We start from the raw sequence: 55,969 nt of genomic DNA on the forward strand, positions 1-55,969 counted from the left end.
GCGCGCGATGCGCGGCGAGATCGAGTTCGAGCCGGCGCTGCGCGAGCGCGTGGCCCTGCTGAAGGACCTGCCCGCCAGCGCGGTCGACGAGGTGCTGGCCAAACGCATCACGCTGACCCCCGGCGGCCGCGCGCTGGTCGCGACCATGCGGGCACACGGCGCCTACACCTGCCTCGTCTCGGGCGGCTTCACGCTGTTCACGACCGCGGTCGCCGCCAAGATCGGCTTCCAGGAGAACCGCGCCAACGAGCTCGTCGTGCGCGACGGCAAGTTCACCGGCGAGGTGAAAGAGCCGATCCTCGGCCGTGCCGCGAAGCTCGCGACGCTGGTGGACCTGATGGAATCGTTCGATCTCGACGATCTCGATTCGGTCGTGGTCGGCGACGGCGCCAATGACCTCGCGATGATCCAGGCGGCGGGGCTCGGCGTTGCCTATCACGCCAAGCCGGCCGTCGCAGCCGCCGCCGCGGCGCGGATCGATCACGGCGACCTCACCGCCTTGCTGTATGCGCAGGGGTATCGGCGGGACGAGTTCGTGGAGGCCTGACACACTCGTCGTTCCGGGATGGCGCGAAGCACCAGACCTCAGGTGCGCAATTGCGCACCGGGGAACCTCAAGATTCCGGGTTCGATGCTTCGCATCGCCCCGGAATGACGGATGAAGTTACTGCACGCTCAGCGCCACGAAGCGCAGCTCGCCGTCGGCATTGGAGACCAGCAGCAGCACCGACTTCTTGCCGTCCTTCTTGAGCTGATCGACCCGCTTCTGGATGTCGGCGCCGCTCGACACCGCCTCCTGCGCCACCTCGACGATGACATCGCCGGCGGAGAGCCGCTTTTCGGCGGCGTCGGAATTGGCATCGACACTGGTGACGACCACGCCCTTGACGCTCTCCTTGATCTTGTAGCGCGTGCGCAAATCCTTGCTCAGCGTTGCCAGATCGAGGCCGAGCGCCTTCTGCGTCACCGGCTTCTCGGGCGCAGGCTCATCGGTCTTCACCGCGGCCTGCACCTTTTCGGGATCCTGCAGGCGGCCGAGGGTGACCTTCTTGGTCTGCTCCTGCCCCTTGCGGATGATGATGACGTCGACCTCCTTGCCGACCGCCGTGTCGGCGACGACGCGGGACAGGTCCTTCGGATCCTTGACGTCCTTGCCGTCGAACTTGACGACAACGTCGCCGGGCTCGATGCCGGCCGGCTTTGCCGGGCCCTTGTCGTCGACGCCCGCGACCAGCGCGCCGCGCGCCGGCTTGATGTTGAGGCTCTCGGCGATCTCGTCGGTGACGCTCTGGATGCGCACCCCAAGCCAGCCGCGGCGCAGCTCGCCGAACTGCCGAAGCTGGTCGACGACGCCCACAACCGTCTTCGACGGCACGGCGAAGCCGATGCCGATGGAGCCGCCGGAGGGAGATATGATCAGCGTGTTGACGCCGATGACGTCGCCGTCGAGGTTGAACAGCGGACCGCCGGAATTGCCGCGATTGATCGAAGCGTCGGTCTGGATGTAGCTGTCATACGGTCCCGAGGAGATGTCGCGGTTCTTGGCCGAGACGATGCCGGCCGTCACAGTGCCACCGAGGCTGAAGGGATTGCCGATCGCGACCACCCAGTCGCCGAGGCGCAGCTTGTCGGAGTCGCCGAACTTCACCGCGACCAGTGGCTTCGGCGGCTTGATCTTGAGCACGGCGAGATCGGTCTTCTTGTCGACGCCGACCAGCTCGGCCTTGATCTTGGTGCCGTCGTTGAGGATGACGTGTATCTCGTCGGCGTCGGCGATGACGTGATTGTTGGTCACGACTACGCCCGCGGTGTCGATGATGAAGCCGCTTCCGAGCGAGTTGGTCTTGCGCGGCGGGGTGTTCTCGCCACCCTTGCTGCCGCCGCCGGGACCCCTGCGGTTCTTGAAGAAGTCGTCGAAGAACTCCTCGAAGGGCGAGCCGGGCGGCAGTTGCGGCATGGTGTTGCTGCCGCCGCCCTTGGCCTCGACGTTCTGCGAGGTGGAGATGTTGACGACCGCGTCGATCACCTTCTCGGCGACGTCGGCGATGCCGTCCGGTCCACGCGCCTGAGCCGGCGTGCCGAACGCGCCGAAAGCACCGATGGCGAGCGCGGCCAGCCCGGTTCGCACCCAATGGTGCAAGCGGGACGGGGCAATGGTGGCAGCGGTCATTGTGATCTCCAGAGAATAGGATTTGGCGTCAGACTGCGCTCGAACGGGGGGACGGCGCAAGCGCGGAGCTTAACGGGCCTCAAGACCCCGATATTACGGCGAAAACCGGTTGTTCGCCTTCACTTTGGCGTTGGCGCGACGCTAAACCGGGCGCCGCATCACCCAGATCAGGATCAGGCCGGCCACGGCCGAACCGATCCCGACCGCCCGCAGGATGTTGTCCGGCGTGGCGATGGCGCTCTTCATCGCCTTGCGCATCCAGTTCGGACTTGCCGCGAACATCAAGCCTTCCAGCACGAACAGGATGCCCAGGCCGATGAGGAAGTCGGCGAACGCAATGGACCTCATCGAATTGGAACCTCCCGCCGTGCTGTTCTTGTATGGACGAAGGGCGGCAGAACTGCCGCCCTTGTCTAGCCCGCGACGAGATCAGACAGAATCGTCATCGCGCTTCAGGCTGTTGTTTGAGCATGATCTTGTCGGAAAAGTGCTGCAGCCCTTTCCGGATCATGCTCGAGCTTACGGTTTCGCCGTCGTCTCGGCCGCCGTCTTGCCGGACGGGTTACCGAAATACCGGAAGAAGTCCGACTCCGGCCGCAAGAGGAAGCGGGTGTCGCTGGAGCGCAACCCGTTCTCATAAGCCGTCATCGAGCGGAAGAAGGCGAAGAAGTCGGTATCCTTGCTGTAGGCCTCGGCGAACAGGCGGTTGCGCTCGGCATCGCCCGCGCCCCGGGTCTGCTCGGCCTGCGAATTGGCTTCCGCGACGATCACGGTCGCCTCGCGATCCGCCCTGGACTTGATCTCCTGGGCCTTCTGGCCGCCCTGCGCGCGGAACTCGGCAGCTTCCCGCTCGCGCTCGGTCTTCATGCGCAGGTAGACCGCCTGGCTGTTCTGCTCAGGCAGATCGGCGCGGCGGATCCGGACGTCGACCACCTCGATGCCATAACCGTCGGCTTCGCGATCGAGCTGATCGCGGATGCGCAGCATCAGCTTCTCGCGGTCGTCGCGCACCACGTTGATGAACGTGACCTCACCGAGCACGCGGCGCAGCGCCGCGTTGAGGAGCGTGGTGAGCTGGAGGTTGGCCGCCTGGATCGAGCCGACGCTCTGGTAGAAGCGCAACGCGTTCTTGATGCGATAGCGCGCGAAGGCGTCGACCACCAGCCGCTTCTGGTCGGAAGCGATCGCTTCCTGCGACGGGTTCTCCAGATCGAGGATGCGCTTGTCGATGTTGATCACCGAGTTCCACGGCGCCTTGAAGTGCAGGCCGGGATCGGTGATGACGTCGACCGGCTCACCGAAGCGAAGCACGATGGTCTGCTCGGTCTGCTGCACCGTGAACAGCGACATGTAGCCCACGATCAGGACCAGGAGCAGTCCGAGCAGTGTGACGAAACCTGTAACCGGGGATCTCATCGGCTGCCTCCGCTCGACTGCGGACCGGCCGTAGGCTGTCGCTTGGGGGCCAGTTCGGGAAGCGGCAGATAGGGCACAACGCCCTGGCCCGAGGGGCCACCGTCATAGACGAGCTTGTCGGCGCCGCCGAGCACGCGCTCCATCGTCTCCAGATAGATCCGTTCACGCGTCACGTCGGGTGCCTTCTTGTATTCCTCGTAAATCTTCAGGAAGCGCGCGCTCTGGCCCTTGGCTTCGGCGATCGCCTGCTCCCTGTAGCCTTCGGCGTCCTGCAGGATCTTGGCCGCGCGTCCGCGCGCCTGCGGCACGACCTGGTTGGCGTAGGTCTGCGCTTCGTTCTGCAGCTGCTCCTGATTGGCGCGAGCCGCCTGCACGTCGCGGAAGGCGTCGATCACCTGCGCCGGCGGATCGACCTTCTGCATCTGCACCTGGGTGATGAGAATGCCCGCGCCATAGCTGTCCAGCGTCCTCTGGATCAGCTCCTGCACGCCCTGCTCGATCGTGTTGCGGGCGCCGGTCAGGATCGGCTGGATCTGCGAGCGCCCGATCACTTCGCGCATCGCGCTTTCCGCGACCGCCTTCACGGTGCCTTCGGGGTTCTGGATGTTGAAGAGGAAGGCGCCGACACCGCCGGCGTCCGGCTTGATGCGCCAGAGCACGGTGAAATCGACGTCGACGATGTTCTCGTCACCGGTGAGCATCAGGCTCTCTTCCGGCACGTCGCGAATGGAACGGCCGCGCCGCGCCGGATCGTCGATCAGCGTCATGCCGATGGAGGTGGTGTTGACGCGCAATGCCTTCGGCAACAGCACGGTCTCGATCGGATAGGGCAGGTGATAATTGAGGCCGGGATCGACGGTGCGGACATGCTTGCCGAAGCGCAGCACGACGCCGCGCTCTTCGGACTGCACGCGGAAGAAGCCCGACAGCAGCCAGAACGCGATGATGAGCAGGATGATCAGCGTGATGCCGATGCCGGAGAAATAGCCGCCCGGCATGATCTGCTGCAGGCGGTCCTGGCCGCGCCGCAGAAGGTCTTCCAGATCCGGCGGCCTCGGCCCGACCGGTTGCGGGCCTGAGCCCCATGGTCCTTTTGGACCCGAGCCCCACGGGCCACCGCCCTGATTCTTCCACGGCATTCGACGCTCTCCTCGGCAGGGTGAAATTGCCCCCCGCCCGCTTTGTCCGGTCCGGCTTTATAGGGGACAGGCAGGTCCCTTACAACGCAGCCTTGGCTGCCTTCCGAGCTAAGCTCGGGGGCAGAAAAGTCAACGTTAACATTGGCGAATGCGGTTAATGGCCCGCCCGCCGACGATATGTCACATAGGAGAAGTCGGCGCTGTCGTCGGGGCCGGCAGGATGACGGATGCGTGCCACCTCATCCCACTCTGCCGTGTCGACGTTGAAATGCGTGTCGCCGTCGGGCCGCGCATGCACTTCGGTGATTTCGAGGCGATCGGCGCGATCGAGCCATTGCCGAAAGATCTCGGCGCCGCCGATCACCGCGACCTCAGTGACGGAACGCCGCAGGGCATCGCCGCGCGCGACCGCGTCCGCATCCGCCGCCGATGTCGTGACGATTGCGCCCGCGGCGCGATAATCCACATCGCGCGTGATGACGATATTGGTGCGGCCCGGCAGCGGACGGCGAGGCAGGGATTCGAAGGTCTTGCGGCCCATGATCACGGGCTTGCCGATCGTGAGCGCCTTGAAGCGCGCCATGTCGGATTTCAGGCGCCAAGGGATCGCGTTGCCCGCGCCGATGATGCCGTTCTCGGCGATCGCGACGACGAAGACGATCTCCATCAGACCTCGCTCCCGGCAAGCCGTGTCAGCGCCGGCCCGGTGACGCGGCACAGCGTCCAATCGTCCATCATGACGGCACCGAGCGATTTGTAGAACGCGATCGACGGCGCGTTCCAATCGAGCACCGACCATTGCAGGCGTGACCAGCCGTTGTCGACGCATTCCCTGGCGAGATAGACCAGCAGCGCCTTGCCGAGGCCCCTGCCCCGATGCGACGGCCGCACATAGAGGTCTTCGAGATAGATGCCGTGGCGGCCGCTGAAGGTGGAGAAGTTCGCAAACCACACCGCAAAGCCGACCGCCTCGCCGTTCCACTCGGCGATCGCGCAATGCAGCTGCGGCCTGTCGCCGAACAGCGCATCCGCAATCATCGCCTCGGTCGCCTCGACCTCGTGCGAGAGCTTCTCGTATTCGGCGAGTTCGTGAATGAAAGCCAGGACAAGCCCGGCTTCGCCCGGACGCGCGCGGCGGATGTTCGGCGACATAGGGTGCTAGACCGCGACTTCCGCCTTGATATGCGGATGCGGGTCGTAACCGACGAGCTCGAAGTCTTCGTAACGGAAGGAGAAGATGTCCTTCACGTCAGGATTGATCCGCATCACCGGCAATGCGCGCGGTGCACGGGTGAGCTGGAGCCGGGCCTGCTCCAGATGGTTCGAGTAGAGATGGGTGTCGCCGAGCGAATGCACGAAATCGCCTGGCTTCAAGCCCGTGACTTGCGCCACCATCATGGTGAGCAGCGCATAGGAGGCGATGTTGAAGGGCACGCCGAGAAAGACGTCGGCCGAGCGCTGATAGAGCTGGCACGACAGCTTGCCGTTCGCGACATAGAACTGGAACAGCAGGTGACAGGGCGGCAGCGCCATCTTCTCGACATCGGCAGGATTCCAGGCGGTGACGATCAGCCGACGGGAATCCGGGGTGCGCTTGATCATGTCGATGACATTGGCGACCTGGTCGATGCTCCGCCCGTCGGCCGTGGGCCAGGAGCGCCATTGATGGCCGTAGACCGGGCCGAGATCGCCATTGGCATCCGCCCACTCGTCCCAGATCGTGACGCCGTTGTCTCGCAGATATTTGATGTTGGTGTCGCCCTTCAGGAACCAGAGCAGCTCATGCACGATCGCCTTCAGCGGCAGCCGCTTGGTGGTCAGCATCGGGAAGCCCGCCGACAGATTGAAGCGCATCTGATGGCCGAAAACCGACAGCGTGCCGGTGCCGGTCCGGTCGGTCTTCTCGGCGCCGTCTGAAAGAATCCGCTCGAGCAGGTCCTGATACTGGTGCATGTGTCATGAGCCTTTGGGGAGGCGGCGAACTTAACGGCGCCCCCCGTGCTGCGACAGCGGCGATTCGCTGTTCGCACCGATTATACCCGGAAAATTGAGTGTTCCCGGGACAAACGACAAGGGGGCGGAACCCAGCGTCCCGCCCCCTCGCCTATCAGCTTGATCGCGCTGCTTAAGTGGCCGGCTTGAGCACCGGGGTCCACTTCGCGATCTCGTTCTTGACGAGGGCTCCCAGCGCCTCCGGCGTACGGTCCTTCGGGCTCGGGATGACGCTGCCGAGCTCGAGCAGGCGCTTCTTCACGGTCTCGTCGTCGAGCGCCTTGATGGCGGCCGCGTTCAGGCTCGCAATGATCGCGGGCGAAGTTCCCTTCGGCGCGAAGATCGCGTTCCAGGCCTGGGCCTGGAATGCCGGCAGGCCGGCTTCCGCCGTGGTCGGCACGTTCGGCAGCGACGGATTACGCTCGGCCGTCGCGATCGCATAGGCCTTGATGGTGCCGGCATTGATCTGCGGCACGGCGTTGACGATCTGGTCGCACATGTAGTCGACCTGGCCCGCCACCAGCGCGTTCATCGCAGGGCCGGTGCCGTTGAAGGGCACGCCGACCGGCTTGATGTCGAGGATGGAATGCAGGAGCTCGCACGAGACGTGCGAGACCGAGCCGACGCCGGCATGCGCGGCGTTCACCTTCTCGGCGTTCGCCTTCACATAGGTGACGAACTCCTTGAGGTCCTTCGGCGGGAAGTCCTTGCGCGCCAGGATCAGGATCGGCGTGCCCGCGAGAAGCGCGATCGGCTCGAAATCCTTCTCGGGATGATAGGCCAGCTTCGGATAGAGCGGCACGGAGGCGGCATGCGTGCCCATATGCCCGGTGATGAGCGTATAGCCGTCATTGGTCGCACGCGCGGCGCGTGTGGTGGCGGTGGTGCCGCCGGCGCCGACCACGTTCTCGATGATGATGCTCTGGCCCAGCGTCTGCGCCATGTGCCCGGTGACGATGCGCGAGATCACGTCAGTCGGTCCGCCGGCCGCGAACGGCACGATCATGGTGATGCTGCGGGTCGGGTAAGTCTGCGCCTCGGCCGGCGCGATGAAGGCGCTCAGCGAGGCGAGCGCCGCGGCACATGCGCCCGTGAGCGCGTGAATGAAGGTCATGTTAATCCCCTTGGAGACACAAAAATGCCGGCCCAAAGGCCGGCATTTTCATTTCATGAAGCCGTAACACAAGTCGATTCGACTTCCGAATGCGGCGTGCCGACGCAGGCACGGGCCGACGCGATACGCGGCGACCTCAGTTCTCGGACTCGGTGAACACCTCGTCGCGCTTGGCACGCAGCACCGGTAGCACCGTGAGGACGAGTAGCGCCGCCGCGACCGCCAGCAGCACCGCCGACAACGGACGCGTCAGGAACACGCTCCAGTCGCCGCGCGAGATCAGCAGCGCGCGGCGCAGGTTCTCCTCCATCAGCGGACCCAGCACCATGCCGAGCAGCAACGGCGCCGGCTCGAAATCGTGCTTGATCAGCCAGTAACCGACCAGACCGAAGATACCGGCCAGGATGACGTCGACCGGCGCGTTGTTCACCGAATAGATGCCGATCGCACAGAAGATCACGATCGAGGGGAACATCAGCCGGTACGGCACGCGCAGCAGCCGCACCCAGATGCCGACCAGCGGCAGGTTGATGATGATCAGCATCAAATTGCCGATCCACATCGAGGCGATCATGCCCCAGACCAGATCCGGCTGCTTCTGCATCACCTGCGGGCCCGGCACGATGCCGTGGATGGTCATCGCGCCCACCATCAGCGCCATCACCGCATTCGGCGGGATGCCGAGCGTGAGCAGCGGGATGAAGGAGGTCTGCGCGGCGGCGTTGTTGGCACTCTCAGGCCCCGCCACGCCCTCGATCGCGCCGCGACCGAACCGCGACGGGTTCTTGGCAAGCTTCTTCTCGAGCGTATAGGCTCCGAAGGATGCGATCGTCGCACCGCCCCCCGGCAGGATGCCGAGGATCGAGCCGAGCACGGTGCCGCGCAGGATCGCCGGCGTCGAATCGACCAGGTCCTTCTTGGTCGGCATCAGGCCGGTGATCTTCTGCTGAACGAGATCGCGGTTCAGCTCGGCGCCGGCATCGAGATTGCGGATGATCTCGGCAAAGCCGAATACGCCCATCGCCACCGTTGCAAAGCCGAGGCCGTCGGCGAGCTCCGGAATGTTGAAGGCCATGCGCGAGGCGCCGGTCTCGATGTCCGAGCCGACCATCGAGAGCAACAGGCCGAGCACGATCATCGCGATCGCCTTCAGCACCGAGCCCTTGGCCAGCACCACCGCGAAGATCAGGCCGAGCACCATCAGCGAGAAATATTCGGCCGGGCCGAACGCCAATGCGAGCTTGGTGAGCGGCGCACCGAGCAGGGCAATGAGCACAGTCGCGACGCAGCCGGCGAAGAACGAGCCGATCGCGGCGATCGCCAGCGCCGGGCCGGCACGGCCCTGCTTCGCCATCTGGTGACCGTCGATGGCGGTGACGACCGATGTCGCCTCGCCTGGTATGTTGACGAGGATCGACGTGGTCGAGCCGCCATATTGCGCGCCGTAATAGATGCCGGCGAGCATGATCAACGCGCCGACCGGCGGCAGTCCGAAGGTGATCGGCAGCAGCATCGCGACGGTTGCGATGGTGCCGATCCCCGGGAGCACGCCGACCAGCGTCCCGACCAGGGCGCCGATCAGACACATCAAGAGGTTGATCGGAGAGAAGGCGACGGCGAAGCCGTGAGCGAGGTTGGCAAAGATATCCATCACGCCCTCACTGGATCAGGAATCGCGGAAACATCGGCATCGGCAGCCCGAGCACGTATGGAAAGAGGATTGCGCAACCGAGCGTCAGGCAGGCGCCGACGATTGCCGCTTCAAGCCAGCGCGTCTCGTGCGAGCCCGTTGCCGAGATCATGAAGCTCGTAAAAGCCGTGACGACGAGGCCGAGGGGCCGGATCGCCAGCGCGAAGAAGACGATCGCCGCCACCACGAACAGCGGTCCTCGCCAGGAATAATGGGCCATCGCCGGCCCCTGGGTCAGAAGACCGGTCAAGGCGATGCCGGCGGACAGGGCGACCAGCAGTCCTCCGAACATGCGCGGTGCGGTCCCTGCCCCGAACGAGAAGCCCCGCATGCCCTGCAAATCACTCGATGCCCACAGCGCGAACAGGCCCAGCGCCATCAGGACGACGCCGCCGACATAATCCTGCGCCGAGCGGATGTTCATGAACAGCGTGAGGATCGCCACCACAAACAGCGGATAGGAGTAGATCAGCGCCAGCAGAACCTCGGACGGCAGCTTCTTGCTGCCTCCGCCGAACGATCCGAAGACAGCGCCAGGCGCGCCGAACAGCAGCGCCGTCACGTGGCTGGTGAGGGCCGTCGCCGGACCCCGGCCGGTCCCCCAGCCGAAGATCGTCCCGGTCGACCAGAACAATTCGAAAATCTGCGGCGCGATCGCCAGCAGACAAAAGCCGAGCGCCAACCGGGTGTTTCGGGTGGCCGTCCCTGAGTGGCCCATCGTGTCGGCCATGCATGTCTCCTCCGCGACCCGTAAGTCACGAGCACTGTTGTTTTAAATCGGCTGGAACCGGATCCCCCCGCCCCGGATCATTGCCTAGCGATTTTCATCACACAATGCCAGCAAAACCCAACAGGCCGCCGGCGAGGAGGAGCCAGAGTGGATTGATGCGCGAGATGGACGCGATCAGCGCAACCATCGCGGTCAGAAGCAGTGCAGCAATCGTGCGATCGGTCGACTGGGCCAGGATCAGGGCGCTCGCCGCCATCAATCCGATCGACAGCGGAACAAGTGCAGCCTGGATCAGGCCGGGCCAGCGCGATTGGCTGGGCCGGTTCAGGAGCCGGCTGACATAATAGGCAAGCAGTGCGGTCGGCAGACACATCGCCAGCGTCGCCGCCAGCGCGCCGGGGATGCCGGCGACCGCATAGCCGATCAACGTCACGATGAGCACGTTCGGCCCCGGCGAGAGCTGCGCGATCGCATAGGCATCCGTGAACTGCTTGTCGGTCATCCAGTGATGCAGATCGACGGCGATGCGATGCATCTCCGGCACCGCCGCCGCGGCACCGCCGACCGCGAACAGCGACATCAGGCCGAAGGTGGAGATCAGCAGCCAGATCGGGTTCTCGGCGTTCATGCTACTTTCCGCCGCCGGAAATACGTGGCGCCGACGCTCACGGGGATTGCGACCAGCAGCACCGCCTGGAGCGGCAGGCGGAGCGCGCCGATCGCGACGAACACACCGAGCATCAGGGTGAGCGCGACGCCGTCGATCGACTTGAGCAGCGGGGTCATCATGCGGAAGACCACCGCGATCAACAGACCCACCGCCGCGCAGGAGATGCCGGCGAGGCTGCGGCGCAGCAGCTCCAATTCGCCGAACTGGGCATAGATGATCGCGAGCACCGTCATGATCAGCGTCGGCGGCAACAGCAGCCCGGCGAAGGCGGCAATTCCGCCCGCAATCCCGCGCAGCCGCGCGCCGAACACCATGGACAGATTGACGATGTTGGGCCCCGGCAGGAAATGGCAGAGCGCGAAGGTCTCATTGAATTCGTCCGGCGTCATCCAGCGGTGCTGCTCGACGATCGCACGCCGGGCAAACACCAGGACGCCGCCGAAGCCGGCCAGCGACATCCGGGCGAATGCCAGGAACAGCGCGAGCAGGCCGGGCGGTGCGGCGGCGAGGTCCGGCTCCTGGACGGCCGGTGCTGAATCCGGGGACATGTCAGGAGCTTAGAACGAGGGTCGCGTCGCGGCCAAGACGGTCCGGAACCGTATCCAAAGGAACCACACCGGTCTTGCTCGAAACCTCTGTTTTTCGAAACCTTTGCCCCCTATATTGCGAGTGCCGGTTCGCCGGCTATGGAAATAAACGGTCGTCGCAATAAACCATTCGGACCCGGGGGCGGTACCCGGCGCCTCCACCAAAGCCCACTCGGGCGTGCCCAGGAAGCGGGCTTTGGCGGGGGCGAAATAGGATCGACGAGGGCGTAAAGGGCGTGCTTTTTCCCGGTATTGTTCCGCCGTTATCGGGCTACTGCAATAGTTGCCAACGACAACTTTGCTCCGGTTGCTCAGGCTGCGTAACGCAGTTTGAAAGACCACTTTAAAGTCCTAGCGGGTTAAGCTCCGCTAGGCGGGGTTCGGAGGCACCTGGCAACAGAAGCCTCCACTTTGCTTTTTAATCTTCCCCGGCGGGGGACTCCTGCTGACCCGTCAGGCGCGGTACTATTGCGGCTTGGCGAGTCGGGCCGGCAGGGCCCAACTCCTGGAATGCAACAGGACCACCATGGCGACCGATCATATCCGATACGATGTGCTGGCCCGCGACGCGCTGCGCGGCGTGCTGCGCAAGGTGCTGACCGATGCCGCGGCCCACGGCCTGCCGGGCGAGCATCATTTCTTCATCACCTTCGTATCGAAGGCCGAGGGCGTGAAACTGTCGTCGCGCCTGCTCGCGCAATATCCGGAAGAGATGACGATCATCCTCCAGCACCAGTTCTGGGACCTGACCGTGCTCGAGGACCGTTTCGAGGTCGGCCTGTCCTTCGGCGGCATTCCGGAGCGGCTGATCGTGCCCTTCAGCGCCATCAAGAGCTTCCTCGATCCGTCCGTGAAGTTCGGCCTCCAGTTCGACACTTCCGATGTCGCCGAGGTCGCGCCAGAGACCTTGCCGGCGGCCCCCGCGCCGTCGGCCGTCGCAGTGCCCGCGCCGGCGACTGAACCTGCGGAAAGCACGGAGCAGCCGGCGGCCCCCAACCAGGGCGGTGCCGAGGTCGTGCGGCTCGATCGTTTCCGTAAGAAATGATCTAGGTTGGGCCCGCACCCGTCGCACGCGACCCAACTCCCTATATAGAAGTGCATCTCAAGAAGCCGCGCGGCGTCTCGCGCGACGAAATGGATGTGCTCATGGCCAAAGCTGCCCGCTCTACGACTGCCCGCTCCTCGACCCGCACCGAGACCGATAGTTTTGGTCCGATCGAGGTCGCCGCCGATCGCTATTGGGGGGCGCAGACCGAGCGCTCGCGCCAGAATTTCCGTATCGGCACCGATCGCATGCCGATCTCGCTCGTGCATGCGCTCGGCATCGTCAAGCTTGCCGCCGCGCAGTCCAACCTCGAGCTCGGCCTGCTCGACAAGCGTCGCGCCAACGCCATCATCCGCGCCGCGCGCGAGGTGATCGAGGGCAAGCTCGACGATCATTTCCCGCTGGTGGTGTGGCAGACCGGCTCGGGTACGCAGACCAACATGAACCTCAACGAGGTGATCGCCAACCGCGCCAACGAGCTGCTGGGCGGCGAGCTGGGTGCCAAGAAGCCGGTGCATCCCAACGACCACGTCAATATGAGCCAGTCGTCGAACGATTCATTTCCGACCGCGATGCACATCGCGGCGGCAAGCCGCATCAATGGCGATCTCGTCCCGGCCCTCTGCGAGCTGCTCCGTGCGCTGCGCAAGAAGGAGAAAGAGTTCGCCCGAATCGTCAAGATCGGCCGCACCCACACCCAGGATGCGACGCCCCTGACACTCGGCCAGGAGTTTTCCGGCTATGCCGCGCAGGTCGAGAGCGGCATCGCCCGGCTCAAGGTCGCGGTGAAGGATCTCTATCCGCTGGCGCAGGGCGGCACCGCCGTCGGCACCGGCCTCAACTCGAAGCCGCGCTTTGCGAAACTGTTCGCAAAGCACGTCGTCGGGATTACGAAGCTCCCCTTCACCAGCGCCGCCAACAAATTCGAGGCGCTGGCCTCGAACGATGCCTATGTGCTGGCGCACGGGGCCATCAATTCGGTCGCGACGGGCCTGTTCAAGATCGCCAACGACATCCGCCTGCTCGGCTCCGGTCCGCGCTCGGGCCTCGGCGAGCTGATCCTGCCGGAGAACGAGCCGGGCTCCTCGATCATGCCGGGCAAGGTCAATCCGACCCAGTGCGAAGCGATGACCATGGTGTGCTGCCAGGTGTTCGGCAATCACACTGCAATCACGGTCGCCGGCAGCCAGGGCCATTTCGAGCTCAACGTCTACAAGCCCGTGCTCGCCTACAACATGCTGCACTCGATCCGCCTGATGGCCGACGCCGCACGCTCCTTCACCGAGCATTGCGTCAGCGGCATCCGCGCCGACGAGAAGCGCATCAAGGAGCTGATGCAGCGCTCGCTGATGCTGGTGACGGCGCTGGCCCCGACGATCGGCTACGACAACGCGGCCAAGGTGGCCAAGACCGCGCACGCCAACGGCACCACGCTGAAGGAGGAGGCGCTGCGGCTCGGCTTCGTCTCGGCCGACGAGTTCGACCGCCTGGTACGCGCCGAGAAGATGACCAGCCCGGGATAAAATTCCGAATTCCGATAGCCATCCGTAGTGATACGGACGCTCGACCCGCAGAATTATAGGGCTTTAGGGGCGGGATTTGATTACCGTCAATGTTCCGGCGGGGCAGCGTGCTACGCAGCCCTCTGCCCTCGACGGGGCGAATTCATCGTTTGATGGCCCAAGGGCCGATTGACGAGGACAAGCATATGGCGATCAAGTCTTCTGGGGCGCATTGCGGCGCCCTGTTTGTGAACGTTTCATCCGGCACAAAGAGGAGCGGGTGATGGAGACGCGGCATGGGGAACGTCATCAACCTGAATCGTTTCAGGAAGCGCGCCGAGCGGGAAGCCTCGGCGAAGCAGGCGGACGCCAACCGGGCGAAGTTCGGTCGCACGAAGGCGGAGCGGTCGGCGGAGGAGAAACGGGCGGACCAGGCCAAGGAGCATCTGGACCAGCACCGGATCGATCACGAGGAGCAGCCATGAAGTCGCCCGTCGTGAAGCGGTCGATCGTCGTCGCCGGTCACAAGACGAGCGTCAGCCTGGAAGAAGCGTTCTGGAACGGCATGAAGGAGATCTCGGGCCTGCGCAACATGACGCTGTCCGAGCTCGTCGGCGAGATCGACAACAACCGGCAGCAGGGCAATCTGTCGTCGGCGATCCGCCTGTTCGTGCTGGACTACTTCAAGACCCGCGCCATGGCCGTCCAGCCGGAAAAGGTCCCGGCCCAGTAGCCGCCGGGGCGTTTTCCCGGACGCCCCGCGATCTGCACTTTAAAATCACTCTAAAATCATTCTAAGGTGCAGCTTCGGCCAACCGGCGCGCTTGACCTTCATGCCCTGCATTGAAAATACAGGGCATGACCGACACCAATGACAAGCGCCCGCACATGCCGCTGGGTCTGGCCCAGCGCGGCTATACCGGCGTCATCCAGCATCTGTCCGCCCGCGAGGCGGGCTCGGCGCTCTCGGATATCGAGCTCGAGAGCCGGCTGATCGAGCTCGGCTTCGTCGAGGGCGCCCGGGTCGAGGTCCTGCATGAGGGGCTGGTCGGACGCGACCCGATCGCCGTGCGGGTCGACAGCATCACCATTGCGGTCCGTCGTCGCGAGGCCATGGCCATCATCGTCGCCTGAGCCAGCGACCGGACCCACTCACCCATGGAATCACCCCTGCTGCATCTCGCCCTGGTGGGCACGCCAAACAGCGGCAAGACCTCGCTGTTCAATGCCCTGACCGGCAGCCGGCAGAAGGTTGCGAACTATCCGGGCGTCACCGTCGAGCGCAAGGAAGGCTTCTTCGTCACCCCGCTCGGCCGCCAGGTCTCCGTGGTCGACCTGCCCGGCACCTATTCGCTGCGCGGCCGCAGCCCGGACGAGGAGATCACCCGCGACTTCGTGCTCGGCAAGGCCTCCGGCGAGACGGTGCCGGATCTCGTGCTGTGCGTGGCCGATTCCACCAATCTGCGCCTGACCATCCGCCTGCTGCTCGAACTCAAGCGCACCGGGCGGCCGATGATCCTGGTGCTCAACATGTTCGACATCGCCACGCGCCGCGGCATCACGGTCGACGTCGAGCGGCTCGCCAGGGAGCTCGGCGTGCCCGTGGTCACCTCGATCGCGGTGCGCAAGGGCGGCACCGCCGACCTGTTGGCGCTGACCGACGAGATCTCGGCCAAGCTCGCCGCCGAGCCGGGAGAGAACAGCTGGCGCGTACTCAGCGTCAGCGAGCTGCGTGCAACCCAGCGCGAAGCCGACCGCATCATTGCGGACTGCGTCGGCCTGCCTGCTCGCCCCGACACCTGGACAGCTCGGATCGACGCGATCGTTCTGCATCCCGTCGGCGGCCTCATCGTGCTGGCGCTGATCCTGTTCGTGATGTTCCAGGCGGTGTTCGCCTGGGCGCAGCCGCTGATGGACCTGCTCAACTCCGGTTTCGATGCGCTTGGCGAGTTCGTCCACGCCACCCTGCCCGCGGGCCTGCTGCAAAGTTTCCTTCAGAACGGCGTGATCTCGGGCGTCGGCAGCGTCATCGTGTTCCTGCCGCAGATCATCATCATCTTCCTGTTCATCCTGCTGCTGGAAGATTTCGGCTACATGGCGCGCGCCGCGTTCCTGATGGACCGCATCATGGGCGGTGCCGGCCTGCACGGCCGCGCCTTCATTCCGCTGCTGTCGAGCTTCGCCTGCGCCATTCCCGGCATCATGGCGACGCGCGTGATCGACAACAAGCGCGACCGGCTGACCACGATCCTGATCGCGCCGCTGATGACCTGCTCGGCGCGCATTCCCGTCTACACGCTGATCATCTCCGCCTTCATTCCGGCCAGGGACGTCTGGGGCTTCATCAACCTCCAGGGCCTCGTGATGTTCGGCCTTTACGCCATCGGCATCGCCAGCGCGCTGCTGGTGTCGTTCCTGATCAAGTTCTTCATGCTGCGCGACTTTGCGCCGGCGCCGTTCATGCTGGAGCTGCCGGACTACAAGATGCCGCGGCTGAAATCGATCGCGATCGGCGTCTACACCCGCGCCAAGATGTTCCTGGTGCGCGCCGGCACCACGATCTTCTCGATGATGGTGCTGATCTGGTTCCTGGCCTCGTTCCCGCAGCCGCCCGCAGGCGCGACCGAGCCGGCGATCGACTTCAGCCTGGCGGCGATGATCGGCAAGGCGCTGGAGCCGCTGCTCGCACCGGTCGGATTCAACTGGCAGATCGCGGTCGCGCTGATCCCCGGCATGGCGGCGCGCGAGGTCGCGGTCGCGGCCCTCGGCACCGTCTATGCGATCGAGGGCGGCAAGGAGGCGGCCGAGCAGGTCGGACAGGTGCTGGCGACGAAATGGTCGCTTGCCACCGCGCTGTCGATGCTGGCCTGGTACATCTTCGCCCCGCAATGCGCCTCGACGCTGGCGGTGATCCGGCGCGAGACCGGAAGCTGGGCCTGGATGGCCGTGACCTTCACCTACATGCTGGTGCTGGCCTATGCGGCGAGCCTCGTGACCTACAACGTCGCGGTCGCCCTGGGCGCGGGATAGACCCTCACGCAACAAGTTCGCGAAAACAACCCCATGCACAGTAGACGGGCGTTGTGAAATCAATGGCTTAGCGTGTGCTAGAGAATCCGGGCTACGGACGCCGCGCCGGTTGCACCGTCGGGGCAAAACACTGGCACGATGGCATCGTCGAAGAATTTGCAGGGACGAGGATAGAGATCCCCTGGCACGGATACCAACGACTTCTAGTATCCGTCACCCCATCGGTATTGCCACGCCAATCCGACCAGATTGAACCCGCTGCCGGTGCGGCTGTAGATACCCGTACTGGCATTGAACTTGACTGAATTTTGCCGGTTGATGGGCACGGCGACCGTGAAACCTGCCCGCAGGTTCTCTTGCTCATTGTCGCCGGGCAGACCGTTCAAGGTGGTGCGTGCCCCCTTCAGGTAAAGGCCGTCCAGCGAAAACCATGCGCCTGAATCGAGGTTGCGAATGACAGCTCCCCGAACCAGATAGAGGGGTGCCTGCGCGAGCCGGTTGCCGATGAAGAAATCCCGATTGTCGGTGAAGAATGTGACACTCGGAGCGACCTCGAAGGTCCATGGGCCCCATGCTTTGGAGATGCCGAGCTCCGGCCTGAACGACCAGCGGTTGACGCCGAGATTGAGCAGCTTGTTGTCGTCATATTGCCCCAGGGGGGCGGACACCTGGAGGCTAATGCCGACCAGAATGTCCTGCTTGTAGTTCGCGAACTCCTTCAGCGGCAATGCCGGGGCTCCAAAGAGGTTCATGGTGACGCGGAAGCGCGGGTCGCCAAAGCCATTCATTTCCCGTTCGCGCGGCACGTCCGCAACGAGGCCGTGCGCGGAAAACGTTGAGTACGGAACGATCACATCGAATTTGGCGGATTGGCCGAACAGATCGAACGACCGCACATAGGCCATTGCGCCGGTATGGGCTTCGAACTTCGTATCGGCGACCGCGAGTGATGGATCGAACGCCAGCCTGCCCTGCGAATAGAGGTAACCCGAGATCAGGAAATTGAGCCCGACCGGCGTGTTGCTGTAAAGCCTTGGCTCCGCATCCTGACCGTTTGCCTCCGCCGCGATGATGGTCGCCGCGAGGGCAAGACCCGTGCGAATACGATTGCGGATCCTGTCATTCATCTCCTGCCGCCTCGGCAACCCGATGAAGCCTGTTTCCGGCAGTCTACGCATGGCTTGATCTATCTCAATCCCCAGCACGGCCGACGACGTGAGTTGGTTCGCCTGGTCGGGCAACAAGGGAGTTGTCGTTGCCCCGCCGGATTCGCTGTGTCGGAGGTGAAAATGAAGCGAGCCGCACTCGTGACAACCATCCTCGCCCTTGGGACGATTCTTCCTGGGATGATTGCTGGAGCCGGGGCCCAATCCCAGGCCGTGCAATGTTCGTCCTACTACATTTCCGAGATCACTCTCGTATCGACCGCCGACGGCGAGGCCGGGCATGTTCAGACCTTCGTGGGGTTTGGTCCCTCCAAGGAAGAGGCAGAGAACAAGGCGCTTGGGTGGTGCTCGCACATCAGGTTCGATCTTGAGACGTGCGTGAACTCGGATCGCGCCACCGCTCGCAATTCGGCTTCGGAGGGCGGCAGTGGTTTGCTGCATCTCAAATACAGGAAGGCGGTCGCGCGCATTACCGGGTGTAGCTAAATCTGGCTGTGCCGTCTTGCGATGCTCATCTCGCGCGTCGCCGCCGCGATCAAGTCGGCCAAGGTTCGACACAACCTTTTCGGACCGCGGCGTAACGGCCCCCGCAAGGTTGATCTACATCAACGTGATCGATCCCTGGAAGAACAGGTTGAGGCCGGCGCAGAGGAAACGGCTCTCGTCACCTGCATTTCGGAAAAAGCAACCGGGAGGACCATCATGAATCCGAGAAAGCGTTTTTCGATCAAGTCCATGACAGTTTCAGGCCTGGCTGCCAGCGCCCTCCTGGGTCTCGCAGGCGTGACGCTCAATCCGGCACCGGCCGCCGCGGTCGTGTATTGCCAGTACGTTGACTATCCGGTTGGTTGCGTCGCGCGGTCGGGCGTCGTGCTGAGGCCCCGGCCCGTCGCGCGTGCTGCGGTCCGTCACAATGTCGGCGGCAACGCAAATGGCGGCGTCAATCGGGTCGGCGCGCGACGCTAAGGTCTGACCTGGGGGCCACGACCGGAGCTGGTTGCTGCGGTGTATTCATGCGCGGAAGCCGCGCAGCAGTCTTGGTTGGGCTGCACGCAGCTTCGAGCTCCGCACTTGTGTGACTCGCCTCCCCTGCCTGATACTCCGTCGGGCAAGACACTGGCCCAACGGCACCATCGAAGCTGCCCGATCCGAATATCTTTGCGTGCTTGATCTGAATCAAGCTTCGCTCGCGCAACGAATCCGAGAATGGCGCAACGTCGTCGCAAACTGGGCCCATTTGGGGGGCACGGAGCGACTGGGATGCCGCTTTTGGCGTATTTCTGGAAGGTCGGAGCGGCGCTGCTCGCGCTCCTCTTCGTTGCGGACTTTTGTCTGCCGAAAGTGCCGATCGCGGAGAAGGCGGTTGAGGACCGGCCGGCGATACACATTCACTCGGATCGCAAATGGCCCGAGCGCGTGGCCCTCGACACCAGCATGCCGGTCATCGTCGCAGCAGCGCCCGAAATCGCAATCGCGCAGGCCACGGCTCTCCCCGTCCCTCCGGAGCCACCGATCGTCCGGGCGGAGACGCTCGCAGTTGCCAATGCACTCGCCATGGTACGCACGGGTCCGCCTCCGCGCGAGGCCGTCGATCGGCAGCGGAGGCCCAAGTCCCAACGCATCGCAAAGCGATCGAAGCGACATGCGCCGCCGCAAATGGTTCTGGCCGCGCGGCAGGGACAATTCGCCTGGTTCGGGTATAGGTACTGGTAGACCGCGCGACGTCAGATGCGCTGCGCCTGACCATGAACCTCAATGCGCCCGGCGCCCGGCGACGACCCGGACGCCGATGCCGATGGCATCTATTGGTACAAGGCGCAAACGCCTCCCTGCCAGCGAACACATCGACGCACCGCCCGGCGCGTCTGGCGGACCGTCGTCCTTGCGACGCATACGCCGTTGATCCGCGTTCGTCCCACGCCGCAAGCAGCCGCAACCGGCGTGATCATGCTCTCCGGCTGAGGAATCGGAGCAGGCGTCATACCTTGGGCCGAGGTCCCGACCAGCAAGGCGAAAGTCACGATAGCGAGCCACCTCATCATTGTGAGTCTCCTTTCGTCGAAGGATGAAGGCCTGTCCGACAGTCTCCAGCCGCATTGCCATCCTGCACCGACGGTTCCAGCAATCTCGGCGTCGAAGGCTGCGGCAGGAACGGAGGCGGCGAGCGGCCGCCTCCTTCTGCAGTTTCCTATTGGCAAACATACATGATGCCGTCGCCGCCCTTGACGAGCGTGCCCGGCGTGCAACCAATGCCATTGCGAGCGGCATAATCCGCCCAACCACTATAGCGGTAGTTCCAGGGGCCACCGGCGTAATAGGCTCGCACCGCGTACCAGGGCAGGCCCGCCTGGTCCGCGATGTAGCCGCCGCGATAAAGCGGCCCAACATAGATCCTATCTCTTGCTTCGGCGCTGCTGATCGAAAGCGACAGCCGGCCCTGCTCGGACCAACTCAATGACATCGAGGCTGCGCACGCGAACGCGGCAGCCGCCACTGTCAGTCGTTTTGCATCCATATTCGCCTCCATAGGCTGGTGAGATCCAGCATGCGGAGCGTGAAAAGCGTTCGAGCGTCGATATTGCGCTAGATCAAGCTGCGACCCTTTCTCACACAGGCATATGCTCTTCATCGCGCCGCCCGCCCGCGGATCGACGGCCGACAACGAACGCACGAGGGGAAGATGGCGACAAAGGAGCGGCTGCGACTGAGCCTCAACGGCTGGCTGCACACGCTGTTGACATTCCTGCTGATTCTATCGTCTTCGTGCTTGCGCCCTCGCAGGCCACCGGGTTGTTTGCTCTTCACGGAGGGGCGATCACCATCCTGCTGGCGGTCATCGCGGGCATGGCGATGATCTCGTAGAGCAAGACAGCGCTTCTCATGATGTCGCTCGCGCTGCTCATCAACATCTCCGTCTTCTTCGAGCGCGCTATTACTATGCGTGGCCTTACAACCTTCACCTTCTGGCGCGGGCCCGGCTGGTGATCGCGGCGACTCTCGGTTTCGTGGTCACGAGAGCGGTGTTTGGCCCAGGCTATGTCAGCCACCACCGGATCGTCGGCGCCGTACTGGTCTATCTGCTGATTGCTGTTGGATTTGCCTGCATATTCACGTTTCTGGGATTATCGATCGACGGTGCATTCAAGGGAATCGAATTCGAGGATGACCGCTCGCTCGCGAGCAAGGTCTTCTATCTCAGCTTCGCCACGCTGATGACGACCGGATATGGCGATATCGTACCGGTCCATCCCTGGGCGAGAAGTCTCTGCAACATCGAAGCGGTGATCGGGCAACTCTATCCGGCAACGCTCCTGGCAAGACTCGTCACGCTCGAACTCGGCGAGCAGAAGCGACCCATTGACCGATGATGTGCTGCCGAACGCAGCACTTGCCTGTTACTTGGTACAATGCACGTTAGTACGATAGTCACCGGTTCCCGCTTCGAACAAGCTTGATTACGGCCAGAACGAGGCGGCGCGACCCCCGAGTCTCACGCGCTGCGACTGACAAACCCGATCGTCATGAGATTGAGGAGTTGGTCCGATGCTGATGCACTTGACCTCGGCTTCCCTGCCCCGCCCGCATTCTCTCAGTGAACTCGGAATGATCGCGGACTCCAATCCGATGATCAGCCTGAGCGAGTTCAAATACCGGCGCGGTAGCGAGATCTACGGCGAGAAGGAGCCCGCCGAGTATATCTACCAAGTCAAGTCGGGGACGGTACGAAGCTACAAGCTGCTGCCCGACGGACGCCGGCAGATCAACGCATTCCATGTCCCCGGCGACATCTTCGGATTGGAGAACGGCGGGGTGCATCGCTTCACGGCAGAAGCCGTGGTGGACACGACCGTGCGCCTGATCAGGCGCGAGAGCCTCGACAGTGCCGCCGAAAATGACGGCGCGCTGACCAGGAATCTGCTCCGCATGGCCACGACGAATCTTCGGCATGCGGAGAACCACATGCTTCTGCTCGGGCGCAAGAGGTCGATGGAGCGGGTTGCCGCCTTCCTGATCGAAATGAACGGACGGCTCACTGCCGCAGGTATCCTGGCGCTGCCGATGACCCGGCGCGACATCGCGGATTATCTCGGCCTGACGATCGAGACCATCTCGCGGTCGCTGTCGTATTTGCGCGAGCTCGGCATCCTCCGCTTCATCGACAACAACCAGCGTCACCTCGTCATCCTGGACATGCAGCAACTCGCGGCATTCGACCGGCAGAATTGACGGCGAAGGCGGCTGAATCCCAGCGATTGATCGGGGGACGCAAAGAGAAGGCCCCGGGCGATGCCGGGGCCTAAGTTCACTGGGAAGACTCAAGATCAATAGCGAGCTGCGACCGGCGCCCCGTAACCGCCGAAGCGGTAGTTCAGCCGAAGCGTAACCATGTCCACATCCTGGCTAACCCCGCTGCCGGTGAGGACGAACCCGCCAGGCGTGACGAGGCCTGCGTATCCGAAATTGTCACGCCCCATCCAGAGATGGTCATACTCGATGCCGAACGACCAGTTCGGTGTGAAGCCGTATTCCCAGCCGACACCCAGGGCACCGCCCCAGCGCGTATGACCTGCCGAAGCGAGGCCAACCCCCGTGACGTTATTGAATACATCGAAGCGGTTGCGCGTCACGGCGGCGCCGCCCTTCACGTAGAACAGCGAAGCGTTCCATGCCCAACCGATTTGCGCAGTGAGCAGCCCAATGCCGTCGATCTTGCCAGTGGTCGAGATCAACGGATCGATCAGGCTGACGCGCGTGTTCTTGATGTCGGCCCAGTCGCCCTGCGCCTCGAGGCCGAACACAAATTGATTGGTTTGCCAGCGGTACCCGATCTGTCCACCGACGAGGCCTCCAGAGCGATCGGCGCAGCCACCTGCTACCGTCCCGACGGTCGTGACGAAGTCGACGCAACCATGGCTCTGCCCCCAGCCGCCGTTCGCACCAATGTAGAATCCACTCCAGCTGTAGACCGCCACCACCGGTGCCGGCGGCGCCGCCTTGACGGCCATGTCAGCTGCCTTGGCAGATGGAGCCGCCAAGCTCAGCGCCGCGAAACCAATCGCAGCTATCGTCAACTTTTTCATCTAGTCCCCCCTTTGCTTAAATATCTTCCGTCAGAAGCGAGGCCTTTGTGCAGGCTGGCGTCCACAAATGCTGCGAACAACCTGCAGTTTACGCAGGCGCCGGCTTTCGGCCGTAACAAAATGGCAACACTCAAACGCTCTACTCTATGCACGGAATCGTGCTTAGCGGCGTTTGAAACTGCAAGCGTTGAGCTGAAGTTGCCATCCCTCATCGGCATCGCGAATGCCGGGAACGGCGCATCGTGTCGGGTTGCTGGAGCAGGCGAACTACCTGCTCACGGCGAAGACGTCGTGATTGCCGCATCCAGCCGTCAAGGCCGCATTGAGCCAGACAAACCGACGTCGGCCTCCGGGGAATCGCTCGCGGTCCAGTTTGGACCCGACACCGCTTAAAGAGAATGGTCCGCCGGCATGCGACAATGCCTGTCCCTGGGAACTTGATCTCCGTTCAAGAGTTCCTCGTATGGACCTCGTTCGGTCCAGCCCCCTGGGCTTGGGCGCCCGCGGCAAGTGCGGGCTTTCGGAAAGACTTTCGCAAGGGGGTTCAATGACCGGTCCATCCAAGGCTGCTGCAGACAGCGAGCTCAAGGATTTGCCGAGAGTGTCCACGGGCAGCGAGGGCCTGGACGATATCCTCGGCGGCGGTTTCGACGCCAACCGGATGTACCTCTATGAAGGAAGGCCCGGCACCGGCAAGACCACGATAGCACTTCAGTTTCTGCTCCGAGGCGTGCGCGACGGTGAACGCGTCCTCTATATTTCCCTCTCCGAGACTAAACGCGAGCTCACCGTGGTCGGACAGCGGCACGGCTGGTCGCTGGAAGGCGTCGACATCTTCGAACTGGTGCCGCCCGAAACGACGCTGGATCCCGAGCGAGAGCTCACGGTGTTTCATCCCGCCGAGATGGAGCTGAACGAAACCACCAATCTCGTCTTCAAGGAAGTCGAACGGATCAATCCGACGCGCGTGGTGCTCGACAGCCTGTCCGAACTCCGGCTGCTTGCCCAGAACCCGCTACGCTACAGGCGCCAGGTGCTGGCCCTGAAGCATTTCTTCACCACCCGCAATTGCACGGTCGTCCTGCTCGACGACCTCTCATCGTCCCAGGACGATCTGCAACTGCATTCGATCGCGCATGGCGTGGTCATGCTCGAACAGCTCGCGCTCGACTACGGCGCGGAGCGGCGGCGGCTTCGCGTGATCAAAATGCGCGGTATCAAATTTCGCGGCGGCTTCCACGACTTCATCATTGATAGAGGTGGTCTAAAGATCTTCCCCCGTCTGGTGGCGGCCGAACATCACAGATCCTTCCTCGGAGAGTTCACGACGAGCGGCAACGCCGAATTCGATCAGCTTCTCGGAGGCGGCCTCGAGCGCGGCACCAATGCGCTGCTCATCGGCGCAGCCGGCGTGGGTAAATCCTCGGTCGCCCTGACCTACGCAATCTCGGCGGCCCAGCGCGGCGAGCATGCCGTCTTTTTTGCCTTCGACGAAGGTCGCGGCACGGTTGAAGCGCGCGCGCGGACACTCGGCCTCGGGCTCGAGCAGCACCTCGAGTCGGGCCGAATCCGCTTCCAGCAAATCGATCCGGCCGAACTCTCGCCCGGCGAGTTCGCGGCGAATGTGCGCGCGAGCGTCGAACGCGACAATGCCCGCATCGTCATCATCGACAGCCTGAACGGCTACCTGAACGCGATGCCGGACGAGCGGTTTCTCATCCTGCAAATGCACGAGCTCCTGAGCTACCTCGCGCAGCAAGGCGTGCTCACGATCTTGATCCTTGCGCAACATGGGCTGGTCGGGCCGACGGATACCAATCTCGACATCAGCTATCTCAGCGATGCCGTTCTCATGCTGCGCTATTTCGAACTCGGCGGGACCGTGCGCCGCGCTCTCTCGGTGGTCAAGAAGCGCAGCGGACATCACGAGCATACGATCCGCGAGTTCAGACTGACGCATTCAGGCATCAAGCTCGGTCCGCCTCTCAAGGATTTCAGCGGCATCTTCACCGGCACTCCGCACTATACCGGACCGGCGATGTCGTCGGAAGGGGCCGCTGAATGAGCGTCGAGCGAGATCAAAACGTTCTCGTCTTCGCTCCGATCGGCCGCGACGGACCTGCAACTGTCGAGTTGCTCAGAGGATCGAGCCTGCAGGCCGTCAACTGCAGAGATCTTCCCGAGCTCGTCAGCGAGATCGCCGCCGGCGCCGGTGCCGTTTTCCTCGCCGAGGAAGCCTTGTTCGGCAAGGACACGGCATCGCTGGCACAATGGATCGAGAACCAGCCGCCCTGGTCCGACCTGCCTTTCGTCGTCCTGACCAGCCACCGCGAGCAACCGGCCGTCATGGCCTGGCGGCGCAACATCGTCGCGCTTCTGCGCAACGTTTCGCTGCTCGAGCGGCCGGTGCAGCCGATGACGCTGACCAGCGCCGTTCAATCGGCGTTGCGCGCACGGCGGCGCCAGTACGAAATCCGGGCCCTGCTCGCCGCGCGCGAGCAGACGGCGCAGGAGCTCGAGAAGCTGGTGGTGGAGCGGACGCGGGCGCTGGAGGAAGCCAACGAGCAGCTTCGCCTCGAAATGAAGGAGCGCGCCCGGGTCGAGGAGACGCTCCGCCAGGCCCAGAAGATCGAGGCCATCGGCCAGCTCACCGGCGGCGTGGCGCATGACTTCAACAATCTGCTGATGGTGATCTCCGGCGGCCTCGACTTGCTCGACCGCCAGACCGACCCGAGCCGTCGTCGCCGCCTGATGGACGGCATGATCCAGGCCGCGCAGCGCGGCGCCAGCCTGACCAAGCAGCTACTGGCGTTCTCGCGCCGGCAGACGCTTCGTCCCGAGCCCGTCGACATCGCCACGCAGATCGGCGGCATGCGCGAACTGCTCGATCGAAGCCTGCGGGGCGACGTCCATGTCGAGCTCGATTTTCCGGATCAGCTCTGGGCGGTGGAGGTCGACCCGGGCGAGCTCGAGCTCGTCATTCTCAATCTGGCCGTCAATGCCCGCGATGCGATGCCCAATGGCGGGACCATCACCGTCCGCGGCGAGAACCTGCCCGACCTGCGTGATGCGGACATTGCGGGCGACTACGTGCGGCTGTCCGTCATCGATACCGGCGTCGGCATGGGTCCGGAAATCCTGTCGCGGGTCTTCGAACCGTTCTTCACGACGAAGGACGTCGGCAAGGGATCCGGCCTTGGGCTGGCGCAGGTCCACGGCTTCGCGACCCAATCGCGCGGAACGGTCCGCATCAAATCGCAAGTCGGCCATGGCACCAGCATCGAGCTGTACCTGCCTCGCTCGCGAAATCTCGCCTCCAAGCAGCGCCACCTGATCGAGCTCAACAGGATGACACGTCCGAAGAAGGACGGCCAGGGCCAGATCCTGCTGGTCGAAGACGACGACGAGGTCGCCGCCCTCGTCGGCGAGATGCTTGATCAGCTTGGCTACCAGGTCACACGGGCCGCCAGCGCTGCAGCTGCACTCGGCGCGTTGGCCGATGGACGTACCGTCGATCTGGTCTTTTCGGACATCATGATGCCGGGCGGCATGAACGGGGTCGAACTTGCACGAGAGATCAGGAAACGGCGCAGCGACGTCCCAGTCGTGCTGACCAGCGGATATGCGGAAGCGGCGATTCAGGAGGCCGAAGCGGCGGGTATCCAGATATTGGCGAAACCGTACCACCTCGACGAGCTGGCCGCGGCCCTCAGCGCGGCAAAGCCGGACGGTCGATCCGAGTCGGGGTCGAAGCGCCTGGGTTCTCTGCTGGGCTCGTGAATTCGGCCTTTGTGCCGGTACGATCTCCGCGCCCATCCCCGACGTCGCTCTCCGGCTCGCTCTGCGGCTCTCGGATCAGCACTGCCGGTTCGTCATAGCCTTTGCGGCTGCTGTAGAACACCAGCGCCATCAGGCCGACGCCGACGACCAGGGAGAACACGACGCCGAGCGCCAGCGCGGCATAGCCCGCCTCCGGCACCTTGGTGTCCGTGCTGAACCAGCCGAAATAGCCGAACGCGATGGCGCCGAGGAGCATTGCACACAGCACCGCGATGACCAGCCATCTGGCGAGCCGGCCCTCGCGCGGGCCGGTCGGGGTGGGTTCTCCGGAGGTGCTGGTCATGGAGATCTCCCGAGAGCACGCGCGTTGCGCGGCCGTCGCATGACGCTACGGCGCCGTTGCCTTGGTTGCGATCGCATGCAGGGCGCCGGTCATTGCGGTGATGGCAGCCTTCGCCGGCTCGCCCACACCATGACGTCCCGCAAGATAGGCCGGGTCGTTGTAAGACAGCCAGGTCGCACCTTGCTCGTCCTGCCAGACCAGCGCCTTGAGCGGCAGGTCGATGCCGATGGTCTGCGCCTGCTGCATCAAGGGCGTGCCGCCCTTGGCATTGCCGAAGATAATGAGATCGGTCGGCCGCAATGGCAGGCCGACCGCTGCGGCGCCCGCCGCGTGATCGACATGCGCGAACACGGTGAGACCCTTGGCCGTCACTTCGGTCTCCAGCCGCTTCATCGTGTCTGCGGGTCCGAAACTGCTCTTGATGGTGATGAGTCCGTCTGTGGCCATTGCCTGTGTCTCCCATGAACATATCGCTGCGATCAGAGCGAGGATCCCGATCAGTCCCGAAGGCCTCATCACCCGCTCACTTCTTCCGGAACAGCTTGGCGGGGTCGAATTCAGGCTCAGGAATGAAGCCGTCGCGATTGGGCATCCTGATCTTCGGCAGGCTTTCCTTGTCGACCTTGCCGTCCGCAGGAACGATGCCGTTGAGGCTCAAGATGTAGGCGGTGACGGCGTAGGTCTCGTCGGTGCTGAGCGAGCCCGGGGTCGGATACGGCATCGCGCGATGGATGTAGTCGAACAGGATTGTTGCATAGGGCCAGAAGCTGCCGACGGTTTTCACCGGCGTGTTCGAGGCGAGCGTGCCCTGTCCACCGGCGAGACGATCCTTGATCCCGCCCTGGCCGTTGTCGCCATGACAGGCCGCGCAATTGTCCGCAAAGATCTGCTTGCCCTGTGCTGCCGTGCCGCTGCCGTCAGGCAGGCCCCTGCCGTCTGGCGCGACGTCGATGTCCCACAGCTTGATTTCGGCGGGCGTCGCTGGACGGCCGAAATCGAATGCCAGCGCGGGTCCCGCGAGCAGAGCGACGGCGAGAATGCCGGCAAGAAACAGCCTGTCATGCGAGGACATTGCGGACCCTCCCGGCTTCGTCGATGCTCCAGGTCTGCTGAGCGTTGTAGTGAAACAGGGCATTGGTGCCCATCGCGGCAATGAAGGACTGCCGGTCCGGCTGGACATTGCCCTTCTCGTCAGTCGAGCGGCTCACGATCCTGGTCGGCTTGCCATCCCAGACCCAATCCATCTGGAATCGGACCTGCGCCTTGGACAACACCGGCTGGCTCAATTGCGCCGCCTTCCATGTCTTGGCGCCGTCGGTCGAGACCTCGACCTTGGCAATCCTGCCGTGGCCGCTCCAGGCCAGGCCGGAGATGCGGTTATAGCCCGGCTGGATCTGCATCATGCCCGACGGCTGCGTGATGACCGAATTGGTCTCCATCCTCAACTGGAACTGCCGTGCCTTGCCGTTCGCAAGCAGCTGCGTGTAGCGCGCGGTCTCCCAGCGCGTCATCCAGGGCTCGTTGCCGAACTTGAGGCGGCGCAACCATTTGATGTTGAGGTTGCCCTCGAAGCCCGGCATCACCAAACGCATCGGAAAGCCGTGCGCGGGCCGGAGCGGCTCGCCGTTCTGCCCATAGGCGACAAAAGCCTCGTTCACGATCTCCTCGGTGAGCGGAATGCTGCGGTCGACGCCCGCGCCGTCTCCTCCCTCCGCCAGCATCCAGGTCGAGCCCTTGTCCTTGGCGACGAGATCGATCAGGAATTTCAACGGCACGCCGGTCCATTCGTTGGTGCTGACGAGGCCATGGGTGTTCTGTACCGTCAGATCCGGATCGGCCTTTTTCCAGTTTTCCCATCCATTGCCGGTGCATTCGATGAACACCACGCGCGTGACCGACGGCATCCGCTTCAGGTCCTCGACATTGAGGATCAGCGGCTTTTGCACCTTGCCGTGAATGAGCAGCCGATGCTGGGCGGGGTCGATATCGGGCACGCCGGAATGGCTGCGCTCGTAATGCAGATCGGTTGGCGTGATATTGCCGACCAGCTTCTGGTGCGGCGTCTTGGAGTTGATGGCATCGCCCGGGTCGACATTGCGCTTGCCCGGCGCGGCCTCGGGAATCCGATCGAGCTTGGCGAAGCGGGACCGTTCGCTGTGCGCGCCGAGATCGGCCCCAGGCCCACGATCGGGGACATCAGCCAGCGTCTCTGCCCGGGCCGCCTCGCTCGCCGCCGCCCCCAAGATGCCCGCAGACAGGCCCCCCACGAAGCCGCGACGAGACACGCGCGCGGGTCGTGGCAACGATTCGCTTTCTGTCTTGGACGTCATACGATCTCCCGTCGATAATCGTGCTTTTTGGAAATGCCGTCCGGATTCATCCGGTGACATCGACCGAACGCCGCCAGACCTACCGATCAGCTTGTTTGGGAGGCCATCGGCAGTGCCTCGTCCGCGATGACTCGATGATTTGTTTGTGGTTTAGAGGCACCTGCCACTGCGCGTAATAGCCGGGCGGATCGACGTCATGTCCGCGCGGATCAGGAGTGCCCAATGCCGGGGACCGAGACGAACGAGCTGTTGAAGGCGATGGTCCCGCTGTTCAGAATCCGTCCGGTGATCGACGATTCCTGTCGATTCGGCGGCAGCTGGGAGTCGTTACACGCGCCGAACGGCAGGGGATGGGCACAATTCCACATGGTGACGCGCGGCTCTTGCCTCGTGGAAAGGCCGGGCCTGAGCTCGCAGCGGCTGGACGCCGGCGACATTCTGCTCTTGCCGCACGGCGACAGTCATCTGGTCCGAAGCCGGGAAAACGGTCTCGCAGGGAGGATCTCGACCGAGATCAGGAACGGTGTTCGCGAGCGCACGACGGTCGAGGCCCCTGCCGACACCGAGTTGCTGTGCGGCCGCTTCCTGTTCGAGATGGCGGATGACAACCCGCTGATTGCAGCCCTGCCCGATGAAATCGTCGTGCGCACGGCGGGAAAGCCGCACCTCGAACGGTTTCGGCACCTCCTGGTCGACATCCGCTGGGAACTCGATGCTGGACAAGTTGGGGCGGAGATCGTCGCGGGCGATCTTGCAAGGGCCCTGTTCGTCATGATGCTCCGCGATCACCTTGCGGATATCGACTCCGGCAATCATACGGTCTCGCTGTTGCGGGACCGCGCGACCGCACGCGTGGTGCTGGCGATCCTCAATGATCTTGCCCGGGCCTGGACGCTCGAGGAGATGGCGGCAGTCGCCATCTCCTCGCGGGCGACGCTGGTACGTATCTTTCGAAGGCGTGCAGGGATCGCGCCGATGACGTTCCTGTCCGATCTGAGAATGGCGATCGCGCGTCAGCGGCTGGCTGGCACCTCCGATCCGATTGCAAAGATCGCCAGCGACGTCGGGTATGCGTCCGAAAGCGCCTTGAGCAAGGCCATCATGCGCAGATACGGCATGCGCCCTGGCGCGCTGAGGATGGCAGAACCGGGGCGTGACAACGATCGGGACCAGCGGCTTCGCGCCGGCTGAACCTTCGGAGAGACTGCCAGATGATGGCGGCGTCGCTACGGCTTCCTACCTGAAATATCCCAGCACGAGGTCGAGGTCCGCGCTACGCGCCACCGTGCCGTTCAGCTCGGCGTCGATGACGCGGCGGCAGGCCTCGATCGCGGCGTGGTCGCCGAGATCGTTGGCGGCTTCCAGCACGAGCCAGGCGGCGTCGACCGACGCCTTGTCCGGCGCACCGCCACCGAGATCGGCGGCGGCCACCTTGTTGACCTTCTTGCGAACCGCGGTGCCGAATTGAGGCAACATGGCAGACACTCCCCTCTTCAGTGGACCTGTCAATGGACTTGAAGTTCGGGCTGACGGCCCGCATCGGCACCCACGCTGTTCTTGCGCGACTGGTAGAACTTCAGGATGCTGCGCGAGGTCTCGATCTTGAGCCGGCCATACTCGCGCTCATTGTCCTGGAGCTCGCGCGCCGTGATCAGATGATCCTTGGCGCCGAGGAACAGCAGGGACATCGTCGTATCCCAGGAGAAATCGAGCGCCTTGCACAGCACCAGGATCATCTCGCGGTTGCGGTCCATCAGCGCGCGCTCGATCACGTCGACCGGCAGCGCCGACAGCAGCGACAGGCCGATCTGCACCTCGTCGAAGCGGTGCTGGCGCGCATAGTTCGAGATCGAGTCCTGGTTGAGATTGCCCTGACGGTACTGTGTCGTCACCACGCGCTTGGCGACGAAATAGCTGCGCGAGGACGGGCCGAACTTGGACTGAAGATCGCCGGTGACCTCGGTCACCGAGCTCTGGATCTGCGCCATCATCTCGGGCCGCTCGGTCTCGAGCCGGCGGCGGACGTCTTCGGAGGCTTTCGAGATCAACTGCTGGAAGATGTGGCGCGGCACGTCCTTGCGCAGGCCAAGCTGCTCGGCGAGAATCGAATCGCCCTCGGCCCGGCGAACCATGTGCAGCAGGCCCGAGCCGGAGAAGCGCGCGCCCTCGTTCTTCGCAACCGATGTCACGACCTCCTGGTTGCCGCGCTTGACCAGCACGTCGGTCACGGCCTCGCCGATCGACTGGCGCTGGGCGATCGCGAGCAGATGCGCCTGGCCCTTGGTCATGGCACTCTCGACCAGCATCTGCTCGTTGATGCGGGTGGAGTCGCGCAGCACGGGACCGGCGACCTCGATCTCGTCGTCGAGGGCAAGCTTTTCGATAACGTTGAGCGGGGCGTGATCGCACGCCGACATGACTTCCGAGAGCTGCGCGCGCGCGGCGACCTCGATCTCGTCGGCGAGCCGGCCGATGACGTCGCCGAACATGCTGATCTCGTCGTCGCTGTAGCGGCCGGTGATCAGGATGTCGGTCGCATGCCACAGCGCCCGCGCCCGGCTTTCGTCGGTGCCGCGCGCGATCGCGTCGTCCAGATCCTGTAGCAGCGTCTTCGCCCCGTCCATCTCGATAACCCCAATTCTTGTGGCAGCTGTCCCGCCGCTCGTGGCGAGACATCGGATTCCTCAGGAACCGACATTAGGGATCAAACGCGAGAATTCAGTAAAATCGGCAAATCAGTTTTGCCGACCAGAATTCATTCAAATGCGAGGGAATGAATTTACCGGCAGGTGAAAGCTTGCACTTGCGGAATGAACCTCGAGACCTTGTCTCCCCGGGCAGACGACCTCGATCTCACGGATTCTGCGGCGTCAGTACCAGCGGCGGCCTCGGCTTGGGCTTGGCGGGCGCTGGACCCGGGGCCGGCTTGACGTCGATCGGCGGCGGCAGCGGGGCAAGCTGCTGACTTGCGAGCGGCGGGCTCGTGGCTGGCGGGCTTGGAGCAGCGGGAGCGGCTTGCGGCGGTTTCGGCGCCGGCGCGGGTCTCGATTCCACCTTGGGCTTTGCCGGCATGCGGCGCGGATCCTGGCCCGGCAGCGGCACATTGGCCGGCGCCTGCTCGGGTGCCGCATCGGGCGAGACCAGCGTCGGCAGCGCGGCGGTGGCCGGCGGCGGCTCGCCGCGCTCGATCGCATCGAGCCGGCGCGTTTCACGGTCGATCGTGCGCACTGCGAGCCAGGAGGACAGCGGCGCAAGATCGACAGTGCGGTTCAGCTTATCGGGAGGACCTGCCGCGAACAGCTGGATCTCCGGCGGAGCGCCGGAGAGCCCGTTCATGATCGGCGTCAGGCTGGCGCGGATATCGGCCTGGTCGGCGGGGATGTCGTAGCCGCCGGAGACGATGGCGCGGGCGTTCTTGGCTTCCAGCGGCGTCGCGCCGACACGCAGGCGGCCGTCGCGGATCGTGAACGGGATCTGCGCCGAGGCCACCTTGATCGGGCCGGCCGACAGCGCCGGCTCGACCAGCTGCCGCAGCCTGTTGTCGTCGGCAACCTGGCCACCGTCGCTGGCGCGAATGGCGATCTCGAAGGCGCGCGGATTGAGGCCGGTAATCTCGGCAGCATCGAGCGTCACCGTGCCGTTGCCGGCGAGCGCCCCGGTGAGGGCCGCGACGCTGCGCCCCTGGCTGGTCAGCGCCATCTGCACCGAGGCGCGTCCCTTCGGCAGCGAAAGATCGCGGAAGCGCAGCGTGGTCGCATCGACATTGCGCAGCTCGATGCGGGTATTCACCGTCAGGCCACCCGCGCCATTGCGGGCATCGAGGCTTGCCGACATATCGCCGCCGCCGACATTGCCCTTGAGCGCATCGAGCGCGAGCGACTGGCCGTCGCTCCGGATCGTGCCGCCGACGGGGCGCAGCTCGATGCCGCCGGGCAATGTGCCGCGCAGCGCCTGGAAGACGATGCGGCCGCGCCAGCCACTGACGAGCCCCGGGCTCAGAGGCTCGCCGGACTCACGTCCGGCAGCGCCGATGGCCATCGCGAGCGCGGGCGCAAGATCGAGCGTATCCAGCCCCACCTCGCCCTCGACACTCCTCTCCTGATCGAGTGTCACGGTGAGATGGCCGCGCAGATGCGAGCCGGCCGCGCTGCTGTCGAGATCGTCGAAGGTCAAGCGATTGCCTGAGAGCCCGACGCGGGCGGACAGGCTGACGTTCTGCGCGGACTTGTCGGTCGCGCTGGTCCCGAGCAGCGGCGCCAGATTGGCGTTGCGGACGCGCAGGCTGGCGCTGCCCTTGGACGCCGGCCAGTCGAAGCTGCCTTGCGCATCCGCGTCCAGCCCGCCGCCGCTGAGCTTCGCGTTCACCTGCAGCGGCCGCCGAAAGGCGCCGGTCATCTTGCCTTCGAACTGCGAAGCGCCCTCGCCCGCGGCCACCACGCGATCGAGACCGAGCAGCGCCAAGAGCGCGCCGGCCTGCGGCGTCGATGCTTTCGTCTCGAGCGTGAAGTCGCTGTTGCTCACCTTCTCGATGTCGACGCCACCAATGGCGGCCGACGGCATCTGCGCGGCCAGCGTCGCGCTCGCCTTGAGCTGCGGCGCGTCGAGATCGAACACGACGCGGGCGTTGCTGCGATCGGCATGTTCGGCGTTCTTGTCGAGGCTGAGGTCGAGCTTGAGGCGGGTTGCGCCTGGCAGCGCCGGGATGGCATCGAACCGTGCACGCACGGCGGGCGAGAACGGCTCGATCAGCGCCGTGAGTTCGCGCAGCGAATTGGCCGACGATTTCAGCGCGAACTTGCCGGTGGCATGGGTGCGATCGAAGCTGCCGCTCGCCTCCGTGGTGACGCCGCCGGCCTGGCCAAACCGCAATTGCTCCAGCGACAGCGCCGCCGGACCGTAGCCGAGCTTTGCCGCGAACGGCCGCAGCTCCTGACCGGCGGAAACGGCGCGGCCGATATCGAGCGACAGCTTGGCCTCTTCCGGCCATTCGCCTTGCGGCCCCGCGAGCGCGCGCACGAAGCTTGCGGCAGCGTCGAGGTCGAGACGGTCGGCCTTGAGCTCGGCATCGATCCGCGAGCCCTTGCTCGCGCCGCTCTGGACGAAGGCGATGCGTCCCTCCACCGCGCCGCCTTCGATCTCGGCCTTCAGCCGGTCGATGGCGAGATGGTTGGCGGCGATGGTCACCTCGCCGGCAAGGCGCAGCGGCCGCGTGCTGCGGCGGTTGACCTCGCTGCGGCCCTGAAGCCAGGCCACCAGCGTATCGGGGTCGGAGGATTCGACGCTGAGGCGGCCGCTGAAGCTGTCGGCGCCGGGCGTCGCGCCATTGAGCGAGAGCTGCGTCATGCCGGGCGCGCGCAGTTCGAGCCGCCGGAAGGTCCAGGAGCGTCCGTCGGTCTGAAGCTCGGCGGTGATGTTCTGGAGCGGACGGCCGCCGAGCATGATCTGGTCGGAGTTGAACTCGATCTGCGCCGGGATCGGCGCCTGCGGGATCGCGGCCAGTCCTGCGCGCAGCGCCTGCAGCACGCGCTGCGGCTGGGCATCGTCAGTGGCGGTGCCCTTGACTGCATCCTTCGCAGCATCCTTCGCAGCATCCTTGGCAGCCAGCTTGTCGGCATCGACCTGCCGCGCCGACAGCACCGTGCGCAAGAGCGGCGAGGCGCCGAATTTGAGGTCGCCGACGCCGCCGAGCTTGAGTGCGGCGTCCTCCGCGCCGAAGCTGGCGTCGATTTGCTCGAATTTGGCGCCGGCCGGATCTGCCTTGAGCCTGGTCGTGAGCTTCCAGGGCATCGGGCCCGCCTCGCCCGCCTTCTTCGTCGCGGGCACGGCAAGGGTCAGCGCCCCGTCGAATTTCGGCAGCCGGTTGTCGAAGGCGAGCACGCCGTCGAGATCGGCGAGGATCGCGCGCTCGCCCGGATCGATGTTGAGGTGAAGGCGGGTCGCGTTGCCGTCGGCGCTCGGGCCGGAGGAAATGCGGAACGGGTAGCGCACCCCGCTGGCGCTGAAACTGCCCTCGCCGCGGACCGCGCCGGCCAGCGAGCGCACGTCACCGGAGAAGACGATGTCGTTCAGCTCCAGCGTCGAACGGCTGGCGGCATCGTGCAGCGCGATGCGGCCGGTCAGATTGAGCCGCTCGATGGCGAGCGAGGCGAGATTGAAGGTGCCGCTCGCGGTCGACGGCAGATCGACCCGCCCGCGCGCATCGAGCCCGAGATCGACCGCCATGCCGCCCACCGACAGCTCGGTGGCGCGCCATTCGCCGCGCATCAGGGAGCCGAGGCTGAACTCGACGTCGAGCTTGTCGGCGCGTACGCGGCCGGGATCGTTGTTGCCGCCGAGGGTGACCGAACGCAGCCGCAAGGTCGGCGCCGGCAGGAGCCGTGCGTCGAGCTCGCCCGCCACCCGCACCGGCACGCCGATGATCCTGGTCGCCTCCGCCTCGAACTGGGGCCGAAACTGGTTCCAGTCGATGAAGTAAGGCCCGATCAGCGCGGCCAGCAGCGCAATGATGAAGGCAATCGCCAATCCGAGCAGCGTCGTCTGCACGGGTCTCCCCTCGGCCAAACCGGCACCCGGGCCAAACCCAGGCCCTGCAAACCTTGGCCTTGAGGCTTCAGGCGCGCCGGAACAGCCCCTTATATAAGGGGAAGTGTGGCGAAGTCACAGCGACTGTTGCGCGCGGAGGTTAACTGCTCGCGCCCTCACCAGCTCGCCGGCAGGCGCGTCAGGCCGCGCAGCACGAAGGTCGGCCGCCACTGCGGGTTCTCGACGTCGTCGATGCGCAAATCCGGTAACCGGCGGAGCAGCGTGGCGATGGCGATCTCGGCCTCGATGCGCGCCAATTGGGCGCCCAGGCAGAAATGGATGCCGCCGCCGAACGACAGCGGCTTCACGTTCTGCCGGGTGACGTCCAGCCGGTCGGGCCGGTCAGGATAGACCGCCGGATCGCGGTTGGCCGAGCCGAGCAGGCAGAGCACGGTCTCGCCCTTGGGGATCTTCGCGCCGCCGAGATCGTCGATGTCCTCCAGCGCGACGCGCCCGGTCATCTGCACCGAGGAATCGTAGCGCAGGAATTCCTCGACCGCGCCCGCCATCAGCTCGGGCCGCGCCTTCAGGAGCGCGAGCTGGTCCGGATTGCGGTGCAGCGCCAGGAGGCCGTTGCCGATCAAATTGACGGTGGTCTCGTGGCCGGCGCCGAACAACAGGATGATGTTGGCGGTCAGTTCCTCGTTGGTGAGCTTGTGGCCGTCCTCCTCGGCCTGCACGAGCTGGGTGATGAGATCGTCGCCGGGATTCCTGCGGCGCAGCTCGAACAGCTGCTGGAAATACATCTGGGCCATCAGGTTGCCCTCGTTACCCTTCTTGATCTCCTCCGGAGACAAGGGCACGGGGTCGAGCAGCCGCCCGCCGTCGCGCGAGCTCTTGTAGAAGACCTCGCGGTGCTCCTCGGGAATGCCGAGCATCTCGCAGATGATGGTCACAGGCAGGCGGAAGGCAAAATCCTCGATCAGGTCCATGTGGCCGCGGTCGATCACGGCATCGATGGTCTGGTCGACGATCTCCTGGATGCGCGGCCGCATGTCTTCGACGCGGCGCGCGGTGAAGGCCTTCACGACCAGGCCGCGCAGGCGGGTATGGTCGGGCGGATCGGCCTGCAGCATCCAGTGGCTCATGCTGCGGAAAACCGGCTCGTCCATGATCTTTTCGCTGTAGCGGCGCTTCGAACGCTCGACGAAATCCTTGCCGAAGCGCCTGTCGCGCAGCACGAGGCTGACATCGACGTGGCGGCTGGTGACGAACTGGCCGAACGGCGTCACATGGATCGGATCGATCGTGCGCAGCCGCTCATAATGCGGATAGGGATCGCGGATGAAATCCGGCGACAGCGGGTTGAACAACGGACCGCCGCTTGTGCCTTGGTTCGCGGGTTGCGCTTGCTCGTTCATGGTGACCTCAGACCGGTTGCCGCATGACACGAATACGCAAGGTCGCCCCAAGAACCCGGCGTAACCATCCCTTCGAAAGATCAACTCGATACATTGTTGTATCGAGTTGCATTTTGCCCTAAACTGCTCCGATGTCAAGGGTGAGAACCAGGCCGACCAGGGACGATACGCGCGACAAATTGTTCGAGGCGGCCGCGCGCGTGTTCGAGGAGGACGGTATCGGCGGCGCCAGCATCGAGGCGATCGCGACGGCCGCGGGTTTTACCCGCGGCGCGTTCTACTCCAACTTCAAGAGCAAGGACGAGCTCATCATCGCGATGCTCGAGGACCATGTCGAGCAGTCGATCCGCCGAAACCTCGACATCCTCGCACAGCACGACAATCTCGACGATTTCATCGCCGCGTTGAAGACGATGGACCGCAGCAGGCAGGACCCGCTCGGCCGCTCGCCGCTGCTGCACATCGAGATGATCCTGTTCGTCGCGCGCGCCGAGAAGCGCCGCCCCGAGCTCGCCAAACGCCTGCGCGCGCGGCGCAAGCTGGTTGCCGACATCGTCGAGGCGACGTTGAAGGGCAAGGCGAAGGGCGAGGCGCTGAACCCGCCTTGGATCGCCTCCGTGGTGCTGGCGCTGGAAGACGGCTTTCGCCTGCACCGGCTGATCGATCCCGAGACGACGCCGGCCGACAGCTTTTTGCGCGCGATCACGGATTTGCGCCGGAGGACCGGGCTGGCGGCGGAGTGAAGTCGCTGGAGGCTTAGGCCGGCACGCTTGCGGCGGCCGGCAGACGACCGCGATGCGAGAGCACCAACAGGGTCATCACCAGAGCTAGATTCAAGAGGCCGGCGGCGGAGCCAATCGCGAAGGCCGTCATATAGCTTCCGGTCAGGTCGAAGGTCGCGGCGCCCTGATATCCGCCAAAAGCGTGGCCGATCCAGGCAAATGCGAGAATGATTCCCATCAGGGCACCGCGCTGTGCCGGCGGCGTCAAGGCACGTGCGGAGACCAGCACGCTCGTCATGACGCCGGCGTAAGCGAAGCCGTACACGATCGAAAAGATCAGGAAGCCGCGAAGCGACGTAAACTGCGTGAAGGCCAGGACGCCGGCGGTCTGGAGCGATGAGGCCACCGCCCACGATGACAGCGGGCCGATCATGTCGCACAGCTTGCCATAGGCGATCCGACCGGCGATGGCGGCGAGTAGCATGGCGAGCATGACGCCACCAGCATCGGTCGCGGGAATGCAGAGGCCTTGAATGAGAGGCATCAAATGCATGAGCGGCACCGCCATGCAGGCGCAGCAAAAGAACACCGCCACGCTGAGGATGGGAACGGCAAGCGTCGATCGGATCGGAGGGGCTTGGGCCGCGCCACCTCCGGACGACGACGCCGGCGCATCGCGCATGAACGCGGCCAGGGGCAGAAGCATCGCGAGAACGGCCGCTCCCAACGCAATCATCGCGCCGCGCCAGCCAAAGCGCTCGATGAGAAATGCGGAAAGGAAGGGTACGCCCCCCTGCCCAACAGCCTGCCCCGCGGCGGCAATACCGATCGCGAGACCCGCCGAAGTCGGGAACCAGTTTCCGACCGTCGCGAAAATCGGAGCGAACAGCGCGCCTCCGCTAAATGCACCGGCGAGAAAGAAGATCACATAGAGCTGCCAGACCGCGTCAGCATGGGCCGTCAAAAGCAGACAAGCCCCCATCGCGGTCACAGCGATCAGACAGATCGGCCTGATGCCGAGGCGATCGGAAACGAATCCCATGATCACGCTTCCGACCGCGATCCCGACAAGTCCAAAGCTGTTGATCGCAGCAATTTCCGAGCGTCCCCAACCCTCGGCGGCCTCGATCGGGACGAAAAAGGCCGTGAGGCCGTTGACCAGGGTGCCCATGATCAGCGCAAGCATCAGGGCCGCGGATCCCGTCACGTACCAGGCTCGATATCGCAACATCTCACGACCTTCCTGCATCGATCGGTCCAATTGCGCCCAATCATGACGGGCGCGCAGCAGAAAGCCCTTGAGAAAACCTTGATTTGTGACTGAGGTGCCCCTGATATTCGCTGTGCCGGCGCGAATCCAGAGGGGCATATCCAAGCCGATACTCGCCCATCAGCACATGGTGGCTGCAGACCTTGTCGTCGGCTAACCTACTCGGCGGTTCGACCCTGGAGCTTGTGCAGCCGGCCGGCCACGGCCCGTACCTTGCCCGGCGCCGCCTGCCAGATCGAGAGCGCCGACAAGCCGCTCATGATCATGGCGATGCCGAAGGCGAGCGTATAGTCGCCGGTGCGATCGTAGAGAAAGCCGGTCACCCAGGGCCCGGCCGCACCGCCCGCCAGCGCGGCCAGCATGATCGTTCCGAAGATGCTGCCCTGGTGCCTGCCCTGGAAGATCTCGAACACCACCGCGCCCATGATCGAGGTGAGGCCGTAGCCGAGCGGGCCCTGCGTGAACACCATGAGATAGACCAGCCACAATGACGGCTGGAACTTCAGCGCCATCAGCGCGGCGAAGCAGATCGCAAAGCCGGCGCAGCTGATCGCCCAGACCCATTCCCGTCCGATCCGGTCGGAGACATGGCCGAGCAGAATCTGGCCGGGAATGCCCAGCAGGCTGACGATGCCGAGCGCCCACACCGCGACGCCGGGACTGAAGCCGATGTCGAGCAGGAATTTGGTCTGGTGCACCTGCACCGCGTACCAGATGTACAGGCCGCAGAAATAGCCGAACGCGATCCACCAGAACCGCGCGGTCGCGACGGCGCGTTTCAGCGTCCATTCGGTCTCGACCCAGACGGGATCGACGATGTTGGAGACGGCCTTTGCCGCTCCCGCGGCCGGAGCTGCATCGCCGTCCGGCTGCAGGCCGATATCCTCGGGGCGCTTGCGCAGCAGCACATTGATCGGCGCCAGCACGATCAGGACGAGCAGCCCCATCGCGGTGCAGGCGGTACGCCAGCCGGTCTGTTCGATCAAGTGCTGCACCCACGGCAGCAGCGTCACCGAACCGATGCCGACGCCGGCAAAGGCGATGCCGATGGCAAAGCCGCGCTTGCGGATGAACCAGTTCGGCAGAAACAGCGACTGGCCGGAATAGCCGAGGCATACCGAACCGGCGCCGACCATGACGCCGATGGTGACATAGAGATGCCAGGGCGCGCTGGTGAGCGGGGCAAGCAGCAGCCCGCCGCCCATCAGCACGACGCCGAGCTCCATCACCGCGCGCGGGCCAGCGCGATCCATCAGGCGGCCGATCAACGGGCTGACGATACCCGACACCACGAAGCCGAAGGAGAAGGCGCCCGCAGTGACGCCACGCTCCCAGCCGAATTCGGAGATGATCGGCGGAAAGAACAATGAAAAGGCCGTGCGCGCGTTGACGCCGATGGCCATGGTGACGAAGGTCACGGCGACCACGACCCAGCCGTAGAAGAACGGAAGCCGCATGTTTGTGTGTTTCATCCCTGGACGATCCTACCGACCATCCGGGGATGCCGGGGTCAAGCGAATTTCGCGCATGCCTCGTGAGCGGGAGGGCGATCGCGTTTGAGAGCCGCTCTTCTGCGGCCATCCGTCGAGACGCCCCGGGGCGTCTCGAACCATGAAGGCCGAGCGCTCAGGCAGCGTCGAGGCGTGACGATGTGACCGGCGCGTCGAACGCGATCCGCTCGATCGGCTGCGGACGGCCGAACAGATAGCCCTGCGCAAAATTGACGCCGAGCGCCTTCAGCCGCTCGAACTCCTCGCGGGTCTCGACGCCTTCGGCGGTGACCGACATGTCCAGTCCGCGCGCCAGCGTCACGATCGAGGAGATGATGGCCGAGCTGCGCGGCTGCAGCGTGAGATTGCGAATGAACGATTTGTCGATCTTGATCTTGTCGAACGGAAACGCAGTGAGATAGCTCAGCGAGGAATAGCCGGTGCCGAAATCGTCGAGCGCGAGCTCGATGCCGATGCCCTTCAGCCGCTCCATGAAGGCGTGGTTCTCGCCGCCGCGTTCGAGCAGCACGGATTCGGTGATCTCGATCTCGAGCCGATGCGGCGACAGGCCGGAATCGGCGAGCGCCGCGCAGATCACCTCGAACAGGTCGGCCTCCTTGAACTGGATCGGCGACAGGTTCACGGCGACCGCGAGCTCGGAGGGCCAGCCAGCTGCGTCGGTGCAGGCGCGCCGCAGCACGAACTCGCCGAGCGGCACGATCAGTCCGGTCTCCTCCGCGAGCGCAATGAACTGGTCCGGCGGGATCAGCCCGCGCGTCGGGTGCCGCCAACGCACCAGCGCCTCGAAACCGCGCCGCTCGCCGCAGATCGCGTCGACGAACGGCTGGTAGTGAACCTCAAGCTGGCAGCGCGCGATGGCGTCGCGCAGGTCGCCCTCCAGCGTATTGCGCGCCTCGAGCTCGGCCGACATCGCCTCGTCATAGATGGTGAAGCAGTTGCGGCCCGCCGATTTCGAGCGGTAGAGCGCAAGGTCCGCCTTTTTCAGGAGCTGTTCCTGGTCGCGGCCGTGATCCGGCGCGATCGCAATGCCGATGCTGGTGCCGATCTCCACGCGATGTCCGGGCAACAGGAACGGCTCGGTGACGAGCTTGGCGATCCGCCCAGCGAGCTCGGTCGAACAGGCACGCTGGTCCTCGCACGCTTCCTGGATGATGGCGAACTCGTCGCCGCCGAGCCGCGCCAGCACGTCGCCGGCGCGCACGGCGGATTTCAGCCGCTGCGCCACCTGGCGCAGCAGCGCATCGCCGGCGCCATGACCGAGCGAATCGTTGACGTTCTTGAAGCGGTCGAGGTCGAGCATCAGGATCGAGAAGGTCGGCCCGCCGTCCGCCAGCCGGCCATTGAGCTCGTCGAGCCGGGCGAGGAAGAAGGCGCGGTTCGGCAGTCCGGTCAGGATGTCGGTCTGGGCGAGCTCGAGCACCCGCCGGTTCGCGAGCGACAGCCGCCGCGAGTTGCGGCTTGCGAGCATGAGATAGGTCGACAGCGACAGCGTCAGCAGCATGCCGACCACAAGAACTGCGGCGGCGCGGTCGTAGGACGTCTCCAGCGGGCCGCCCGCCGTCGGCATGGCGCGCACCTGCCAATCGGTATCCCCGATCTTGAGGGTGCCCGACCAATGCAGGGCGCGCGCGACGTCGCGCATCGACTGCGGCGCCGTGGCGGCCGACGAATAGTCCGGCTGCGTCTGCTGCAGGCTGACGATCTGTCCCGTGAAGGGCGGATAGACGTTCACGCTGACGGCGGGGCTTGCTCCGGTCGTTACGCGAATGGACTGCACCAGCAGCGGCAGGTCGAAGACGCCGACGACGAAGCCGGCGAGATTGCGGCGCCGGTCCGCGACCGTCTCGCGCGATGTGCCCTTGGCGTAGACGGGAATGGCGACGAGGACGTCGGGCAGCCGGCTGCCGTCCCTCGGCTCGTACAAGCGCGTGCGAATGGCGGCCACCCGATCGTTGTCGCGCGCGCGCTCCAGAACCGCGCGGCGATCCGGCACCGTCGCGTAATCCATGCCGTAGACCGCCGACGTCTTCGGCTGGGTCGAGTAGAACACCGGATAATATTCGTCGCTCTGCGGCGCGACGGCGAAGCCGTCGCCCTGGAGCGACTTGATGCGATAGCCGGACACGCCGTCGGTGATCGCCGCGGCCTCGTATTCGGCGCGCTCCTTGCGACTGACGCGCGGCAGCCAGGCGATACGCAGCATGCCGGGATGACGCTCGAACAGCCGGGCGCTGAAGGTCTCGAATTCGCTGCGGGTGATTTCCTCGTTGGTCGATTCGAACAGCGTGCGCAGCGCGACGAGCCTCGATATGTACTCGTTCATGCCGTTCTGCATGACGATCGCTTCGGTCTCGGCCGCGTTCTCGAACTCGATCCTGTTGACGCGGCCCTCCCATCGCGCCACGGCGGCCGCGCCCACGGCCGAGAACAGCAAACCGACGCCGACCGCGACGACCGCAGGACGATAGAGCCGGAACAGCGGCGCGAAACGCCACCATCCAGTCTCCCCCTTCCGATCCTGATCCTTCTGATCGCGACCGCCCATCTTGATCTTGATCCGTATTTCCCCAATGCGCGGCGACCCGAACTTCTGGTTGAGCGGCCGGCAGGACTATCGGACAGGGATTGCGGTTAAGAACTGCACAATTTCGCAACTGCAACGTTCCACATCACGCGGCTTAGTTAACGAAGCCATTGAGAGATGCTGCAGAATGACGACAACTTGCCTGTTTCACCCGGAGTCTTACGGCCGGCCGGCGCACCACGGGTTAGCGACCTGTTCAGTCCGATCGCGCTATCGTCGCCGCACCGCGTCCAGCATCCGGCCAGCCCTCTCATGACACGATCGCGCTTCGCGACATTCATCGCCTTGACCATCGTCTTGCTCGCCGCGCCGTCGAAGGCCGAGGAGGCCGGCGTCAGCGACGATGCGATCCTGTTCGGCCAGGCTGCCGCGCTCGAGGGCCCCTCCTCCGCGCTCGGACAGCGCATGCGCGAAGGCATCATCGCCGCGTTCACCGAGATCAACGCCAAGGGCGGCGTCCACGGCCGCAAGCTCCAGCTCATCAGCCGCGACGACGGCTACGATCCCGACCGTTCGGTGGCGCAGACCCTGCGGCTGATCGAGAGCGACAGGGTGTTCGCGCTGATCGGCGCGGTCGGCACGCCGACCGCGATGGCGACCATTCCGATCACCAGCGCCAGGAACGTGCCCTTCATCGGCCCGTTTAGCGGCGCCGAGTTCCTGCGCGACCTCGAGCTTCCCAACGTCGTCAACATCCGCGCGAGCTATGGCGCGGAGGCGGAGGCCTGGATCAAGCATCTCACCGAGGATCGCAAGTTCACCCGCATCGGCATCTTCTACCAGGACGATTCCTTCGGCCGCGACGGCCTTGCCGGCGTGAAGCGCGCGCTCGCCAAGCGCGGCCTCGAGCTCGCCGCCGAAGGCACCTTCGAGCGCAACACCCGCGCGGTCGCCCAGGCCTGGCGCATGATCAAGCGTGCCGACCCCGAGGCCATCGTCATGGTCGGGACCTACGGTCCCTGCGCGGAGTTCATCAAGCTCGCCCATCGCAGCGGCGCTCATCCGACCTTCGTCAACATTTCCTTCGTCGGCGCCAACGCACTCGCCGCGGAGCTCGGCCCCGAGGGCGCAGGTGTCATCGTCTCGCAGGTCGTGCCGTCGCCCTGGGACCGCTCGCTCAAGCTCGTCGCCGACTACCAGGCGGCGCAGACGGCGTTCGATCCGACGCTGGCGCCGGATTTCGTGTCACTCGAAGGCTATCTCTCCGGCCGCCTCGCGGCCGCCGCGCTGGAAAAGGCCGGACCGAATCCGACGCGCGCGGGCCTGCTGCGCACTATCAACGATGTCGGCCGCTTCGATATCAGCGGCACCACCGTCACCGTCGGCATGCGCATGCTCGACACGCCGCCGAAGGTGTTTCTGACGGTGATCCAGAAGGACGGGACGTTCAAGGCAGTGGACCGGCTGTAGCGGCAAGGCGTCGATGGCAGGGACAAGCCCGGCCATGACGATGCGGAAGCCACATGTCATCCGGTGCCAGCACGAAAGCAACAGCCCTGTTCAAGGCCGCCGCGTCCAGCGGTCGGCGTTGACGGCGCCTTGCGGGACCTCGCCTTTGACAATCGCTTCCACCTGACGCACCGTTTCCAGCGACTGATATTCGATCGCCTGCGGCGTCAGCCCGCCGACATGAGGCGTCGCGACGACGTTGGGCAGCTTCGCCAGCTCCGGCGTCGGCATCTGGTCGGGCGCACGGCCGACATCCATGGCCGCGCCGGCGATGCGGCCCTCGCGCAACGCGCGCGCCAGCGCCGCCTCGTCGACGAGATTGCCGCGCGAGAGGTTGATGAAGACGGCATGCTTCTGCATCCGCGCCAGCGCCGCCTCGCCGATCAGATTCTCGGTCTGCTCGTTGGCGATCGCAAGGCAGACGACGTAGTCCGATGCGGCGAGCAGCTCGTCGAGACCGACCTGCCGGATCGCGGCGTCGCTGACGGTCGCGAAGGGATCGGAGACCAGCACCTCCATGCGCAGCACCTTTGCCACCTCGGCGAGATAGCGCCCGATGCTGCCATAGCCGATGATGCCGATGCGGCTGCCGGCGAGCTGGCGGCCCATCCGCGCCTCCGCTTTCCGGCCCGCCTGATAGTCGGCCGTGGCGCGTGACACGCCGCGGGAGAGATCGACCATGAAGCCGAGCGCGAGCTCGGCGACCGCCTGCACGAAGCCGGGACCGGCGCGGGTGACGAGCACGCCGGCTTGCGAGGCGGCCTCGACATTGACGTTGCGGATGTCGACGGCGCAACGGACGAAGGCCCGCAAGCGCGGCAATTGCGCAAAGATCTCGCCGCGGCCCTCCGTCATGCGGTCCGCCACGATGATGTCAGCGTCGTTCGCCGCGCGCACGAGGCCGGCGGCGTCGAGCGGATCGTTCCCCTCGTGCAGGATCACCTCGGCGGCCGCGCGCAAGCCGTTCAGGCTGCGATCGCCGTAGTAGTTGCGCCGCATTTGCGGCGTGTGGGCCAGCAGGACTTTCACGATACGAGTTCCTTCAGTAGCCGAACGCGCGCGGCAGCGCGGTCGAGAGCGATGGCACGAAGGCGATGAGGAGCAGGCAGAGGAACAAGAGGCCGAGATAGCCCATGATCGGCTTCACCGTCTGCTCGATCGGCACATTGCCGATCAGGCAGGCGCCGTAAAGCCCGAGCCCGAGCGGCGGCGCAAACAGCCCGATGCCCATCGCGATGACGAGCACGACGCCGAAATGCAGGGAATCGATGCCGAGCTGCACGGCGACCGGCATCAATAGCGGCCCGAAGATGATCAGTGCCGCCGCACCCTCCAGCACCGAACCCATCACGATCAGCACGGCGATCGCGAGCAGGATGAACAGCCAGACACCCGAGGTCTTGGACAGGCCGAGCATGAAGTCACCGACCGCATGCGGCACCTGCTGCAGGGTCAGTGTGAACGCCAGCGATTGCGCGGCGGCGACGATGAACAGCACGAGGCCGGCACGCGTCGCCGCCTGCACGAAGCTGTGCGCGGCCGATTTGAAGCCGAGCTCGCGGAACACCACGCTGCCGACGATGAGCGCATAGGCGACGGCGAACGCCGATATCTCCGTGGCGGTGGCAAAGCCGCTCTTGAAGCCGAAGAAGATCATGAAGATCAGGCCGAACGAGGCGATGGCGCCGCTCCACAGGCCCGACACCGGCATCTGCGGCTCGACCTCCTCGACCTGCGCCGGCCGCTTGCCGAAGATGATCGAAACAGCGATCAGCACCAGCGCCATCAGCGCCGACGGCAAAAGGCCGGCGACGAACAGGCCGCCGATCGACAAATTCGCCACGAAGCCGAGGATGATCAGGTTGATGCAGGGCGGGATCGTCTCCGCCATCACCGCGGAGGCTGCGAGCAGCGCCACCGCGCCGCCCGGGTTCTGCTTGGAGCGGCGCGCCGCCGGAATCAGCACCGAGCCGACCGCCGCGACGTCCGCCATCTTCGAGCCGGAGATGCCGGAGAACAGCACCATCGAGGCCACCATCACGACGTTGAGGCCGCCGCGCATGCGGCCCACCGCTCGCTGCAAGAGCTCGATCAGGCGCACCGACATGCCGTTGGCTTCCATGAGGTAGCCGACGAGGATGAAGAAGGGGATCGCGAGCAGCACGAAATTGTCGATGCCGCGCGCCATCTGCTGCGCGAAGATGACGCCGGGCAGCGCGCCCTCGACCCAGATGAAGATCAGCGCGGCCAGCGCCAGCGCGAAGCCGATCGGCAACCCGCCGAACAGGGTGGCGAAGAATCCGACGAACATCAGCGAGCCCGCTGACGGCACCGAGGACGGCGACAGGTAATCCCAAGCGAGATAGAGGCCGGACACGACGACGATGGCGACGAGGCCCCTGACAATGTCGGGGAGCGGCCGCGCGCAGAGATGATCGATCGCGAACACCGTCATGAACAGCGCGCCGATGCCCATCGGGTAGAAGGTCAGCTCCAGCGGCAGGCCTGAGCCGGTGGTCTGGCCCGCCGTCAGCGCGCCCAGCTTGATGGCGTGGTAAGCGACATAACCCGAGATCAGGACGACCAGCAGGGCGCTCGCGGCATCGACCAGCGTGCGCTGCCGCAGGGGCAAGAGATCGCGAAAGAACGACACGCCGACATTCTCGCCGCGCGCGAGCGCACTCGCCGCCCCGAAGAAGGCCGAGCCGACCATCAGCCCCCGCGCGACGTCGTCCGACCATTCGACCGGCGCGTTGAAGAAGAAGCGCAGCAGCACGGAGGCGCAGACCACGACGAGGTCGGCAGCGAGCAGGACGGCCGCGATCGCGTCGCTGGCGCGCAGCAGCAGCGCGATGCTGCCGTGGCGGCCGGCCGCGACGGGCCCGGCGGCGGTGATTGCCACGTCGGACTTGGTCATCTCAGGCTTGCGTCGCGCGGACGATGTCGATGACGGACTTCGAGTCAGGCCGCGCCTTGATGAAGTTCTCGGTCTGCGGCGCGACGCGTTTCTTGAATGCCTCGCGGTCGCATTCGGCCACCGTCACGCCCTTCTCGGTCAAGGCTGCCAGCGCCTCCTTCTCGACCGCAAGCCCATGGGCACGGGTATCGGCCGCGGCCTTCCTGGCGGCATCGAGGAAACCTTCGCGCAGCTTCGGGTCCATGCGGTTGAAGGTCATGTCGCTGAAATAGATCGCGAGCGGCGAGAAATTGTGCTGCGTCAGCGCGTAGAATTTCGCGGTTTCGAAGAACTTGCTGGCCAGGATCGTCGGCGGATCGTGCTCCAGGCCGTCGAGCACGCCGGCCTGCAAGGCCGTGTAGATCTCGCCGAACGCCAGCGGCGTCGCGGCGGCGCCCATGAGCCGCAGGCATTCCGTGATGACGGGATTGGGCAGCGTCCTGATCTTGAGGCCGGCGAGATCCTCCGGCGTCTTCACCGGCTTCTTCGCCAGCACGCTGCGCGAGCCGAAATTGTAGGCCCAGGCAATGATGCGGATGTTGCCGCCCTTGAGCAGCGCGTCCTCGATCGGCTTGGCGGCGCCGGCCTCGAAGGCCTTGGTCTGCTGCGGAAAGCTCGAGAACAGAAAGCCGAGATCGAAGGTGCCGACCAGCGGCACCAGATTGGCCGAGATCGACGAGCCCGACACCATGAGGTCGATGACGCCGAGCTTCACCGAGTTGATGACATCGATCTCCTGGCCGAGCTGGTTGTCGGGGAAGAACGCGACCTCGATCTGGTCACCGAGCCCGTTCGCCTTCAGATTCTTGACGAGATTGTCATAGTAGACGCGGCCATTGGCGAATTTGGGATCGTTCGGCAGTGAGGAGGAGCATTTCAGCTTCAGCGTCGCAGCTTCGGCGCGGCCGATGATGGCGGGGGAGAGCACGAGACCGGCGGTGACCGCCGCGGATGACTTGATGAACGCGCGACGGTTCACGGGCACGATGGTCATGGCGCGGTCTCTCCCACATTATCTTTTTTGTTCGCCGCAGTCGTTGCCGCAGCCTGTTGCCTCGACTGTATGGCCAAAGCGACGGCACAGGCAAGCGTGGCCGCCCGCCATCACTGAGCCGCGCGAAGCGCAGCAGTGATCCGCAAGCGCGACGAAACCACCTGAATTCCCGCAGATTTGCGATGAGTGTCGACCTGCAGCCTGATCTGCGCAACGCCGCTTTCGCGCAGAGCTGGCATCGATCCAATTGATGCATGGATCGATGCACGATTCACATGGATCAAGCCGAAACGATGCTCCCGGGGTCCGGCAGACGCCCTGCCCCAATTTGCCGCACGGCGAACGTGATCCAGAGCACAGACGGACTCTTGGCGGCCTCCTAGAAAAAGTGACATCCTCGCGCATTGCCGATGGAGGTGACGTCATGCGCCGTCCAGCCTTTTCCAGTTTGCTGCTTGCATCGGGCATTCTCGCGCTCGCACAGGCGTTGACGCCGACCGGCGCCGCCGCCGAAGCGCGGCTCGCGCTGGTGATCGGCCAATCCGCCTATCGCACGGTGCCGGCGCTGCCCAACGCCGCCAACGATGCCAAGGGCATGACGGAGCTGCTCGGCAATGCCGGCTTCACCGTCACCACGGCTGCGAATTTGGCGCAGACCGAGATGCGCGCGGCGATCTCGGATTTCGCCGGCAAGGTCAGCGCCAGCGGCGCCGATACCGTCGCCTTGGTGTTCTATGCCGGCCATGGCCTGCAGATCGACGGCGAGAACTATCTCGTTCCCGTCGATCTCGATCCCAAGCGCGAGGCCGACATTCCGCTCCAGGGCGTGCGGCTGAACGACATGCTCAACACGCTGGGCGCGCTGCCGACGCGGGCGCGCATCTTCATGCTGGATGCCTGCCGCAACAATCCGTTCCCCGCGCTCAGCGGCGCCGGACACGGGCTGGCGATCGTCGACACCAAGGCCGGCGCGCCCGGCTCCTTCATCTCCTATTCGACCTCGCCCGGAGCCGAGGCGGAGGACGGAAACGGCATCGACAGCCCCTACACCGCGGCCGTGCTGACCGTCGCCAAGCAGCCCAATCTGCCGATCGAGGAGGTGTTCAAGCGCATCCGCGTCGCCGTGGCACAATCGACCGACGGCCGGCAGATCCCCTGGGAAAGCTCGTCGCTGACCACCGACTTCAAGTTCTTCGGCGAGAGCAGCGGCAGCACGCCCGCTCTGCCCGGCGCATCCGCGATGGCACTCGCCGGCGGCACGCGCAGCCTCGAGGACTGGCGCAAGGAATTGCGCGGCAAGCCGGCCATGGCCGCCTATGAGTTGGTGATCACCGAGGACACCGTCGAGGCATATCAGGCCTATATCGAGCTCTACGCGCAGGACACCCGCACGCCGCGCCTGCGCACGGTGCTGGAGCGGCGCCGCCAGATGCTGGCCTGGGAGCGCGCCACCGCGATCAACACCCGCGCCTCGTTCGAGGCCTATCTTGCCAATTGGGACAACAGCGACCTCGCCGCGACCGCACGCAGGCTGCTGCTTCGCGTCCAGAACCGCAACTATGGCCAGCCCGTTGCCGCCGCTGCGACGCCTGTCCCGGTCGCCGTCGCGATGGCACCGACCTGCCCGTGCTCGACGCCGACACCGCCGGCAACGCCCGCCAATCCGAGCGTGGCACCCATCATCAAGAAGCGCGTCGACGACACGCCGCCCAAGCGCAAGGTCGTCGAAACGCCGCCCAGGCGCCGGCCCGCTCCGCCGCCCGAAGAAGTGGTCTATGAGCGCGCGCCGCCCCCCGGCCCGCCGCCCGGCGCCGTGATGCAGGGTATCGGTATCGGCGTCGGAATTGGTCTCGGCATGGGAGGCGGCCGCGGCGGCGATTATCACAATGGCCGCGGCCGGTACTGAGGCTGCTGCCTGACACGGAGGACCAATTTGTCCTCCGTCATTGCGAGCGAAGCGAAGCAATCCAGAGTCTTTCCGCGGAAGGATCCTGGATTGCTTCGCTTCGCTCGCAATGACGATGGTGTAGAGAAATTGCGTCTGCCGCTTCCCGATACGGAAAATGCTGTAGTCTGATCGGCCGAACAGTCTTTCCAGGGACTCTCCATCGATGCCGCACGACGATCACGCCAAGGACTCAGCCAAGCATCCATGGCCGCTCTTCCGCTCGCTCGCATCCTATTCCCTGCCCGGCGATCTCATCGCCGGCCTGACGCTGGCGGCGATCGCGATTCCCGAGCAAATGGCCACGGCGCGGCTCGGCGGTTTCTCACCTCAGATCGGCTTCTTCGCCTTCATGGCGGGCTCGCTCGGCTTCGCCTTGCTCGGCGGCAACCGCTTCCTGTCCTGCGGTGCGGATTCCACGATCACGCCGATCTTCGCCGGCGGGCTTGCCGCGCTCGCCGCCGCCGGCTCGCCCGAATATCAGGGACTTGCGATCGCGCTGGCGATGATGGTCGGCGCGATGATGCTCGCCGGCGGTGCCTTCCGCCTCGGCGGCATCGCCAACCTCCTGTCGGTGCCGGTGATGGTCGGCTTCCTCGCCGGCATCTCCGTCCATATCATCATGTCGCAATTGCCGGGCGTGCTGGGACTGGCATCGCCGACCGGACCGATGCTTGACCGCATCGGCGTGCTGGCAAGCGAGCTCGGCCGCACCAATCCCCTGACGCTCAGCATCGGCTTCGGCGTGCTCGCAATGGTCTTCGTCTCCGAGAAGATCAGTGCGAAAATTCCGGGCGCGCTGATCGGGCTCGCCGGCGCGACGCTGGCCGTGATCGCGCTCGACCTCGAAAGCAGAGGCGTCAGCGTCGTTGGCGCCGTGCCGGGCACCCTGCCACGGCCGACCCTGCCCGACCTTGCGCCGGAGCAATGGGTGCGCCTCGTGCCGCTCGCCTTCGTGATCGCCATCGTGGTGATGGTGCAGACCGCCGCGACGACGCGCTCATTCCCGTCCGATCCCGACAAGCCCGCCGACGTCGATCGCGATTTCCTTGGTGCCGGCGCGGGCAGCGTGCTGTCCGGCCTGTTCGGTGCCTTTCCGGTCAACGCCAGTCCGCCGCGAACGGGGATCGTCGCGGAGACGGGCGGGCAGTCGCAACTGGCAGGCCTTGCTGCTGCGGCAATCGTGCTGGCGCTGCTCGCCTTCGGCACGGGACTTCTCCAGCACGTTCCGGACGCGGCGCTCGGCGGCATCCTGCTGTTCGTGGCACTGCGTATCGTCAGGGTGAAGCAGATCGTCACGATCTACCGCCAATCTCGAAGCGAATTTCTGCTGATCGTCGCCACCGCTGCGCTGATCATCGTGCTGCCGATCCAGCAGGGCGCGTTCCTCGGCATCATGCTGTCGCTGCTGCACGGCATCTGGAGCACGACGCGCGCGCGGCTCGTCGAGTTCGAGCGCGTGCCGGGCACCACGATCTGGTGGCCGGCACATCCGCACATCACGGGCGAGCGCATCAAGGGCGTCGCCGTGATCGGGCTCCAGGCGCCGCTGACGTTCCTCAATGCGCCGGGTTTTCGCAGCGACGTGGCGAAGGTGCTCGGCGCGGCGGCGCCGCAACTGCTGGTGCTGGAGGCCAGCGGCATGGTGGAGATCGACTTCACCGCCGCACAGATCCTGCTCGATGTCTTCAAGGTCTGCCGCGAGCAGGGCGTCACGGTGGCGCTGGCGCGGCTGGAATCCGTGCGCGCGCAGGACGCGTTCGAGCGCTTCGGATTGTTCGACGCCCTGCCCAGGGAGAACGTGTTTCGCAGCGTGGACGAGGCGGTGCGCAAGCTGGCGAAATAGCCGCGTTCACGACGCCAATGTCGGATGATCCCGCTGCACCGTCTCGCGGATCCAGGCGGCGTGAATCGCGCGAAACAGGATCTGCGCGGTCTTGAGGTCGTTCGCCTTCATGCAGAGATTGACGATGCGATGGACCGCGTCGTCGCGCATCAGCCCATCTGAGATCTTCATCGCGATCTCCATCGCGACCTTGGCCGCGCGTTCGTAGCGCTCGCTCTCGCGCTTGTCGTTGTGTGCGGAGCCCGCCGCGCTCACAGACGCAGCCTCACAGATCGCGCGGATGCGCCCGGCGGCTTCGATGTCGCCGAGCGGTCCGTCGATGGCTTCGTCCCAGATGTCCCCCGGCTTGCCCCTCGCGAACCACTTCATCGCCCCACCATCTGCGGCCTTCGGCAATATTGCCGCGCTTCATCTTTGACGCATTCAGGAGATGCGGCGCGGTCCGATCGCCTCGAACTGCGCCTTCTGCTCGTCGTTCAGCGTCGCGTAGAAATCGTCGAGCGCCGCGCGCACCGACTTGATCCCGTCCAGCATCACCTCGAGCCGCTTGCGGATTGCGGCCATGCGGGCCGGCGGTGTCATCACCTCATTGGGCTCGCAGGCCGCCTTGAGCGATGCGCTGACTTTGGCGCTGGTATCCTGGAGCACCTGAAGCGCCGCGCGCTGGATGTCGCCCGGACGAAGCCTCTCTTCGATCGCGGCACCGGGCCAATCGAATGCGGCGGAGGCGGTGCAAGTCTGCACCGGCGATCCGCTCGCATTGTTCGACGCCGTCGTGCGGCGCTGATCATCAGCCAGCGCATTGAAGCGCGCCTTCTGCTCGTCCGTGAGCGAACCGTAGAAATGGTCGAGCGCCGGCTGGACCAGCTCGACCGCCTTCTGCATCGCCTCGACACGCTGCTGCATCGCCGCGAGCCGGCCGGGAGCCGTCGCCGCGGCCTGCGTCGGGCAGGATGTGCGGATCAGCGCTGCCGCGTCGATCGAGGCGTTGCCGAGCGCATCGAGCGCGGCACCTTGCGCATCCGTCGGCTGCACGGCGGCTGCGATCTGGTCGATCGGCAGGCCGACGATGGCTCGGCGATCGCTGCCGCAGAGCTGATCGAGCGGCGCGCTGCGCGCCCGCCGCCGTCCCTGCGGCTGCTGCGGCAGGTAGGCCGACAGGCGATCATAGCCATAGGGGCCGAAAATCCCGGCATAGATGTCCGGATAGCCATAGCCCCAGAAGCCGAGCCCGTCGCCCCAGATCGTGTAGTCGTAGAGATCGTTATATGCGAACGGCCAGAACAGCGGCCCGACCCAACCATAGCCGCCACCCGCATGTTGCCACCATCCGCTGCTCGCGCCGCTCCAGCCGGCCAGTGCGGCCGCGGCGACGAACTGCGCACGGGCCGCCGGATTGCTGATCAGCCGGCCATTGCGGAATGCGCTGGAATTCAGGGCGCTGCGGAAGTTCGCGGGGCGGATCGCGGCATTGCGGATCTGACCGAAATTGGGGCCTCCGCGCCGGGCGCCGGTCGTGAATCGCATGGCGCGATGATGCCCGCCATGCGCATGCCCGCCGCCGTGGCCGCGGACATGGCCGCCATGGTGACCGCCGCCGCGCCCGCCGCCATGGCCGCCTCCGTGGCCTCCGCCATGTCCACCCTTCGCGAACGCCGCACCCGCCAGCATGCAGGCAAATGCCACCGCTGCAATTCCAATGACCGGTCGCATCATTGCACCCTCCCGCGCAAAGCCCTGCCATTGAGCATCGGAAATTGGCGGGAATTGGAACCGGCAGCAGTGCCGAAAGTTCCCGGGCCGAGCAGCGGGCCCCTATGCCTGCGGCACGATCTTGCCGGGGTTGAAGATATTGAGTGGATCGAGCGCCTTTTTCAGCGCCCGCATCGCATCCAGCGCTTCAGGGCCAAGCTCGGCCTTGAGATATTTCTGCTTGCCCTGGCCGATGCCGTGCTCGCCGGTGCAGGTGCCGTCCATCGCCTGCGCGCGCTCGACCAGGCGATGCATGAACTCTTCGCCGCGCGCCATCTCGTCGGCGTCGTTGGTGTCACACACCAGCGAGCAATGGAAATTGCCGTCGCCGACATGGCCGACGATCGGCGACAGCAGGTTGAGACGCCTCAGATCCTCCTCGGTCTCGCTGACGCAATCGGCGAGCCGCGAGATCGGCACGCAGACGTCGGTTGCGACCACGCCGATGCTGTCGCCGGGTCGCAGCGCCTTCACCGACCAATAGGCGTCGTGCCGCGCCTGCCACAGCTTGGTGCGATCCTCAGGCTTGGTGGTCCAGGAGAACTCACCACCGCCGCAATCTTTTGCGATCTCGCCAAAGGCCTTGGACTGCTCGGCGACCTCGATCTCGCTGCCGTGGAATTCCATCAGCAAGAGTGGCGTCTCCGGCAGCGTCAGCTTGGAATAGGCGTTGCAGGCCTGCACCTGCGCGGCGTTGAGCAGCTCGATGCGAGCCACGGGAATGCCGGTTTGGATCGCCAGGATCACGGCCTGACACGCGCCGTGCACGGTCTCGAACGACACCGCGCCAGCCGCGATGGTCTCGGGAATGCCGCGGAGGCGAATGGTGAGCTCGGAGATGATGCCGAGCGTGCCTTCGGCGCCGACGAACAGATGCGTGAGGTCATAGCCCGCCGAGGATTTCTTGGCGCGCGTGCCTGTCGTGATGATCTCGCCGTCGCCGCGCACCACCTTCAGCGCCAGCACGCTGTCGCGCATGGTGCCGTAGCGCACCGCATTGGTGCCGGAGGCGCGGGTCGAGGCCATGCCGCCCAGCGAAGCATCCGCGCCGGGATCGATCGGGAAGAACAGGCCCTGGTCGCGCAGATGCTCGTTGAGCGCCTTGCGGGTGACGCCGGGCTGGATCACGCAGTCGAGGTCCTCGGCATGCACCGCGAGCACCTTGTTCATGTCGCGCAGGTCGATCGAAATGCCCCCCGCAGGCGCGTTGAC

52 protein-coding genes and 1 other RNA gene (2 of these 53 cut by a window edge) are annotated in these 55,969 nt (G+C 65.1%); 21 read left to right on the forward strand and 32 right to left on the reverse strand.

Features of this window, described 5'->3' with window-relative positions; genetic code table 11:
• Window positions 1-547 carry the 3' portion of a phosphoserine phosphatase SerB gene (gene serB, locus HAP40_RS29910; RefSeq protein WP_166814407.1) on the forward strand. It extends 359 nt beyond the left edge of the window, so only the last 547 of its 906 coding nucleotides appear in the window; its start codon lies off the left edge, out of view; the stop codon is at window positions 545-547.
• Window positions 548-664: 117 nt separating this feature from the next.
• Here serB and HAP40_RS29915 read toward each other — a convergent pair whose 3' ends face one another.
• From HAP40_RS29915 to HAP40_RS29970, 12 genes are all read right to left on the reverse strand, one after another.
• The gene (locus tag HAP40_RS29915) at window positions 665-2,170 is read right to left on the reverse strand and encodes a Do family serine endopeptidase (protein ID WP_166814406.1); all 1,506 of its coding nucleotides are present in this window, start codon (window positions 2,168-2,170) and stop codon (window positions 665-667) included.
• Between the two features lie 141 nt (window positions 2,171-2,311).
• Window positions 2,312-2,518, reverse strand: coding sequence for a DUF2065 domain-containing protein (locus HAP40_RS29920; protein ID WP_027560516.1), 207 nt, complete (start codon window positions 2,516-2,518; stop codon window positions 2,312-2,314).
• Between the two features lie 171 nt (window positions 2,519-2,689).
• The gene (hflC, locus tag HAP40_RS29925) at window positions 2,690-3,586 is read right to left on the reverse strand and encodes a protease modulator HflC (RefSeq protein WP_166814405.1); all 897 of its coding nucleotides are present in this window, start codon (window positions 3,584-3,586) and stop codon (window positions 2,690-2,692) included.
• The gene (hflK, locus tag HAP40_RS29930) at window positions 3,583-4,725 is read right to left on the reverse strand and encodes an FtsH protease activity modulator HflK (RefSeq protein ID WP_166814404.1); all 1,143 of its coding nucleotides are present in this window, start codon (window positions 4,723-4,725) and stop codon (window positions 3,583-3,585) included. Before hflK ends, hflC begins: the two co-directional genes overlap by 4 nt.
• A gap of 154 nt (window positions 4,726-4,879) precedes the next feature.
• Window positions 4,880-5,392: a dihydrofolate reductase gene (locus HAP40_RS29935; protein ID WP_166814403.1), complete on the reverse strand. Its 513-nt coding sequence runs from the start codon at window positions 5,390-5,392 to the stop codon at window positions 4,880-4,882.
• Window positions 5,392-5,877: a GNAT family N-acetyltransferase gene (locus HAP40_RS29940; protein ID WP_166814402.1), complete on the reverse strand. Its 486-nt coding sequence runs from the start codon at window positions 5,875-5,877 to the stop codon at window positions 5,392-5,394. Before HAP40_RS29940 ends, HAP40_RS29935 begins: the two co-directional genes overlap by 1 nt.
• Before the next feature lie 6 nt (window positions 5,878-5,883).
• On the reverse strand, window positions 5,884-6,678 hold the full coding sequence (locus HAP40_RS29945) for a thymidylate synthase (RefSeq protein WP_166814401.1): 795 nt from the start codon (window positions 6,676-6,678) through the stop codon (window positions 5,884-5,886).
• Between the two features lie 172 nt (window positions 6,679-6,850).
• Complete coding sequence (locus HAP40_RS29950) at window positions 6,851-7,831, reverse strand: tripartite tricarboxylate transporter substrate binding protein BugD (protein WP_166814400.1); 981 nt, start codon at window positions 7,829-7,831, stop codon at window positions 6,851-6,853.
• Between the two features lie 136 nt (window positions 7,832-7,967).
• Window positions 7,968-9,482, reverse strand: a complete 1,515-nt coding sequence (locus HAP40_RS29955; protein WP_166814399.1) for a tripartite tricarboxylate transporter permease — start codon at window positions 9,480-9,482, stop codon at window positions 7,968-7,970.
• 7 nt (window positions 9,483-9,489) lie between these two features.
• A complete protein-coding gene (locus HAP40_RS29960; RefSeq protein WP_166814398.1) occupies window positions 9,490-10,251 on the reverse strand; it encodes a tripartite tricarboxylate transporter TctB family protein in 762 nt (253 codons plus the stop codon).
• A 97-nt stretch (window positions 10,252-10,348) separates the two neighbouring features.
• Window positions 10,349-10,879 carry a chromate transporter gene (locus HAP40_RS29965; RefSeq protein ID WP_166814397.1) on the reverse strand — a complete coding sequence of 177 codons (531 nt, stop codon included), beginning with the start codon at window positions 10,877-10,879 and terminating at the stop codon, window positions 10,349-10,351.
• Window positions 10,876-11,469 carry a chromate transporter gene (locus HAP40_RS29970; RefSeq protein ID WP_166814396.1) on the reverse strand — a complete coding sequence of 198 codons (594 nt, stop codon included), beginning with the start codon at window positions 11,467-11,469 and terminating at the stop codon, window positions 10,876-10,878. The genes HAP40_RS29965 and HAP40_RS29970 overlap by 4 nt, the downstream gene beginning before the upstream one ends.
• A gap of 84 nt (window positions 11,470-11,553) precedes the next feature.
• On the opposite strand from HAP40_RS29970, the gene ssrA reads away from it, so the two are divergent.
• The 7 genes from ssrA (at window position 11,554) to feoB (ending at window position 17,085) form a co-directional block, all read left to right on the forward strand.
• Window positions 11,554-11,919: a transfer-messenger RNA gene (ssrA, locus tag HAP40_RS29975) on the forward strand.
• 115 nt (window positions 11,920-12,034) lie between these two features.
• The gene (locus tag HAP40_RS29980; protein ID WP_166814395.1) at window positions 12,035-12,553 is read left to right on the forward strand and encodes an SspB family protein; all 519 of its coding nucleotides are present in this window, start codon (window positions 12,035-12,037) and stop codon (window positions 12,551-12,553) included.
• Window positions 12,554-12,642: 89 nt separating this feature from the next.
• The gene (gene fumC / locus HAP40_RS29985; protein WP_166814394.1) at window positions 12,643-14,076 is read left to right on the forward strand and encodes a class II fumarate hydratase; all 1,434 of its coding nucleotides are present in this window, start codon (window positions 12,643-12,645) and stop codon (window positions 14,074-14,076) included.
• A 275-nt stretch (window positions 14,077-14,351) separates the two neighbouring features.
• Entirely contained in the window at window positions 14,352-14,540 is a 189-nt protein-coding gene (locus HAP40_RS29990) for a DUF4169 family protein (RefSeq protein WP_061849346.1), read from the forward strand.
• Window positions 14,537-14,788 (forward strand): ribbon-helix-helix domain-containing protein, encoded by a 252-nt coding sequence (locus HAP40_RS29995; RefSeq protein WP_166814393.1) that lies wholly within the window; start codon window positions 14,537-14,539, stop codon window positions 14,786-14,788. The genes HAP40_RS29990 and HAP40_RS29995 overlap by 4 nt, the downstream gene beginning before the upstream one ends.
• Before the next feature lie 125 nt (window positions 14,789-14,913).
• A complete protein-coding gene (locus HAP40_RS30000) occupies window positions 14,914-15,189 on the forward strand; it encodes a FeoA family protein (RefSeq protein WP_166814392.1) in 276 nt (91 codons plus the stop codon).
• A 24-nt stretch (window positions 15,190-15,213) separates the two neighbouring features.
• Window positions 15,214-17,085 carry a ferrous iron transporter B gene (gene feoB, locus HAP40_RS30005; protein WP_166814391.1) on the forward strand — a complete coding sequence of 624 codons (1,872 nt, stop codon included), beginning with the start codon at window positions 15,214-15,216 and terminating at the stop codon, window positions 17,083-17,085.
• A gap of 203 nt (window positions 17,086-17,288) precedes the next feature.
• Here the strand turns inward: feoB and HAP40_RS30010 are convergent, their stop codons facing one another.
• Entirely contained in the window at window positions 17,289-18,329 is a 1,041-nt protein-coding gene (locus HAP40_RS30010) for a transporter (RefSeq protein ID WP_246741247.1), read from the reverse strand.
• Window positions 18,330-18,374: 45 nt separating this feature from the next.
• Here HAP40_RS30010 and HAP40_RS30015 point away from each other — a divergent pair, with 45 nt between their 5' ends.
• The 4 genes from HAP40_RS30015 (at window position 18,375) to HAP40_RS30030 (ending at window position 20,213) form a co-directional block, all read left to right on the forward strand.
• Entirely contained in the window at window positions 18,375-18,737 is a 363-nt protein-coding gene (locus tag HAP40_RS30015) for a hypothetical protein (RefSeq protein WP_166814390.1), read from the forward strand.
• A gap of 216 nt (window positions 18,738-18,953) precedes the next feature.
• On the forward strand, window positions 18,954-19,217 hold the full coding sequence (locus HAP40_RS30020) for a hypothetical protein (protein WP_166819285.1): 264 nt from the start codon (window positions 18,954-18,956) through the stop codon (window positions 19,215-19,217).
• A gap of 294 nt (window positions 19,218-19,511) precedes the next feature.
• Window positions 19,512-19,964: a hypothetical protein gene (locus tag HAP40_RS30025; protein ID WP_334270725.1), complete on the forward strand. Its 453-nt coding sequence runs from the start codon at window positions 19,512-19,514 to the stop codon at window positions 19,962-19,964.
• Between the two features lie 42 nt (window positions 19,965-20,006).
• Complete coding sequence (locus HAP40_RS30030) at window positions 20,007-20,213, forward strand: hypothetical protein (protein WP_166814388.1); 207 nt, start codon at window positions 20,007-20,009, stop codon at window positions 20,211-20,213.
• Between the two features lie 226 nt (window positions 20,214-20,439).
• Here the strand turns inward: HAP40_RS30030 and HAP40_RS30035 are convergent, their stop codons facing one another.
• Window positions 20,440-20,766: a hypothetical protein gene (locus HAP40_RS30035; RefSeq protein WP_246741246.1), complete on the reverse strand. Its 327-nt coding sequence runs from the start codon at window positions 20,764-20,766 to the stop codon at window positions 20,440-20,442.
• A 466-nt stretch (window positions 20,767-21,232) separates the two neighbouring features.
• Between HAP40_RS30035 and HAP40_RS30040 the strand changes: the two genes are divergently transcribed.
• Together HAP40_RS30040 and HAP40_RS30045 are read left to right on the forward strand one after the other, a co-directional pair.
• A complete protein-coding gene (locus HAP40_RS30040) occupies window positions 21,233-21,619 on the forward strand; it encodes a potassium channel family protein (protein WP_246741245.1) in 387 nt (128 codons plus the stop codon).
• A gap of 175 nt (window positions 21,620-21,794) precedes the next feature.
• Window positions 21,795-22,478, forward strand: coding sequence for a helix-turn-helix domain-containing protein (locus HAP40_RS30045; RefSeq protein WP_166814386.1), 684 nt, complete (start codon window positions 21,795-21,797; stop codon window positions 22,476-22,478).
• Window positions 22,479-22,573: 95 nt separating this feature from the next.
• On the opposite strand, the gene HAP40_RS30050 is transcribed toward HAP40_RS30045, so the two are convergent.
• Window positions 22,574-23,332: an outer membrane protein gene (locus HAP40_RS30050; protein ID WP_166814385.1), complete on the reverse strand. Its 759-nt coding sequence runs from the start codon at window positions 23,330-23,332 to the stop codon at window positions 22,574-22,576.
• 547 nt (window positions 23,333-23,879) lie between these two features.
• Here HAP40_RS30050 and HAP40_RS30055 point away from each other — a divergent pair.
• Window positions 23,880-25,397 (forward strand): ATPase domain-containing protein, encoded by a 1,518-nt coding sequence (locus HAP40_RS30055; RefSeq protein WP_166819284.1) that lies wholly within the window; start codon window positions 23,880-23,882, stop codon window positions 25,395-25,397.
• Complete coding sequence (locus HAP40_RS30060; protein WP_166814384.1) at window positions 25,394-27,112, forward strand: response regulator; 1,719 nt, start codon at window positions 25,394-25,396, stop codon at window positions 27,110-27,112. Before HAP40_RS30055 ends, HAP40_RS30060 begins: the two co-directional genes overlap by 4 nt.
• On the opposite strand, the gene HAP40_RS30065 is transcribed toward HAP40_RS30060, so the two are convergent.
• Genes HAP40_RS30065 through soxC form a run of 4 tightly spaced genes read right to left on the reverse strand, consistent with a single transcriptional unit; the run spans window position 27,042 to window position 29,785 of the window.
• Entirely contained in the window at window positions 27,042-27,455 is a 414-nt protein-coding gene (locus HAP40_RS30065; RefSeq protein ID WP_246741244.1) for a hypothetical protein, read from the reverse strand. The two genes, HAP40_RS30060 and HAP40_RS30065, sit on opposite strands and share 71 nt — an antisense overlap.
• 45 nt (window positions 27,456-27,500) lie before the next feature.
• Complete coding sequence (locus HAP40_RS30070; protein ID WP_166814383.1) at window positions 27,501-27,971, reverse strand: DUF302 domain-containing protein; 471 nt, start codon at window positions 27,969-27,971, stop codon at window positions 27,501-27,503.
• A 7-nt stretch (window positions 27,972-27,978) separates the two neighbouring features.
• Entirely contained in the window at window positions 27,979-28,527 is a 549-nt protein-coding gene (locus HAP40_RS30075) for a c-type cytochrome (RefSeq protein ID WP_166814382.1), read from the reverse strand.
• Window positions 28,514-29,785: a sulfite dehydrogenase gene (soxC, locus tag HAP40_RS30080; RefSeq protein WP_166814381.1), complete on the reverse strand. Its 1,272-nt coding sequence runs from the start codon at window positions 29,783-29,785 to the stop codon at window positions 28,514-28,516. Before soxC ends, HAP40_RS30075 begins: the two co-directional genes overlap by 14 nt.
• 222 nt (window positions 29,786-30,007) lie before the next feature.
• Between soxC and HAP40_RS30085 the strand changes: the two genes are divergently transcribed.
• Window positions 30,008-30,976 carry an AraC family transcriptional regulator gene (locus tag HAP40_RS30085; RefSeq protein WP_166814380.1) on the forward strand — a complete coding sequence of 323 codons (969 nt, stop codon included), beginning with the start codon at window positions 30,008-30,010 and terminating at the stop codon, window positions 30,974-30,976.
• Window positions 30,977-31,021: 45 nt separating this feature from the next.
• Here HAP40_RS30085 and HAP40_RS30090 read toward each other — a convergent pair whose 3' ends face one another.
• From HAP40_RS30090 to HAP40_RS30105, 4 genes are all read right to left on the reverse strand, one after another.
• Window positions 31,022-31,261 carry a hypothetical protein gene (locus HAP40_RS30090; protein ID WP_166814379.1) on the reverse strand — a complete coding sequence of 80 codons (240 nt, stop codon included), beginning with the start codon at window positions 31,259-31,261 and terminating at the stop codon, window positions 31,022-31,024.
• 29 nt (window positions 31,262-31,290) lie between these two features.
• Window positions 31,291-32,409 carry a DUF2336 domain-containing protein gene (locus HAP40_RS30095; RefSeq protein WP_166814378.1) on the reverse strand — a complete coding sequence of 373 codons (1,119 nt, stop codon included), beginning with the start codon at window positions 32,407-32,409 and terminating at the stop codon, window positions 31,291-31,293.
• A 229-nt stretch (window positions 32,410-32,638) separates the two neighbouring features.
• Entirely contained in the window at window positions 32,639-36,328 is a 3,690-nt protein-coding gene (locus HAP40_RS30100) for an AsmA family protein (RefSeq protein ID WP_166814377.1), read from the reverse strand.
• A 155-nt stretch (window positions 36,329-36,483) separates the two neighbouring features.
• A complete protein-coding gene (locus HAP40_RS30105) occupies window positions 36,484-37,728 on the reverse strand; it encodes a cytochrome P450 (RefSeq protein ID WP_166814376.1) in 1,245 nt (414 codons plus the stop codon).
• A 131-nt stretch (window positions 37,729-37,859) separates the two neighbouring features.
• On the opposite strand from HAP40_RS30105, the gene HAP40_RS30110 reads away from it, so the two are divergent.
• The gene (locus HAP40_RS30110; protein WP_166814375.1) at window positions 37,860-38,471 is read left to right on the forward strand and encodes a TetR/AcrR family transcriptional regulator; all 612 of its coding nucleotides are present in this window, start codon (window positions 37,860-37,862) and stop codon (window positions 38,469-38,471) included.
• 13 nt (window positions 38,472-38,484) lie between these two features.
• Here HAP40_RS30110 and HAP40_RS30115 read toward each other — a convergent pair whose 3' ends face one another.
• The 3 genes from HAP40_RS30115 to HAP40_RS30125 form a co-directional block, all read right to left on the reverse strand.
• On the reverse strand, window positions 38,485-39,681 hold the full coding sequence (locus HAP40_RS30115) for an MFS transporter (protein WP_166814374.1): 1,197 nt from the start codon (window positions 39,679-39,681) through the stop codon (window positions 38,485-38,487).
• Between the two features lie 197 nt (window positions 39,682-39,878).
• Window positions 39,879-41,177 carry an MFS transporter gene (locus HAP40_RS30120; RefSeq protein WP_166819283.1) on the reverse strand — a complete coding sequence of 433 codons (1,299 nt, stop codon included), beginning with the start codon at window positions 41,175-41,177 and terminating at the stop codon, window positions 39,879-39,881.
• A 169-nt stretch (window positions 41,178-41,346) separates the two neighbouring features.
• Window positions 41,347-43,776 (reverse strand): bifunctional diguanylate cyclase/phosphodiesterase, encoded by a 2,430-nt coding sequence (locus tag HAP40_RS30125; RefSeq protein ID WP_166814373.1) that lies wholly within the window; start codon window positions 43,774-43,776, stop codon window positions 41,347-41,349.
• A 291-nt stretch (window positions 43,777-44,067) separates the two neighbouring features.
• Here HAP40_RS30125 and HAP40_RS30130 point away from each other — a divergent pair, with 291 nt between their 5' ends.
• A complete protein-coding gene (locus HAP40_RS30130; RefSeq protein WP_166814372.1) occupies window positions 44,068-45,225 on the forward strand; it encodes an ABC transporter substrate-binding protein in 1,158 nt (385 codons plus the stop codon).
• A gap of 90 nt (window positions 45,226-45,315) precedes the next feature.
• Here HAP40_RS30130 and HAP40_RS30135 read toward each other — a convergent pair whose 3' ends face one another.
• The 3 genes from HAP40_RS30135 to HAP40_RS30145 are packed head-to-tail and all read right to left on the reverse strand — an operon-like array spanning window position 45,316 to window position 49,214.
• Window positions 45,316-46,293 carry a hydroxyacid dehydrogenase gene (locus tag HAP40_RS30135; protein WP_166814371.1) on the reverse strand — a complete coding sequence of 326 codons (978 nt, stop codon included), beginning with the start codon at window positions 46,291-46,293 and terminating at the stop codon, window positions 45,316-45,318.
• A gap of 13 nt (window positions 46,294-46,306) precedes the next feature.
• Window positions 46,307-48,181 carry a TRAP transporter large permease subunit gene (locus HAP40_RS30140; RefSeq protein WP_208024870.1) on the reverse strand — a complete coding sequence of 625 codons (1,875 nt, stop codon included), beginning with the start codon at window positions 48,179-48,181 and terminating at the stop codon, window positions 46,307-46,309.
• Between the two features lies 1 nt (window position 48,182).
• Window positions 48,183-49,214 carry a TRAP transporter substrate-binding protein gene (locus HAP40_RS30145; RefSeq protein WP_166814370.1) on the reverse strand — a complete coding sequence of 344 codons (1,032 nt, stop codon included), beginning with the start codon at window positions 49,212-49,214 and terminating at the stop codon, window positions 48,183-48,185.
• Between the two features lie 424 nt (window positions 49,215-49,638).
• On the opposite strand from HAP40_RS30145, the gene HAP40_RS30150 reads away from it, so the two are divergent.
• Together HAP40_RS30150 and HAP40_RS30155 are read left to right on the forward strand one after the other, a co-directional pair.
• Window positions 49,639-51,120, forward strand: coding sequence for a caspase family protein (locus HAP40_RS30150; protein ID WP_166814369.1), 1,482 nt, complete (start codon window positions 49,639-49,641; stop codon window positions 51,118-51,120).
• Window positions 51,121-51,325: 205 nt separating this feature from the next.
• On the forward strand, window positions 51,326-53,005 hold the full coding sequence (locus tag HAP40_RS30155) for a SulP family inorganic anion transporter (protein WP_166814368.1): 1,680 nt from the start codon (window positions 51,326-51,328) through the stop codon (window positions 53,003-53,005).
• A 6-nt stretch (window positions 53,006-53,011) separates the two neighbouring features.
• Here HAP40_RS30155 and HAP40_RS30160 read toward each other — a convergent pair whose 3' ends face one another.
• The 3 genes from HAP40_RS30160 to HAP40_RS30170 all read right to left on the reverse strand — a co-directional run.
• On the reverse strand, window positions 53,012-53,374 hold the full coding sequence (locus HAP40_RS30160; RefSeq protein WP_166814367.1) for a hypothetical protein: 363 nt from the start codon (window positions 53,372-53,374) through the stop codon (window positions 53,012-53,014).
• A 54-nt stretch (window positions 53,375-53,428) separates the two neighbouring features.
• Window positions 53,429-54,721 carry a Spy/CpxP family protein refolding chaperone gene (locus HAP40_RS30165; RefSeq protein WP_166814366.1) on the reverse strand — a complete coding sequence of 431 codons (1,293 nt, stop codon included), beginning with the start codon at window positions 54,719-54,721 and terminating at the stop codon, window positions 53,429-53,431.
• A 99-nt stretch (window positions 54,722-54,820) separates the two neighbouring features.
• On the reverse strand, window positions 54,821-55,969 hold the 3' portion of the coding sequence (locus HAP40_RS30170; protein WP_166814365.1) for an FAD-binding oxidoreductase. The gene runs 276 nt beyond the window's last position; the window shows 1,149 of its 1,425 coding nt (coding positions 277-1,425); its start codon lies beyond the right edge, outside the window; the stop codon is at window positions 54,821-54,823.

The sequence above is a fragment of the Bradyrhizobium sp. 1(2017) genome (genome assembly GCF_011602485.2).
Classification (GTDB): domain Bacteria; phylum Pseudomonadota; class Alphaproteobacteria; order Rhizobiales; family Xanthobacteraceae; genus Bradyrhizobium.

Excerpts from the sequence above, each read along its gene's own strand:
- HAP40_RS30020 (WP_166819285.1), top strand. The coding sequence starts at position 18,954 with ATGAATCCGAGAAAGCGTTTTTCGATCAAGTCCATGACAGTTTCAGGC.
- HAP40_RS30120 (WP_166819283.1), bottom strand. The coding sequence starts at position 41,177 with ATGCGGCTTCCGTTCTTCTACGGCTGGGTCGTGGTCGCCGTGACCTTC.
- HAP40_RS30105 (WP_166814376.1), bottom strand. The coding sequence starts at position 37,728 with ATGAACGAGCAAGCGCAACCCGCGAACCAAGGCACAAGCGGCGGTCCG.
- HAP40_RS30145 (WP_166814370.1), bottom strand. The coding sequence starts at position 49,214 with ATGACCATCGTGCCCGTGAACCGTCGCGCGTTCATCAAGTCATCCGCG.
- HAP40_RS30150 (WP_166814369.1), top strand. The coding sequence starts at position 49,639 with ATGCGCCGTCCAGCCTTTTCCAGTTTGCTGCTTGCATCGGGCATTCTC.
- soxC (WP_166814381.1), bottom strand. The coding sequence starts at position 29,785 with ATGACGTCCAAGACAGAAAGCGAATCGTTGCCACGACCCGCGCGCGTG.
- HAP40_RS30015 (WP_166814390.1), top strand. The coding sequence starts at position 18,375 with ATGAAGCGAGCCGCACTCGTGACAACCATCCTCGCCCTTGGGACGATT.
- HAP40_RS30030 (WP_166814388.1), top strand. The coding sequence starts at position 20,007 with ATGCGCCCGGCGCCCGGCGACGACCCGGACGCCGATGCCGATGGCATC.
- fumC (WP_166814394.1), top strand. The coding sequence starts at position 12,643 with ATGGATGTGCTCATGGCCAAAGCTGCCCGCTCTACGACTGCCCGCTCC.
- HAP40_RS30045 (WP_166814386.1), top strand. The coding sequence starts at position 21,795 with ATGCTGATGCACTTGACCTCGGCTTCCCTGCCCCGCCCGCATTCTCTC.
- HAP40_RS30055 (WP_166819284.1), top strand. The coding sequence starts at position 23,880 with ATGACCGGTCCATCCAAGGCTGCTGCAGACAGCGAGCTCAAGGATTTG.
- HAP40_RS30155 (WP_166814368.1), top strand. The coding sequence starts at position 51,326 with ATGCCGCACGACGATCACGCCAAGGACTCAGCCAAGCATCCATGGCCG.
- HAP40_RS30060 (WP_166814384.1), top strand. The coding sequence starts at position 25,394 with ATGAGCGTCGAGCGAGATCAAAACGTTCTCGTCTTCGCTCCGATCGGC.
- HAP40_RS29960 (WP_166814398.1), bottom strand. The coding sequence starts at position 10,251 with ATGGCCGACACGATGGGCCACTCAGGGACGGCCACCCGAAACACCCGG.
- HAP40_RS29940 (WP_166814402.1), bottom strand. The coding sequence starts at position 5,877 with ATGTCGCCGAACATCCGCCGCGCGCGTCCGGGCGAAGCCGGGCTTGTC.
- HAP40_RS29920 (WP_027560516.1), bottom strand. The coding sequence starts at position 2,518 with ATGAGGTCCATTGCGTTCGCCGACTTCCTCATCGGCCTGGGCATCCTG.
- HAP40_RS30160 (WP_166814367.1), bottom strand. The coding sequence starts at position 53,374 with ATGAAGTGGTTCGCGAGGGGCAAGCCGGGGGACATCTGGGACGAAGCC.
- HAP40_RS30095 (WP_166814378.1), bottom strand. The coding sequence starts at position 32,409 with ATGGACGGGGCGAAGACGCTGCTACAGGATCTGGACGACGCGATCGCG.
- HAP40_RS30070 (WP_166814383.1), bottom strand. The coding sequence starts at position 27,971 with ATGAGGCCTTCGGGACTGATCGGGATCCTCGCTCTGATCGCAGCGATA.
- HAP40_RS30165 (WP_166814366.1), bottom strand. The coding sequence starts at position 54,721 with ATGATGCGACCGGTCATTGGAATTGCAGCGGTGGCATTTGCCTGCATG.
- HAP40_RS29995 (WP_166814393.1), top strand. The coding sequence starts at position 14,537 with ATGAAGTCGCCCGTCGTGAAGCGGTCGATCGTCGTCGCCGGTCACAAG.
- HAP40_RS30125 (WP_166814373.1), bottom strand. The coding sequence starts at position 43,776 with ATGGGCGGTCGCGATCAGAAGGATCAGGATCGGAAGGGGGAGACTGGA.
- HAP40_RS30025 (WP_334270725.1), top strand. The coding sequence starts at position 19,512 with ATGCCGCTTTTGGCGTATTTCTGGAAGGTCGGAGCGGCGCTGCTCGCG.
- HAP40_RS30065 (WP_246741244.1), bottom strand. The coding sequence starts at position 27,455 with ATGACCAGCACCTCCGGAGAACCCACCCCGACCGGCCCGCGCGAGGGC.
- HAP40_RS30090 (WP_166814379.1), bottom strand. The coding sequence starts at position 31,261 with ATGTTGCCTCAATTCGGCACCGCGGTTCGCAAGAAGGTCAACAAGGTG.
- HAP40_RS30035 (WP_246741246.1), bottom strand. The coding sequence starts at position 20,766 with ATGGATGCAAAACGACTGACAGTGGCGGCTGCCGCGTTCGCGTGCGCA.
- hflK (WP_166814404.1), bottom strand. The coding sequence starts at position 4,725 with ATGCCGTGGAAGAATCAGGGCGGTGGCCCGTGGGGCTCGGGTCCAAAA.
- HAP40_RS30110 (WP_166814375.1), top strand. The coding sequence starts at position 37,860 with ATGTCAAGGGTGAGAACCAGGCCGACCAGGGACGATACGCGCGACAAA.
- HAP40_RS30075 (WP_166814382.1), bottom strand. The coding sequence starts at position 28,527 with ATGTCCTCGCATGACAGGCTGTTTCTTGCCGGCATTCTCGCCGTCGCT.
- HAP40_RS30085 (WP_166814380.1), top strand. The coding sequence starts at position 30,008 with ATGCCGGGGACCGAGACGAACGAGCTGTTGAAGGCGATGGTCCCGCTG.
- HAP40_RS29955 (WP_166814399.1), bottom strand. The coding sequence starts at position 9,482 with ATGGATATCTTTGCCAACCTCGCTCACGGCTTCGCCGTCGCCTTCTCT.
- HAP40_RS29945 (WP_166814401.1), bottom strand. The coding sequence starts at position 6,678 with ATGCACCAGTATCAGGACCTGCTCGAGCGGATTCTTTCAGACGGCGCC.
- HAP40_RS30115 (WP_166814374.1), bottom strand. The coding sequence starts at position 39,681 with ATGTTGCGATATCGAGCCTGGTACGTGACGGGATCCGCGGCCCTGATG.
- feoB (WP_166814391.1), top strand. The coding sequence starts at position 15,214 with ATGGAATCACCCCTGCTGCATCTCGCCCTGGTGGGCACGCCAAACAGC.
- hflC (WP_166814405.1), bottom strand. The coding sequence starts at position 3,586 with ATGAGATCCCCGGTTACAGGTTTCGTCACACTGCTCGGACTGCTCCTG.
- HAP40_RS29915 (WP_166814406.1), bottom strand. The coding sequence starts at position 2,170 with ATGACCGCTGCCACCATTGCCCCGTCCCGCTTGCACCATTGGGTGCGA.
- HAP40_RS30000 (WP_166814392.1), top strand. The coding sequence starts at position 14,914 with ATGACCGACACCAATGACAAGCGCCCGCACATGCCGCTGGGTCTGGCC.
- HAP40_RS30130 (WP_166814372.1), top strand. The coding sequence starts at position 44,068 with ATGACACGATCGCGCTTCGCGACATTCATCGCCTTGACCATCGTCTTG.
- HAP40_RS29990 (WP_061849346.1), top strand. The coding sequence starts at position 14,352 with ATGGGGAACGTCATCAACCTGAATCGTTTCAGGAAGCGCGCCGAGCGG.
- HAP40_RS29950 (WP_166814400.1), bottom strand. The coding sequence starts at position 7,831 with ATGACCTTCATTCACGCGCTCACGGGCGCATGTGCCGCGGCGCTCGCC.
- HAP40_RS29965 (WP_166814397.1), bottom strand. The coding sequence starts at position 10,879 with ATGAACGCCGAGAACCCGATCTGGCTGCTGATCTCCACCTTCGGCCTG.
- HAP40_RS30050 (WP_166814385.1), bottom strand. The coding sequence starts at position 23,332 with ATGAAAAAGTTGACGATAGCTGCGATTGGTTTCGCGGCGCTGAGCTTG.
- HAP40_RS29970 (WP_166814396.1), bottom strand. The coding sequence starts at position 11,469 with ATGTCCCCGGATTCAGCACCGGCCGTCCAGGAGCCGGACCTCGCCGCC.
- HAP40_RS29935 (WP_166814403.1), bottom strand. The coding sequence starts at position 5,392 with ATGGAGATCGTCTTCGTCGTCGCGATCGCCGAGAACGGCATCATCGGC.
- HAP40_RS29980 (WP_166814395.1), top strand. The coding sequence starts at position 12,035 with ATGGCGACCGATCATATCCGATACGATGTGCTGGCCCGCGACGCGCTG.
- HAP40_RS30140 (WP_208024870.1), bottom strand. The coding sequence starts at position 48,181 with ATGACCAAGTCCGACGTGGCAATCACCGCCGCCGGGCCCGTCGCGGCC.